At 36.2% G+C, this 57,671-nt stretch carries 42 protein-coding genes and 5 tRNA genes (2 of these 47 cut by a window edge); 40 read left to right on the plus strand and 7 right to left on the minus strand.

Features of this window, described 5'->3' with window-relative positions; translation table 11 throughout:
- From AC5XHR_RS09810 to AC5XHR_RS09835, 6 genes are all read left to right on the plus strand, one after another.
- Positions 1–854: the 3' portion of a hypothetical protein gene (locus AC5XHR_RS09810; protein ID WP_495950613.1), read on the plus strand. The gene continues 148 nt to the left of window position 1, outside the view; the window shows 854 of its 1,002 coding nt (coding positions 149–1,002); its start codon lies beyond the left edge, outside the window; it ends in the stop codon at positions 852–854.
- Between the two features lie 165 nt (positions 855–1,019).
- Positions 1,020–1,421: a hypothetical protein gene (locus AC5XHR_RS09815; protein WP_495950614.1), complete on the plus strand. Its 402-nt coding sequence runs from the start codon at positions 1,020–1,022 to the stop codon at positions 1,419–1,421.
- 101 nt (positions 1,422–1,522) lie between these two features.
- Positions 1,523–3,409 carry a DUF3858 domain-containing protein gene (locus tag AC5XHR_RS09820; RefSeq protein ID WP_495950615.1) on the plus strand — a complete coding sequence of 629 codons (1,887 nt, stop codon included), beginning with the start codon at positions 1,523–1,525 and terminating at the stop codon, positions 3,407–3,409.
- A 67-nt stretch (positions 3,410–3,476) separates the two neighbouring features.
- Complete coding sequence (locus AC5XHR_RS09825; RefSeq protein ID WP_495950616.1) at positions 3,477–3,986, plus strand: ferritin; 510 nt, start codon at positions 3,477–3,479, stop codon at positions 3,984–3,986.
- An 8-nt stretch (positions 3,987–3,994) separates the two neighbouring features.
- Positions 3,995–5,875, plus strand: coding sequence for a DUF3858 domain-containing protein (locus AC5XHR_RS09830; protein WP_495950617.1), 1,881 nt, complete (start codon positions 3,995–3,997; stop codon positions 5,873–5,875).
- An 11-nt stretch (positions 5,876–5,886) separates the two neighbouring features.
- Positions 5,887–7,824: a DUF3858 domain-containing protein gene (locus AC5XHR_RS09835; protein WP_495950618.1), complete on the plus strand. Its 1,938-nt coding sequence runs from the start codon at positions 5,887–5,889 to the stop codon at positions 7,822–7,824.
- 31 nt (positions 7,825–7,855) lie between these two features.
- Here the strand turns inward: AC5XHR_RS09835 and AC5XHR_RS09840 are convergent, their stop codons facing one another.
- Positions 7,856–11,017 (minus strand): UvrD-helicase domain-containing protein, encoded by a 3,162-nt coding sequence (locus tag AC5XHR_RS09840; RefSeq protein ID WP_495950619.1) that lies wholly within the window; start codon positions 11,015–11,017, stop codon positions 7,856–7,858.
- Positions 11,018–11,164: 147 nt separating this feature from the next.
- Here AC5XHR_RS09840 and rpsU point away from each other — a divergent pair, with 147 nt between their 5' ends.
- The 28 genes from rpsU (at position 11,165) to AC5XHR_RS09980 (ending at position 40,005) form a co-directional block, all read left to right on the plus strand.
- The gene (rpsU, locus tag AC5XHR_RS09845; RefSeq protein WP_495950620.1) at positions 11,165–11,362 is read left to right on the plus strand and encodes a 30S ribosomal protein S21; all 198 of its coding nucleotides are present in this window, start codon (positions 11,165–11,167) and stop codon (positions 11,360–11,362) included.
- A gap of 64 nt (positions 11,363–11,426) precedes the next feature.
- On the plus strand, positions 11,427–12,317 hold the full coding sequence (locus AC5XHR_RS09850) for a tyrosine-type recombinase/integrase (protein ID WP_495950621.1): 891 nt from the start codon (positions 11,427–11,429) through the stop codon (positions 12,315–12,317).
- Positions 12,318–12,366: 49 nt separating this feature from the next.
- Complete coding sequence (hpf, locus tag AC5XHR_RS09855; protein WP_495950622.1) at positions 12,367–12,657, plus strand: ribosome hibernation-promoting factor, HPF/YfiA family; 291 nt, start codon at positions 12,367–12,369, stop codon at positions 12,655–12,657.
- Positions 12,658–12,909: 252 nt separating this feature from the next.
- A tRNA-Thr gene (locus AC5XHR_RS09860) sits at positions 12,910–12,983 on the plus strand.
- A 13-nt stretch (positions 12,984–12,996) separates the two neighbouring features.
- Positions 12,997–13,077, plus strand: a tRNA-Tyr gene (locus AC5XHR_RS09865).
- 88 nt (positions 13,078–13,165) lie between these two features.
- Positions 13,166–13,238, plus strand: a tRNA-Gly gene (locus AC5XHR_RS09870).
- Between the two features lie 41 nt (positions 13,239–13,279).
- Positions 13,280–13,351: transfer RNA gene (locus AC5XHR_RS09875), tRNA-Thr, on the plus strand.
- Positions 13,352–13,653: 302 nt separating this feature from the next.
- Positions 13,654–14,838, plus strand: a complete 1,185-nt coding sequence (gene tuf / locus AC5XHR_RS09880) for an elongation factor Tu (protein ID WP_495950623.1) — start codon at positions 13,654–13,656, stop codon at positions 14,836–14,838.
- Between the two features lie 52 nt (positions 14,839–14,890).
- Positions 14,891–14,961 (plus strand) — tRNA-Trp (locus AC5XHR_RS09885).
- 12 nt (positions 14,962–14,973) lie between these two features.
- The gene (gene secE, locus AC5XHR_RS09890) at positions 14,974–15,180 is read left to right on the plus strand and encodes a preprotein translocase subunit SecE (protein WP_495950624.1); all 207 of its coding nucleotides are present in this window, start codon (positions 14,974–14,976) and stop codon (positions 15,178–15,180) included.
- Between the two features lie 9 nt (positions 15,181–15,189).
- On the plus strand, positions 15,190–15,732 hold the full coding sequence (gene nusG, locus AC5XHR_RS09895; RefSeq protein ID WP_495950625.1) for a transcription termination/antitermination protein NusG: 543 nt from the start codon (positions 15,190–15,192) through the stop codon (positions 15,730–15,732).
- Positions 15,733–15,856: 124 nt separating this feature from the next.
- A complete protein-coding gene (locus AC5XHR_RS09900; protein WP_495950874.1) occupies positions 15,857–17,056 on the plus strand; it encodes an NAD(P)-dependent oxidoreductase in 1,200 nt (399 codons plus the stop codon).
- A 156-nt stretch (positions 17,057–17,212) separates the two neighbouring features.
- Positions 17,213–17,827 carry a hypothetical protein gene (locus AC5XHR_RS09905; protein ID WP_495950626.1) on the plus strand — a complete coding sequence of 205 codons (615 nt, stop codon included), beginning with the start codon at positions 17,213–17,215 and terminating at the stop codon, positions 17,825–17,827.
- An 80-nt stretch (positions 17,828–17,907) separates the two neighbouring features.
- Positions 17,908–18,492 (plus strand): hypothetical protein, encoded by a 585-nt coding sequence (locus AC5XHR_RS09910; RefSeq protein ID WP_495950627.1) that lies wholly within the window; start codon positions 17,908–17,910, stop codon positions 18,490–18,492.
- A 30-nt stretch (positions 18,493–18,522) separates the two neighbouring features.
- Complete coding sequence (locus tag AC5XHR_RS09915; protein ID WP_495950628.1) at positions 18,523–19,233, plus strand: hypothetical protein; 711 nt, start codon at positions 18,523–18,525, stop codon at positions 19,231–19,233.
- A gap of 89 nt (positions 19,234–19,322) precedes the next feature.
- Complete coding sequence (locus tag AC5XHR_RS09920) at positions 19,323–20,051, plus strand: LuxR C-terminal-related transcriptional regulator (protein WP_495950629.1); 729 nt, start codon at positions 19,323–19,325, stop codon at positions 20,049–20,051.
- Positions 20,052–20,397: 346 nt separating this feature from the next.
- The gene (gene rplK, locus AC5XHR_RS09925) at positions 20,398–20,841 is read left to right on the plus strand and encodes a 50S ribosomal protein L11 (RefSeq protein WP_495950630.1); all 444 of its coding nucleotides are present in this window, start codon (positions 20,398–20,400) and stop codon (positions 20,839–20,841) included.
- A gap of 11 nt (positions 20,842–20,852) precedes the next feature.
- Complete coding sequence (gene rplA / locus AC5XHR_RS09930) at positions 20,853–21,545, plus strand: 50S ribosomal protein L1 (protein ID WP_495950631.1); 693 nt, start codon at positions 20,853–20,855, stop codon at positions 21,543–21,545.
- Between the two features lie 17 nt (positions 21,546–21,562).
- On the plus strand, positions 21,563–22,153 hold the full coding sequence (gene rplJ / locus AC5XHR_RS09935) for a 50S ribosomal protein L10 (RefSeq protein ID WP_495950632.1): 591 nt from the start codon (positions 21,563–21,565) through the stop codon (positions 22,151–22,153).
- 49 nt (positions 22,154–22,202) lie between these two features.
- A complete protein-coding gene (gene rplL, locus AC5XHR_RS09940; RefSeq protein ID WP_495950633.1) occupies positions 22,203–22,574 on the plus strand; it encodes a 50S ribosomal protein L7/L12 in 372 nt (123 codons plus the stop codon).
- A gap of 581 nt (positions 22,575–23,155) precedes the next feature.
- A complete protein-coding gene (locus tag AC5XHR_RS09945) occupies positions 23,156–23,746 on the plus strand; it encodes a hypothetical protein (RefSeq protein ID WP_495950634.1) in 591 nt (196 codons plus the stop codon).
- Between the two features lie 98 nt (positions 23,747–23,844).
- Entirely contained in the window at positions 23,845–26,229 is a 2,385-nt protein-coding gene (locus AC5XHR_RS09950; protein ID WP_495950635.1) for a phage tail-like protein, read from the plus strand.
- 75 nt (positions 26,230–26,304) lie between these two features.
- The gene (locus tag AC5XHR_RS09955; protein ID WP_495950636.1) at positions 26,305–26,856 is read left to right on the plus strand and encodes a phage tail-like protein; all 552 of its coding nucleotides are present in this window, start codon (positions 26,305–26,307) and stop codon (positions 26,854–26,856) included.
- A 443-nt stretch (positions 26,857–27,299) separates the two neighbouring features.
- Positions 27,300–27,842 (plus strand): hypothetical protein, encoded by a 543-nt coding sequence (locus AC5XHR_RS09960; RefSeq protein ID WP_495950637.1) that lies wholly within the window; start codon positions 27,300–27,302, stop codon positions 27,840–27,842.
- A 161-nt stretch (positions 27,843–28,003) separates the two neighbouring features.
- Complete coding sequence (locus tag AC5XHR_RS09965; protein ID WP_495950638.1) at positions 28,004–35,413, plus strand: Ig-like domain-containing protein; 7,410 nt, start codon at positions 28,004–28,006, stop codon at positions 35,411–35,413.
- A gap of 23 nt (positions 35,414–35,436) precedes the next feature.
- Positions 35,437–35,997 (plus strand): phage tail-like protein, encoded by a 561-nt coding sequence (locus AC5XHR_RS09970; RefSeq protein ID WP_495950639.1) that lies wholly within the window; start codon positions 35,437–35,439, stop codon positions 35,995–35,997.
- Positions 35,998–36,194: 197 nt separating this feature from the next.
- Positions 36,195–39,419 carry a phage tail-like protein gene (locus tag AC5XHR_RS09975; RefSeq protein WP_495950640.1) on the plus strand — a complete coding sequence of 1,075 codons (3,225 nt, stop codon included), beginning with the start codon at positions 36,195–36,197 and terminating at the stop codon, positions 39,417–39,419.
- A gap of 25 nt (positions 39,420–39,444) precedes the next feature.
- On the plus strand, positions 39,445–40,005 hold the full coding sequence (locus tag AC5XHR_RS09980) for a phage tail-like protein (protein WP_495950641.1): 561 nt from the start codon (positions 39,445–39,447) through the stop codon (positions 40,003–40,005).
- 100 nt (positions 40,006–40,105) lie between these two features.
- Here the strand turns inward: AC5XHR_RS09980 and AC5XHR_RS09985 are convergent, their stop codons facing one another.
- Together AC5XHR_RS09985 and AC5XHR_RS09990 are read right to left on the minus strand one after the other, a co-directional pair.
- Positions 40,106–40,735 (minus strand): response regulator, encoded by a 630-nt coding sequence (locus AC5XHR_RS09985; RefSeq protein ID WP_495950642.1) that lies wholly within the window; start codon positions 40,733–40,735, stop codon positions 40,106–40,108.
- The gene (locus tag AC5XHR_RS09990) at positions 40,732–42,684 is read right to left on the minus strand and encodes an ATP-binding protein (protein ID WP_495950643.1); all 1,953 of its coding nucleotides are present in this window, start codon (positions 42,682–42,684) and stop codon (positions 40,732–40,734) included. The genes AC5XHR_RS09985 and AC5XHR_RS09990 overlap by 4 nt, the downstream gene beginning before the upstream one ends.
- A gap of 521 nt (positions 42,685–43,205) precedes the next feature.
- On the opposite strand from AC5XHR_RS09990, the gene AC5XHR_RS09995 reads away from it, so the two are divergent.
- The 5 genes from AC5XHR_RS09995 to AC5XHR_RS10015 all read left to right on the plus strand — a co-directional run bounded on the left by AC5XHR_RS09995 (position 43,206) and on the right by AC5XHR_RS10015 (position 52,945).
- Positions 43,206–43,637 (plus strand): transposase, encoded by a 432-nt coding sequence (locus AC5XHR_RS09995; protein ID WP_495950644.1) that lies wholly within the window; start codon positions 43,206–43,208, stop codon positions 43,635–43,637.
- Positions 43,619–43,954 carry a helix-turn-helix domain-containing protein gene (locus AC5XHR_RS10000; protein ID WP_495950645.1) on the plus strand — a complete coding sequence of 112 codons (336 nt, stop codon included), beginning with the start codon at positions 43,619–43,621 and terminating at the stop codon, positions 43,952–43,954. The genes AC5XHR_RS09995 and AC5XHR_RS10000 overlap by 19 nt, the downstream gene beginning before the upstream one ends.
- Positions 43,955–44,372: 418 nt before the next feature.
- A complete protein-coding gene (rpoB, locus tag AC5XHR_RS10005) occupies positions 44,373–48,194 on the plus strand; it encodes a DNA-directed RNA polymerase subunit beta (protein ID WP_495950646.1) in 3,822 nt (1,273 codons plus the stop codon).
- A gap of 89 nt (positions 48,195–48,283) precedes the next feature.
- The gene (rpoC, locus tag AC5XHR_RS10010; RefSeq protein ID WP_495950647.1) at positions 48,284–52,549 is read left to right on the plus strand and encodes a DNA-directed RNA polymerase subunit beta'; all 4,266 of its coding nucleotides are present in this window, start codon (positions 48,284–48,286) and stop codon (positions 52,547–52,549) included.
- Positions 52,550–52,639: 90 nt separating this feature from the next.
- On the plus strand, positions 52,640–52,945 hold the full coding sequence (locus AC5XHR_RS10015) for a DUF3467 domain-containing protein (protein ID WP_495950648.1): 306 nt from the start codon (positions 52,640–52,642) through the stop codon (positions 52,943–52,945).
- Positions 52,946–53,020: 75 nt separating this feature from the next.
- On the opposite strand, the gene AC5XHR_RS10020 is transcribed toward AC5XHR_RS10015, so the two are convergent.
- The 4 genes from AC5XHR_RS10020 to AC5XHR_RS10035 all read right to left on the minus strand — a co-directional run bounded on the left by AC5XHR_RS10020 (position 53,021) and on the right by AC5XHR_RS10035 (position 56,246).
- Entirely contained in the window at positions 53,021–53,692 is a 672-nt protein-coding gene (locus tag AC5XHR_RS10020) for a superoxide dismutase (RefSeq protein WP_495950649.1), read from the minus strand.
- A 13-nt stretch (positions 53,693–53,705) separates the two neighbouring features.
- Positions 53,706–54,365: an SCO family protein gene (locus tag AC5XHR_RS10025; protein WP_495950650.1), complete on the minus strand. Its 660-nt coding sequence runs from the start codon at positions 54,363–54,365 to the stop codon at positions 53,706–53,708.
- A 17-nt stretch (positions 54,366–54,382) separates the two neighbouring features.
- Entirely contained in the window at positions 54,383–54,655 is a 273-nt protein-coding gene (locus tag AC5XHR_RS10030) for a YHS domain-containing protein (protein ID WP_495950651.1), read from the minus strand.
- A 130-nt stretch (positions 54,656–54,785) separates the two neighbouring features.
- Complete coding sequence (locus AC5XHR_RS10035; protein ID WP_495950652.1) at positions 54,786–56,246, minus strand: alpha-amylase; 1,461 nt, start codon at positions 56,244–56,246, stop codon at positions 54,786–54,788.
- A gap of 159 nt (positions 56,247–56,405) precedes the next feature.
- Between AC5XHR_RS10035 and AC5XHR_RS10040 the strand changes: the two genes are divergently transcribed.
- Positions 56,406–57,671, plus strand: partial view of an alkaline phosphatase family protein gene (locus tag AC5XHR_RS10040; RefSeq protein ID WP_495950653.1) — the 5' portion only. 12 nt of this gene lie beyond the right edge of the window; the window shows 1,266 of its 1,278 coding nt (coding positions 1–1,266); the start codon lies at positions 56,406–56,408; its stop codon lies beyond the right edge, outside the window.

Consider the following 57,671-nt stretch of genomic DNA (forward strand, 5'->3'; position numbering starts at 1 on the left):
AAGATTATTATGATGATGGGTATTATGAAGATATGTACAGCGATTATAGACGAAGTGTTTCTCAAGTAAATTGGGATCGTTTCTTTACCCAAATGAGGTTGAGTCCGCAGCAAATTAGTTTGATTATTGATTTGAATAGACAGTTTCCTTCGTATGGAGTTTGGAATTCCTATTATCGAGTGAATCCAGTTCGTTGGTTTTATGATCGTTTTTATGCTTTAGAACGTATTTTGGGACCACGTGTGTTTGTTGTTTTCCAAAATAGATATTACAACGGATATTCGCCAGTGGTTTATTATACAAATCATTGGACGAATTACTACGGACCAAGATATCGAGTTCGTCCAGCATACACGCATGTAAATATTAATGTTTACCATGTTAATAGAAAAGATTTCCACCAATATTCTGCGAATCGCTTTGGATGGAATGAACCTAGAAACTACAATACGAATAATGTAAATGGATTTAGAGCTTCTAATAATAGAGCCGAAGCTTCTCAACGAAATACGGTTCGTAATGATGAAGTAAGACGAAATTCAAATAGTGAAAATAGAAACGAAAGCTCTCGAGTGAATTCGAATAGAAATCAAGGGATTTATCAAGGAAATTCGAATCGTGGAAATGTTGAAACGAGACGAGCAGAAGCTCCTAGACAAGATAATTCAAGAAGAAATTATGGCGAAATAGAAAGAAATACGCGCTCTAATGAAAACCGTGGAATGCAACAGCAACCTTCACGCAGCCAACAAGAACGACGTGTTACGCCAAACCCTTCTAGAGGAGAATCGGGCAACTCCACTAGAAGTCAGTCTCAATCTCGAGGAAGCGTTCAGCGTTTTACTCAGAGATAAGATAGACCATTCAATTTTTTGTAATCCCGATTTATTTTAAATCGGGATTTTTTTTTAGAAAAATTTAGTGGTTTTTTAACAAAAAATTATGATATAACTATTTAACCTTCAATTGGTTATTGAATCAAATAAATAGAAAACAGAATTAAAAATTTAGATAATAAAATGAAAAAATTAGTATTAAGTTTTGCTTTGGTAGGTTTAGGAACATTAGCCATGGCTCAACAAACTCAGAAAAAAGAAATTACGCCAGAGCAGAAAGCGAAGTTCGAGCAAAAAAAAGCAGAGCGTTTTGAAAAAATGAAAGCCGATTTGAAATTATCAGACGCTCAAGTAAGCCAAATTAAAGCCTTGCAAGAGCAAAATAAAGGGCAACGAGAAAAAATGATGGCCGAAAGAAAAGCGCAAATGCAAGAGCATAAAGCAAAAAGAGAGCAAATGCAGGCGGATATGAAAAAGATTTTAACACCAGAACAGTATGTGAAATGGGAACAAATGAAGAAGGAAAATATGCAGAAAAAGACCACAATGGTGCAGAAAAAGAAAATGCACAAACCTATGCAATAAGCCAACAATAAGCATAGTTCATAATTTTAGTTTTTTTAAAGTGAAGTGGGATTCGTCCCACTTTTTTTTGTACATTCCCTAAAGATAAATGTGAAAATTTTATGGTCAAAAAATTTAGACTTGGCATCGTCCTTTTCTGCTTTTTGTCTCTGCATTCGCCCATGAATGCTCAAAAGTTAGAGAAGGTAAACATGCAAGACTTTACAAGTTTTGTACATACTAATGGGACTCCAGCGATTATTTTGTATCGCTATGTAGTTCATGAAGTACGTGATAACGGTAGTTTTGATATTACGAATACCCAAAGAATTAAAATATTTGATGCAGAACTAGCCAAAGATTTAATTTTTTATCAAATTCCGCTTCGTAAGGGGAATTTAGGAACAGATCGCATTGTGAAATTTCAAGCTACTACCTATAATTCAATTGATGATAAAATCTATGAATCGAAAATCACTTCAAAAGATTTAGAGGAAGAAAAGTTTCCGTATGGAAGCATCATGACGTTTTTTCTGCCTCAAGTTCGTGATGGATCCGTGATTGAATATTCTTATACCATAAATACCATGGAACCCAATTTGAATGTAGACGTTCAACTCGATTACCCGCAGAAGCAATTTGAATATTCAGGAATTGTTCCTGATGGTTGGAATTTGGATTTTAAATCGAAAGGAGATTTACTCAATGCTGAAGCTAAAAAAGGAGGGAAATACCGTGATGAAACGAAAATTTCGCTTAAAGATATACCTGCTTTTACTTTGGAACCTTTAGCAATGGGGCAAGAGGGGAGAAGGATGGCTTTTATGCCCATACTTACAGGAGGATTCCAAAGGTATTCTGATGAAGATTTATGGAATAATCTAGCGGAGTTTCTGGGTACAAATAGTGATTTTGGAAGAGCGCTGAAGCGAACTAAAATGATTGATAATGTATTGCCAACGTCTATTTTGTCTGAAAACGATACGTATTCTAAAGCACAAAAGATTTTGGAATTTACGCAGCAAAATTTTAGATTTAACGGTAAGGAAGGGATTTTTACAGAAGAAGGAATTCCTAATTTATTGAAAACACGTTTGGGGAATTCGGCAGAGATTAATTTGTTGTTGACAATGCTTTTTAGAAAGGCTGGACTGAAAGCATACCCTGTTTTAGTTCCGGATATTTCGGACGAAATTGTAACAACATGGCCAACTATAGACAATCTTCAACATGTAATTTCTACAGTTGAATTTGGTGGGAAGTATTATTTTTATGATGCGTCCAATCCTATTTTGAAAGTCAATGAGCTTCCAGAAGTATATTTTAACAGAATCGGTTTGATGTTGGACGATAAAAAACCGGTTTTTATACGAATTGATTATCCTCAGAAAAGTACTCAATCCACAATTGTTCACGCAAAAATTTCGAAAGATGGTCAATTAACAGGAACCTTTAAAGAAGAAAAGACGAATCTGTTAGCCACTTTTGCAGATGATAAATATTTCAAGAACAAGTACGAATTTTTTAAAGATTATGTCAATAAATTGCCTGTCGGGATTGATGAGCCAAATGTTCAGAAAATCGGAAATACATTCACCTATAACTTTAGTTTTGATGAAAAGTATGTAAATGTTGGCAAGAAAGGTGAGATTGAAGTAAAACCGTTACTTTTTTTAGTGGAAGATTATTTTAATTATTCTCAACAAAAAGGAATACGCCAAAGTCCTGTTCGTTTTGAAAGTGCTCAAGATTTGAAAAAGGTTGTACGAATTGAGTTTCCCTCGAATTATCGAATTCAGAATCTTCCAAAACCGTTTAAAGTTCGTACTTCCGATTCCGAAATTTCTTATTTGTATGAACTGAGTAGCCAAGCGAATGTTTTGGAAGCCAAAGTGACGCTGAGTGTAGCGAAACAAACCTTCCCTAAAGAATTTTTCTCCTATTTGAAAGAGGTTTTGGATAACGCACTACAAGCAGAAAATGTAAAGGTTATTGCCAAACCACAATAAGAATTTTCGTAACTTTATCTTGTTTATTTACAAGTAAAAATAGTATTTTTAACAAAATTTTAAGATTATGATCAGTGAAAAAATTTCATCATTAATTAATGAACAAATAGCGAAAGAACAATATGCTGCCCAGTATTATCTGTCAATGTCAGCTTGGTTTTATGCACAGGATTTAGATGGAATTGCCAACTATTTTCGAGTTCAAAGCAAAGAAGAACTAATGCACGCCGATAAAATGTTTGATTTTTTAACGGATGTAGGAGCTAATATCGTGATTGGGGAAATTCCTCAGCCACCACACGCTTTTGCCGATGCTTTAGATATTTTTGATAAGGCATTAGAGCATGAAAAAATTGTGACTAAATCCATTTTTAATATTGTGAAAGCAGCTAATGATGAAGGTGACTTCGCAACTACCTCTTTCTTGCAATGGTTTATTAACGAGCAAGTAGAAGAAGAGGCGAACGCATCTCAGCTTTTAGCAAAAATTAAAATGGTAAAAGATAACCCTTCTGCATTATATTTATTCGATCAAGAACTAGCAACACGCGTTTTTGATCCTGCCGCAGGACAATAATATACGTTATGAAGGCTTTTATCCTATTATTTTGTGCATTTGCGACAGCAAATGCACAAAATGTCTCTAGTGAAGTGATTCCGGATAATATGAAGTCGAATGCCTATGTTGTGGTCCGTGAAAATACAGAAGATTATACCATTAATTCAATCGATAATATTGAATTAAAAAAAGCAAAAGTTTGGACGATTCTTAAAAAAGAAGGCGACAATCAAAGCCAAATTGTTTTGCATTATGACAAAAATACAAAGCTGAATGATATCAAAGTAGTTGCTTATAACGCTGCAGGGAAAGAAATTGAGAAGTTTTCTCGAAAAGATTTTGCCGATTATAGCAATACACCTTCATTTGCTTTATATGATGATAACCGTGTTTTAGTACTCAAAGTAAACTCCAATACCTATCCTTATACGATCAAGCTTTCCTATACAGAAAATTCGTCTGACACTGTTTTTATTTCTGATTTTGTTGGGATTTCGGCATACCATACCTCTGTTGAAAGCTCAATACGCAGAATAGAAAACAAATCCGGAATTCCATTACGAACTAAAATTTCTAATACATCAATTGCAAGTGTTCAAGCAACTGAAAATGGTAATTCCTACTTCTACGAATACAAAAATATTCCTGCTTTGGAGTTTGAGAAATATGCGCCATCTTCAAAATACATCACGCCAAGCGTTGAGTTTTCTTTGGAAAAATTTTCATTAGCAGGAAAACAAGGAGATATTAAAGATTGGGATGGGTTCGGAAAATGGTACTACAACAATCTTTTAATTCCGCAAAGCGTGGCAACACCTGAATTGAAGGCGGAAGTAGCTGCTTTGAATTTAACAGGAACAACGGAAGAGAAGGTAAAAAAAATCTTCCAACACATGCAAGATAAAAATCGCTACATCGCTGTGGCAATTGGTATTGGTGGTTGGATGCCCATGACTGCCGATGATGTTCGTAAAAAACGTTATGGCGACTGTAAAGCGCTTACCAATTATATGAGAACGATGTTGGAAGTTGCCGGAATTCCTTCACAGTATGCGTTAATCTATAGCGATGAATCCTCGTTAAGCTTTGACCCTAAATTCCCAAAAATGGGTGGTAATCACGCTATTTTGTACGTCCCGAATGGAGACAAACCGATCTGGCTGGAAAATACCAGTCAGACCATTGCTTTTAATCACCTTTCGTATAGTACAACCAATCGAAATGTTTTGGCAGTGAGCGATAAGGGAACGCAGATTATTAATACACCTGTTTTACCAGCAGAAAAGAGCAAAGAGCAAATTAGAGCTAAAATTAAATTAAACGCCGATAAAAGTATTCAAGTGACTTCCGCACATCAATATACAGGCGGCCAATATGATTTTAGCTCAATCTTAGTGGGGTTTTCTAAAAAAGAAATGGAAGATCATTTGAAATCCTATTATGGGGCTTTGGCTTTTTCTCAACTAGATGTTTCTAATTTTAAGAATGATAAAGACGACGCCATCATATCGTATGATGTTAATTTCAAATCCAATGATTATGTTAAGAAATTGGGAGATGATTACTTTTTTGGGGTAATTCCATTTTCTGATTTTTCGATGAATACTTCAGATTCGGAACGTAAATTACCTTTCGAAACATCGTATGCATACCAAGATGATTACGAGATTGAGTACGAAGCGCCAGCAGGATATAAATTTTCGGATTTACCTTCAGAAAAAGAATTGAAATCCGAGTTCGGTACATATCAAATTAAATACAGAATGGATAATGCGAAACTTATTGTTCATCGAGTTTTAACGATTAATAAAGGAGTTTATCCGAAAGAAAAATACGCTCAGTACATTGATTTTCGTAAGAAAACAATAAATCAGGATAATGTGAAAATTCTTGTTACTAAAATCTAAAACACCATTATATGAAAAAAACTCTACTTTTTTTGTTCGTTTTACTATTTCAATTTGGGTTTACTCAAAAGAAATTTAAAGAGCTTTCAAAAATTTCTCCCGAGGATTTTGGACAGCAAAAATCGACAATTACTCCAGATGCGCCAGCCGAATATTTGTATCGATCGATGCGTAACGTTATTCAAACGGATGGGACTATTGAGACCACGTATATTTCTCGAATGATAATTTATGATAAAGATAAAGCAGATTCTTATCTTTCACCAGAGTTTTCTATTTATGAAACAGATGACAGAGAGCGTGAGAAAGTTTTAAATTTTAATGCGGTTACGTATAATTTAGAAGACGGAAAAGTGGTGACCAATAAAGTGGAAAAAGATTCGAAATTTCGTTCCAAAGAAGATAAAAACTACACAGTAACCAAATTTACCTTTCCGAATGTTAAAAATGGTTCTATTGTAGAGTACAAATATGTCATTGGTGCACCATCTCGTTTTTTATGGAGTATTGATCGATTTATGATCGAGACTTCCTTGCCACAGCGTTATGTAGATTACTTTTTAGATTCACCTAAATATTTAGGTTACAACATCAACTATAAAGGAGATGTTACGCCCAAGGTTCGTGAAATGCAAGCGATGAACATATATGGAAGTGAATATCAAGTATATCGTTTTGGTTACGAAAACGTTCCTGCCTATAAAGATGAAATGTTTGTCCTAAACGATAATAATCATAAGACTTCCATCAAGGCAGAATTAAATTCAACCATGATTAACAATGGCTACAAATCGTACGCAACATCTTGGGAGGATATTCGCAAAAGACTAAATGATTTTGAGGATTTTGGTGGGCAAATCAAAAAAGCCAACTTGGTGAAAGATCTTCTTCCGCAAGATGTAACGAAAATTGTAAGCAAATTAGATCGTGCCAATGCGATTTTAAAGTATGTTCAAAATAATTATACATGGAATAAAGAAGTGAGTGTTGCTGCGGATAAGGGAGTCAAAAACTTAATTTCAACAAAAAGTGGAAACTCGGCAGAAATCAATATGCTTCTTTTAATGTTGATGAGATCTACAGGTTTAGATGCTAATCCTGTCGTTTTATCTACCATTGATCGTGGTGAATTGTTAGGCTATGTTCCTTCTATTGCGCAGCTAAACTATGTTTTTGTTGCGTTAGAGTTGGATAAAACATTCTATTATTACGATGCGACATCTAAAAATGCACGTGTTTATGAACTTCCGAGAAGAGTATTAAATAAAACGGGCGTTCTGATGACGGATTCGAGTGCGAAAGTAGTTGATGTGTTTTATCCGAAAAAGAGTGCAACCTATCTCAACGTGAATGCACAATTGCTTCCTGACGGTTCTTTCTCAGGTAAATTTTCGGATAGAGACACCAACCTCTATGCAAATATGGTGAATGAAATGTATAATGATGGGAAGGAAGAGCATGTGAAATTGTATAAAGAAAAATACAAATTTGCGCTTTCTGACATCAGCAGCAAACTACGTGAAGACGGTGATTTTGAAACAACTTTGAATTTTAATTCGGATTCATTTGTGGATGCAATTGGAAATAAATTAGCTTTTAATCCACTTTTGTTTTTATATGCTAAAAACCATGATTTTAGTCAAACAGATGCGCGAAGAGCACCAATTGATTTTTTTACAGCAAATGAAAAAGTAAAAAAAGTGGAAATCGTTTTGCCAGAAGGTTATGTTTTTGAAAACGTTCCTGCAGCCAAAAAATTCAGAACGGACGATGATTCAATTCAATATTCTTATATTCCAACATTGGAAGGGAATAAGCTGACTCTAGAAACGAAAGTAACAATTGGAGATTATACATTTCCGAAAGAATACTATCCAGCATTCAAACAGATTTTTGATAACATTACAAAACTCGAAGGACAAGTAGTTACAGCTGTAAAAAAGAAATAAAAAAGAAAAAGCCGACGATCGTCGGCTTTTTTTATCGAATATAAATGATTTTCTTTTCGATGACCGTTTTACCCATTTTTTCAAGAATCGATTGATATTGATCTAACTGGGCATCGTGCTTTTCTAGGTTTTCTTCTCCAGTCTTATAATCCACAATAATCCAGCCTTTTGGGGTTTCAATTAAGCGGTCGGGACGGAAAATTTTGGTTTCTCCTTGATTGGAAATCATCATGTCTTTCTCCGTAAAAACGGTGTTTACCTTATCAAAATAATGCGCGTATTCTGGATTGGTTAAAATGCTTTTTATCTTATCAGATATTTTGATACTTTCCCCTGAACTAAAAATCCCGTTGAGAACATACGTCGTAATAACGCGATCTAAATCCTCAGGATATTTTATTTTGGATAAGATTTCATGTACAAATATTCCTTCTTTAACATGATCAACGGTCTTTTGATAGTTTTTGGAAGGAGTCGCAATTCGAATATTATCTAAATGTTTTTCGTTTTGTGAAAGGCGTTCAATTTTCCAACTGTTCTGCTTTTTCGCCTCTTTTTTCGCTTGTTTTTTTAAATCATCGGGACTCGTTGGGTACAAATCAAACGACGTTTCACTAGCAAGATTTCCTGCTTTGTGTTGAATGAATTCGTATATTTCATTCGCTTTTCCTTTATCAGAAGGCTTTTGTAAATATAAAAACAGCTGTTCCACGGGTCTTGTCGTTGCAACATAACTCACACAAAGCCGATCAATCGTGTTTTTGTACGTGTTTTTTTCGTTAAATTCTTGAATTTTTGGATCGTACGTAGCCAGCAAAGATTCAAAATTGCTGAGGTTAATCGTTTTTAAAGCGTCTTCTTCCAAATCAAACCAATTGCTGAATCGAGAATCTTTTTGTTCGTTGGTCAACGGTAGAAACACCACAGGAAATTCCAATCCTTTTGCCGAATGAATGGTCATCATGTTGATGGCATCAATATTTTCGCTGGCTTGAACGGAAATATCTTTGGCTTCTTCTTCCCAGAATTTAAGAAAGTCTTTCAAAGTGGCTCCCGCATTTTGGGTAAATCCAAAAACGACTTCTAGAAAGTTTAGTAAGTAATCGGTTTCAAGAGTCGGAACCGAAAATTCTTGAAGAAAATATTCTATATAATTATACAAATTCAATTGCGGACTGTCTCCTAAATCCAGTTTTAATTGAAATTGATTTTCTATCGCTTTTTGAATGGTTTCTGCATTTCGAGATTCAAATAAAACGCTAACTTCTTCCGTAAAGTCTCGCATTTTAATTCTTCCCAAATCGTGTAAATGATACAAAAATCGAGTTGCGTATTGCAGGTTTCCAGGTTCTAATTTCCATTGCAAAAACTCGATTAATGCTTTTAGGGTATTGGAAATTTCTAAAGTCAAGCCTTTTTCCGAGATGCATTTTATTTTCTGCGTTTTTCCTTGATAGTCAATATCTTTTTGACCTAACAGAGAAGAAAAGCTTTTGATTTCTTTACTTTTTCTACAAATTATCGTGATGTCCGAAAGCGAAAATCCATTATTAATGCATTCCTGAATGTCTTCGTGCATTTGGATGCTCGCATTTTCAAAGTACGGATCTGCTTTTCTGTCGTATTCCGAAAGGTTGATTTTTACGCGTCCAGGATGTGTTTTTACTGAATTTTGAATTCCCAAAACGCCAAATAAATTTTGATGTTCTTCTTTTAGATTTTGAGAAACGTATTGATAAAGTTCATTGTTGAAATCAACGATGTTTTTAGAGCTTCGCCAGTTATTGCCTAGGTTTTCAACTTGGGCTTGGAGTAAACTTTCTTCTTTTCCGTTGAGAATGTTCAACATAATTTCGCTGTCGCCACCGCGGAATCGATAAATACTTTGCTTCGGATCACCAACCAAGGTAAACGAGCTGTTTTCTGAGGAAACCGTATTGTCTTTTAGAGGAATAATGTTATTCCACTGCATTTGCGAAGTGTCCTGAAATTCGTCAATAAAGAAATGCTGAAATCGAGTTCCGATTTTTTCATAAAGGAAATCGGAAGGTTCGTTTTTTAGATTTTCATTAATCAAAATGTTGAATCTGGAAAGTAAAACCAAGTCGTTTTCATCTTCAATTAGCTGTAATTGATCTTGGATTTCTTTATTGAACTTGAATGGCAACAGTTCTTTTAAAATCTTCTCCGCTTTTATTTGATCAATATAATTCTGAATAATTTTCGTTCGAAACTCAAGTAAGGGCTCAACAAGAGCAGCAACCGAATTTTGAACAGAAACATCTTTACTTGCGCTTCCTTTTCGGAAGGTTTCTAGTTTTTTTTCTTCGTCTCCAGGAAATGGAAAGGTATCTCTACTACCATCATTAAAGTGTTTGTAAGAAATGAAAAAAGCACCAAGTCCATTGCTTTTTCCATGGAAATCATCGGTTGATACACCATTGTTTTGGATGAGCTCTAAGGCTTGTTTCGCGAGTTCAAGATTTTCTTTTTTTAATTCAATAATACGCTTGCGAATCTGATTTTTATACTCTTCATACGCGGGCCAATTGAAATTTTGATTTTTCTGCAATTCATGATAATGAACGTCGTTTGCTAGATTTTTTGCTTTGTGATAAAGGGTTTGACTAACATTTGCTTTTTCATCGTTTTCCAAATTGTATTCCACCAAATCCATAAAAGCATCCGAAATCGGATTTTCTTCTCCAATTTCGTTCAGAACGCGATCTACAGCTTCCAGAAGGAAAGGTTCATTATTGATTTCAATGGAAAATTGGTGTGGAAGTCCAAGTTCGTAAGAGAAATTTCGCACCAACTTTGAGTTGAATTTATCGATGGTGCTAATATTCAACGTAGAATAATGATGCAGAATGTAATCTAATACTTTTTGTGAACGCTCATGAAGTTCAGCAATTGAAACGTTTATTCCTAATGACTTTAACTCACTTTGAATACCCTTTAAATCTATATTTTGCTCGTAATTATCCTTTGTAAAAGCTTTCAACCAATCTAAGATTCGAGCTTTCATTTCACTCGCCGCTTTATTGGTGAATGTCAAAGCTAAAATATGCTGGATCGCATCATGCTGATGAGGTTTGCTTAAACAAATTAATAAAATTCGCTGCACCAAAGTATAGGTTTTCCCTGAACCAGCAGATGCGTTGATTGCTATGTAAGGATGCGCTGTAGCCATTCTTGCGATGTTATATTAGAACCGAAAAGTACAAAAATTAGTCACTAATTCCAATGGTGTTCTCAAAGGATTTTGAATTTTTATCAAAATGATTTGGTGGTTATTAAATTAAATTCTATTTTTGCAATCCAAAATGAGATGTAAACTATGCTAATTATTCCAGTAAAAGACGGAGAGTCTATCGATAGAGCTCTTAAGAAATACAAAAGAAAATTTGACAAAACAGGTGTTGTTAAGAAGTTAAGATCTAGACAGCAATTCCTTAAGCCGTCTGTAACAAACAGACAAGCGAAGTTAAAAGCCGCTCATAAGCAAAGAGAATTAAGTAAAGAAGAACAAGCTTAATACAAGCTTTCTTTTATAATATATCACTTCCCATTGTGTATCTTTGGGGAGTGATTTTTGTTTTATGGCTACAGCAATTGATAAGTTTTTAGAGTATTTGGAAGTAGAGAAACGCTACTCCAAGAATACCATTATTAGCTACAAGAAAGATCTTGGTGATTTTTTGGATTTTGTAGCTAGGGTAGAGGGAAGTGAGGATTTGTTATCTGTAGATAAAAAAGTAGTTCGCAATTTTATTGTTGAAATCAGCAATCAAGGTTTGTTGAAGCGTAGTATTAATCGAAAATTGTCTGCTTTACGTAGTTTCTATCTCTTTTATTTGAAATTGGGTTCTATCTCAATTTCGCCATTAGAAAATATTGATTCATTAAAATTCTATGCTGAGAAGCAAGTTCCCATGTCGGAAGATGAGATGCTTCAACTAGAACAGGTTCTTGATGGGGATTCCAGTCTTCTAGAAAAGTTAATTATCGAAATTCTATATCAAACCGGAATGCGTAAAGCGGAGCTCTGCAATTTACTTTACCAGAACGTTGATTTAGGTTTGTGTGAAATTCGAGTACTAGGGAAGGGGAATAAAGAACGTGTTGTTCCTTTTTCAAAAGAATTAGCTGCATTAATGGGTGGATATCTTAAAGAGCGTAAGCCAAGTCTTGGTTCCGAAATCTATTTTCTTGTCAATAAAAACGGGAAAAAACTCGGCGAAAAATTTGTTTATTCTGTCGTAAATTTCTACCTTAGTCTTGTTACTACCAAGGAAAAGAAAAGTCCGCACATTCTTCGGCATACTTTTGCTACGCATGTTCTTAATTCGGGAGCGGAGATATCCAAAGTGAAGGAAATATTAGGGCATTCTAGCTTGGCGAGTACACAGGTGTATACTAATGCGAATATTGAGCAACTGAAAAAAGTGCTCAACGCAGCGCACCCAAGAGCGATTAAGAAAGATAAGTAGAAAGAAACTTCAGGTTTCTTTGATGTTTAACTGATAAATAGAATAGATTATGAAAATTACAGTGCAGTCTATGGGACTTACTCCTCATGAACCATTAGAAGGGCATATTGAGAAAAAATTGGCTAAGTTGGATACGTTCTATGATAAGATTATTGAGTGTAAAGTTATCTTGAAAGTAGAAAACCGATCTGATCGTGAAAATAAAACTGCAGAAATCATTTTGGTAGTTCCGGGTGATGATATCGTTGTAAAAAAGACAAGTTCTAGTTTTGAGGATAGTCTTGATCAATGTGCTGATACTGCTAAAAAGTTACTAATCAAGAAGAAAGAAACGGCTTAAAAAATAAGTGTAAAAAAGTCTAAAAATAATTTGGGAATTTCAAATAAACTGCTTTATCTTTGCCACCGCAAAACAGAATAGTAGTCTTTTGAAATTCTCAATTTTTTGTTTGAAGGAATTCAAAAGAAAATAACTACTCGAAAAAAAAACTTAAAAAAAGTTTTGGTAGACAAAAAAAACATTCTATATTTGCACACGCAAAAAGCGAAAGGCTTTTTCAAGAATAGAGATCTTTAATAGAAAAAATATTTTGCCTCCATAGCTCAGTTGGCCAGAGCACGTGATTTGTAATCTCGGGGTCGTGGGTTCGAATCCCTCTGGAGGCTCAGTAAAAACTTTGGGGAGATTCCAGAGCGGTCAAATGGGACTGACTGTAACTCAGTTGCTTCGGCTTCGCAGGTTCGAATCCTGCTCTCCCCACTTTTTTATAAAATAAAATGTTGCAAGGTTAAAAAGTATTTTTTACATTTGCACACCGTTTACCAACATAGTTTTTGGAAACAAAAATGCGGAAGTAGCTCAGTTGGTAGAGCGTCAGCCTTCCAAGCTGAATGTCGCGGGTTCGACCCCCGTCTTCCGCTCATAGAAAATCACACCAACCAATTGCGTGTGATTTTTTTTTGCCGACGTAGCTCAGGGGTAGAGCGTTTCCTTGGTAAGGAAGAGGTCGTGAGTTCAAATCTCATCGTTGGCTCAAAAATCTCTCAGGGAACTGGGAGATTTTTATTTGGAGAAATACAGGTTTCAAATACATTCTTAGTAGTGTTCTATAATAGAAGTGTGTTTAGAAAATCTTAACAAGAATTTAGAATTTTCAATTCGAGGTTTTTCAAAATTTGTCTTACCTTTGTACCTCCTTAATAAGAATTAAGCTGGTTTGTAAGGTCAAGTGATTGAATATTAATTTTTTTTGACAAAAATATTTTTGATATTTAAAAAATCACTATATTTGCACACCGAAATTTTAAAATTTAATAATTAAAATAACTTTAAATCATGGCAAAGGAAACGTTTAATCGTAACAAACCACACTTGAACATTGGTACTATTGGTCACGTTGACCATGGTAAGACTACTTTAACTGCTGCTATCAGTAAAGTATTAGCTGATAAAGGTCTTGCAGAAAAAAGAGACTTCTCTGCAATTGACTCTGCACCAGAAGAAAAAGAAAGAGGTATTACTATTAATACTTCACACATTGAATACGAAACAGAAAACAGACATTACGCTCACGTAGACTGTCCAGGTCACGCCGATTATGTTAAGAACATGGTAACTGGTGCTGCTCAAATGGATGGAGCTATCTTAGTATGTGCTGCAACAGACGGACCAATGCCTCAAACAAGAGAGCACATCCTTCTTTGTCGTCAGGTAAACGTACCTAGAATCGTAGTATTCATGAACAAAGTGGATATGGTTGATGATCCAGAATTGTTAGAACTTGTTGAAATGGAATTAAGAGACTTATTGTCTACTTATGACTATTCAGAAGATTCTCCAGTAATCGCTGGTTCTGCTCTAGGTGCCCTTAATGGTGAACCAAAATGGGTTGCAACTGTTGATGAATTGATGAACGCTGTTGATACTTGGATCGAGCAACCACAAAGAGATCAAGATAAGCCATTCTTGATGCCAATCGAAGATGTATTCTCTATTACAGGTAGAGGTACTGTAGCAACTGGTAGAATCGAGGCTGGTGTTATCAATACTGGTGATCCAGTTGATATCGTTGGTATGGGTGATGAAAAATTAACTTCTACTATTACAGGGGTTGAGATGTTCAGAAAGATCCTAGATAGAGGTGAAGCTGGTGATAACGTAGGTCTATTGTTGAGAGGTATTGAAAAAACTGACATCAAGAGAGGTATGGTAATCGCTAAGAAAGATTCAGTAACGCCACACAAAAAATTCAAAGCTGAGGTTTATATCCTTTCTAAAGAAGAAGGTGGACGTCACACTCCATTCCACAACAAATACCGTCCTCAGTTCTACGTAAGAACTACTGACGTTACAGGTGAGATCTTCTTACCAGAAGGTGTAGAAATGGTAATGCCTGGTGATAACTTGACAATTACTGTAGAATTGTTACAACCAATCGCTCTTAACGTAGGTCTTAGATTTGCGATCAGAGAAGGTGGTAGAACAGTAGGTGCTGGTCAGGTAACTGAGATCTTAGACTAATCATCTAATTATACAAAAGTTCCGTAAGGAAACTTACGGAACTTTTTAATCTACGGGCATCGTCCAATGGTAGGATACCGGTCTCCAAAACCGTTGATCTGGGTTCGAATCCTAGTGCCCGTGCAAATTTTTATTATGAGTTCACTAGCAGAATTTATAAAAGGTTCTATCAACGAATTTAAGAATAAGGTAGAATGGCCGAAGTGGCCAGATTTACAATCATCGACCATAGTTGTTACTATCGGTACGGTATTGTTAGCTTTGTTTACATTTGGTGTAGATACTGTATTTAGCAAAGCAATCACAAATACTTTATCAATGTTGATTAACGCATTCAATTAAAAAAATCGTATGAGCGAATTGAAGTGGTACGTGCTGAAGTCAGTAAGTGGCCAAGAAAGTAAAGTAAAAAACTATATTGAGAACGAGATGAGAAGGTTAGGTTTCGAATCATTTGTTACTCAAGTAGTAATTCCTATGGAAAAAGTAATCCAGATTAGAAATGGAAAAAAAGTTCCTAAGGAAAGACCTTACTATCCTGGTTATTTAATGGTTGAAGCTAACCTTATCGGTGAAATTCCGCATATTATTAAAAACATCCCTGGAGTTATCTCATTTTTGAGTTTAACAAAAGGTGGAGATCCTGTTCCAATGAGAAAATCAGAAGTGAACAGAATGTTAGGTCGTATGGACGAGCTTTCAGAATTTGCTACAGAAATGGAGATTCCGTATGTAGTAGGTGAGAGCGTAAAAGTAGTTGATGGTCCATTTAATGGTTTCAACGGTACGATTGAGAAAATCTTGGAAGACAAGAAGAAATTGGAAGTTTCAGTACTTATTTTTGGTAGAAAGACTCCAATGGAATTAAGCTTCATGCAAGTAGAAAAAGTATAAGTTTATACATCACAAATAGAGAAGCTGTTGTTTTTGCAACAGCTTTTTTTTATGCATTTTGTTTTGGATTTCATTTTCAGTATTTTTGATGAAATCGTTAAAATCACGATATAGTTTAGTTATGATCAAATTCGGAATTATAAGAGAAGGAAAAACGCCACCCGATAAACGCGTTGTTTTTACACCAGCTGTTTTAGCAAAATTTAAAAAACAATTCCCTGAAGCTGAAATAGTCGTAGAATCTTCTGATGTTCGAATTTTCAAAGATGAAGAGTATCGTGAAAAAGGATTTGAAGTAACTAACGATTTGTCAGATTGTGATGTTTTGTTGGGAGTTAAAGAGGTTCCTATTGCGCAGTTAATTTCGAACACCAAATACTTCTTTTTTTCACATACTATTAAGCAGCAACCGTATAATCGTGATTTATTGCGCGCTATTTTAGATAAGAATATCGAATTGTACGACCACGAAGTTTTGGTTGAAGCAAATGGAAATCGTTTAGTTGGTTTCGGTCGTTATGCTGGAATTGTAGGTGCATACAATGGTTTTCGAGCTTATGGTTTAAAGCATCATTTATATACACTCCCTAAGGCTGAAACGTTGCAGGATCAAAATGAATTGATCTTCGAATTGAGACAAATTCCACTTCCTAACATTAAAATTGTGCTTACTGGCTCTGGAAAGGTGGCTTTCGGTGCTAAGGAAATGTTGGATGCTATGGAAATCAAGCAAGTTGATGTTGATTCTTTTCTTAATGAAGAATTTGATTTTCCAGTTTATGCTCGAATTGATATATTAGATTATAACATTCATAAAGAAGGTAAGAAAACGGATCGTTCCCATTTTTACCGAAATGCTTCCGAATATAATTCTGATTTTGGAAAGTTTTCTGAAGTCGCTGATTTTTTTATAGCGGGACACTTCTATGCTGATGGTTCACCTTACATATTAACTCAAGAAATGTTAGCTTCACCAAAGAATAAAATTTCAGTTGTAGCCGATGTTTCATGTGATATTGATGGTCCTGTTGCGTGTACAATTCGTCCGTCCACTATCGCTGATCCTATTTATGGTTATGATGCCAAATCTCATTCTGAGATTTCCTTCTTAGATAAAAATAGTATTGCTGTAATGGCGGTTGATAATTTGCCTTGTGAGCTTCCCCGAGATGCGAGTGAGGGGTTTGGTGAAATCTTTTTAGAGCAAGTAATTCCTGCTTTTTTTAATAAGGATCAAGATGGTGTTCTTGAACGGGCGCAAATGACCACTTCAGATGGGCAATTAACCCAAAAATTTTCCTATTTAACAGATTATGTAAAATAAGTTTTTAGATAAAAACATGCTTTTACGTTATTTTATTGAGGATTTACACTATTTATAGAGTAATACTTAGTAAAATTGGTTTGTAGTTAACATAAAATAAGTATATTTGTGTAAACTAATAACCTAAACCAAATGAAAACAAATCTATGCATAGCTATGCTATGTCTTAGCGCTGTATCCTATGCGCAAAATTCTCCAATAGGAAAGGTTGGGATTAACACAAAAAATCCCGAAGAGAAGTTACATATTAAAGGTAACATGAAAACAAAAGGAGCTCAATTAGAGGATCCTTACTCGAAACTTGGCGCTTCAGAAGGCTACAGCTTCTTAATTAAATCGCCCGCGCCAGAAAATAGAATTACTTCTTATAATCAAACTTTTTTACCGCAATCACCTGCACCATTGAATTTGATTCAATTTAAAATTACATGTGATACTAAGGATAACGATTGGGTAAACCAATTTGATACGAAGATTAGTTCGACGAAATTTAACGTGATCATTGCATCGTATGGGTATAATCTCCCGACTTACAATAGTAATAGTAGGATGACACCTGTTCCTCAGATTTACGCCTTTGTTCCCGCTGGGAAAAATACATGGCATTTGAAGGCTGATTATGAATCTTTCACGCCGAAAAATAAAACCACAAAAGGAGTGTGGACATTAAACCTTGTCGTATTTGATAAGTCGTATGCAAGTTCGGTAACAAAGGATTATGATGTTAGCGGGAACGCCACCTATACACCTTCGGGTTCCTTATTGAATTAATAAAACTAAAACTAATAACCATGAAAATTTCTTTATTTTTTGGCTTCCTTTTAGGAGGCTGTGTTCTTGCGTACTCACAAGTGGGTATAGGTACCACAACACCTAGAGGAACATTAGATGTTTCCGGAAATATTCTAGTTGATGGATATTTAAGAGATGACATTAATATTGATGCCGCGGATGATATCAATACCTTTCTCTTGGTAAGATCCAAGGTTTCCTCTCCAGTTGGCGAATTAAAACTTCTTGATGTGAGTATGAGGAATGTAGGTCCTGTTAATAAATACACCGTTAAAGTAAGTAATGTAGATGATGATAAAGTTGCAGGATTAGTAACCAACCTTCCTGAGAGTAAATATGTGATTGCAATAACAGATGCTCGCTTTTCAGTTGCAAATAGTGCTATAACCTCAGATAGTGAATATGGTTCTTTTAGTACTGAAATTACAAAAGTTGTGCGAGGTGGGGTTAGCTACAATGCAATTAATCTCGACTTTACGGGTTCTACTACAACTTCTGGGACTAACGGAACGTGGGAGCTGAGCTTGGTAGTTTATGAGCGTGAATTAGTAAAGGATTGGGGAACCTTTACAGGAAGTGTTTCCAATAGTGCAACACCCAATTACAGCGGAGTATCAAACGTGACTCCACAAGGATTACAATAATTAGTACGATATATTCCAAAAACAAAAACCATGAAAAAAAACAAAATTTATTCTTTTATAGCATTTTTATGCTGTAGCCTAATTATTGCACAAACGGGGAATGTAGGGGTTTCATCAACCCCTTTTGTTCCTCAAGAAAATTTAGATGTTAATGGAAAAACATATGCCAATTCTGTTTACTTAAGGGATCCTGGGGAACCTTTAGAAACAGGAGGGAAATTTTTGGCTTCGGTTGCTGATAAAGCGGTTCGTAATTCTAAAGATACGCCGTTTACCAAGTATTCAGGAAACAAACCTTTATTTAATTATATACAATTGAATCTAAATAATGTTGCTTCTTCGGGTATAACAGATTTTAATACCAAAATTAGTACGAAAGAGTTTGTTTTAGTCATTCACAATTATGCGTTTAAAAACTATAGCTCGAACTCTAACTCTAGTATTAACGGAACAACAACAGTGACCTTAAAAAATACCAATGCAAATGTACAAGGATCCCCCAACATAACCGCTTATAAAGGTTCTGACGATTTTTGGCATATTCGTGCAAACTTTACCAACAGTACATTCCGACGTGTTTCGGATTTTGATACGAATTCCTATCGTTTCCGTATCGAGCTGTATATGATGGCATATCGTTATCTAATTACAAAGCAAAATATCGAAAATCAAAGTGTGAACTTAGGTGGTAACGACGGTTCTGCTAGCACATACTCTGTACCTAAACCGACAGGTTTTTAGTTTTATATATTTATTTTTGTAATACATCGCTAAAAAATAGCGATGTATTTTTTTTGTATATTTGTTTTTAATGGATATTTTTTTAAAATATGAGTAACGAAGAGAAAAATATTTTAAACACTGAAAAATGGGGTGATTTGGTTATTAGCCAAAAATCCTATTCTTCTAAAGACAATCTTGCAAAAGAAGTTGAAAAAATCACCTCGTATTTTTTTCTATTCGATTCTTTTTCCAATCAAGTAATCTTTACGAATTCTGCTTTTGAAACCATTACGGGGTATAAGTCATCCGATTTTACGATAGATTTATTGTTAGAGATCATTCATCCGGAGGATCGGGATTATTTTTTTGAGTGTGAAGAGCGAGGTTTGCATTTTACAAATTCGCTGAGTTTTAATCAGCATTTTAAATATACAATGAACTATACGTACCGAATTCGAACAAAATCCGGGAAATATATTATGATTCAACAAGAGTGTCAAGCGATCGAAGTAAATGATTCAGGGCATCTTACCAAAACGTTAGTTAATCACCGTCGGATTCCTATGTATGCAGTGCGACCGGAGCGGGATTATAAAATTTACGACAAGACTAAAAATATTTTCATTGATTCGGATAATTGCTACAATCTTTCCGATCGTGAATTTGAGGTTCTTTCATTAATCCAAGAAGGGAGAAATAGTGGTGAAATTGCTGATTTATTGCATATCAGTAAAAACACAGTGATTACCCATCGAAAGAATATTCTTAATAAAACCGACTCGAATAGTTTTATTGAACTGATAAAGAAATTAAGTTTTTCTCATATCGCAGATTAAAAAAAGGCTCTGAAAAGAGCCTTTTATCATTCGTGTTATAGAAATCTCGTGAGGTGAAAACCGTTTAAAAAATTGTTTTCATGGTTATTGGTTTATTAGTCCTGCAAAATTCTGAAATATTAAAGCAGCGTTCAATACCTCATATGGGGGATTTTTTCGATACCAATTTTTCTGAATTTATTTTTTCTGTGAACTTTCACAAAATCAAGTGATTTAGGTTTTGCTATTTCAAAAAATAGTTTTATTTTTGCAAACCAAAATACTGTCTTGTGATGTGAGAAGAGCAAGCAGTAGAATAATAAATGCTTCCAAACTCATTTAGTATTCAACAAAAAACAAATTTAAAATGGCTAAAAAAGTCTTTAAAATGGTAAAACTTCAGGTGAAAGGTGGCGCTGCTAACCCTTCTCCACCAGTAGGTCCAGCTTTGGGTTCTGCAGGTGTGAACATCATGGAGTTTTGTAAACAATTTAACGGAAGAACCCAAGACAAGCCAGGACAAGTTTTGCCTGTAGTAATTACAGTGTACGAAGACAAATCTTTTGAATTCGTAATCAAAACTCCTCCTGCTGCAATCCAGTTAATGGAAGCTGCTAAGATCAAGGGTGGTTCTGGAGAACCAAACAGAAACAAAGTAGGTGCTGTATCATGGGCTCAGGTTCAAAAGATCGCTGAGGACAAAATGACAGACCTTAACTGCTTTACGTTGGATTCTGCACTTACAATGGTTGCAGGAACAGCTAGATCTATGGGAATTAGAGTAACAGGAACTAAACCAACTAACGCTTAAAACTTATTGAAATGGCAAAATTAACGAAAAAGCAAAAAGAAGCTTTAAGCAAAGTAGAAAAAAATAAAGCATACTCTTTAGAAGAAGGTTCAGCTCTTGTAAAAGAAGTGAACACAGCTAAATTTGATGCTTCTGTAGATATCGCTGTACGTTTGGGTGTAGATCCAAGAAAAGCGAACCAAATGGTAAGAGGTGTTGTATCTCTTCCTCATGGTACTGGTAAAGATGTACGAGTTTTGGCTCTTGTAACTCCAGATAAAGAAGCTGAAGCTAAAGAAGCAGGTGCAGACTATGTAGGTCTTGACGAATATTTAGATAAAATCAAAAGCGGTTGGACAGACGTTGACGTTATCGTTACGATGCCAGCTGTAATGGGTAAATTAGGTCCATTAGGACGTGTGTTAGGTCCAAGAGGTTTAATGCCAAACCCAAAATCAGGTACAGTTACTATGGAAATCGGAAAAGCGGTTTCTGAAGTAAAATCTGGTAAAATTGATTTCAAAGTAGACAAGTACGGTATCATCCACGCTGGAATTGGTAAAGTATCTTTCGAACCGGCTAAAATCAAAGAAAATGCTCAGGAACTTATCCAGACATTATTGAAGTTGAAGCCAACTGCTGCTAAAGGAACTTATGTGAAGTCAATCTTCTTGTCTTCAACTATGAGCCCAGGTATTGCAATCGATACAAAATCTGTTAACTAATATTAAATCCTAAAACAATGACAAAAGACCAAAAAGTTGTAGCAATACAAGAGATCAAAGATTTGCTTCAGGATGCAAAAGTAGTATATGTTGCAGATCTTGAAGGATTGAACGCTACACAAACTTCAGAATTTAGAAGACAAGCTTTCAAAAACAATATCAAAGTAAGAGTTGTAAAAAATACACTTTTGCAAAAAGCAATGGAACAGACAGAAGGTGTAGATTACGCTGAAATGTTTGAATCGTTCAAAGGAAACTCTGCATTAATGATTGCTGAGACTGCAAACGGTCCTGCAAAATTAATCCAAGGATTCAGAAAAAAGGCTGAAAAGCCAGCTTTGAAAGCAGCTTTCGTACAAGAGACTATCTACGTAGGTGATGAGAATCTTGGTGCATTAGCAAACATCAAATCTAAAGAAGAGATGCTTGGAGAAATCATCGGATTACTTCAATCGCCTATCCAAAGATTGGTATCTGCTTTACAAAACAAAGCAGAAGGTGCAGCAGAAACTGCTGAACCAGCTGTGGAAGCAGCTCCAGAAGCTCCGGCAACTGAAGAAGCTCCAGAAGCAAGCGCAGAAGGAAGTGAGGCTCCTGCTGCTGAATAATTACACTCAAGAAATAATATAATCGTACAACAACAAAAACATTACAACAATGTCAGATTTAAAAAATTTAGCTGAAACGCTAGTAAACTTAACAGTAAAAGACGTAAACGAATTAGCTGCTATCCTTAAGGATGAGTACGGAATTGAGCCAGCTGCTGCTGCTGTAGTAGTATCAGGAGGTGCTGCAGGTGGAGATGCTGCTGAAGAAAAAACTGAATTCGACGTAATCTTGAAATCAGCTGGTGCTTCTAAATTGGCTATCGTTAAATTAGTAAAAGATTTAACTGGTGCAGGTCTTAAAGAAGCTAAAGATATCGTAGACGGAGCTCCTGCTGCAATTAAGCAAGGTGTTTCTAAAGACGAAGCTGAAGCTCTTAAGAAGCAACTTGAAGAAGCTGGAGCTGAAGTTGAATTGAAGTAATTCCTTCCTCACCAATCAAAATAACCCTTACTGAAAAGTGAGGGTATTTTTTGTTTTCATATATTATCAATAGTAACCCTAAAAACTGTACAATGATATAATACAAAGATGAGAATCTCCCGAAAAGCAAAAATTTTTAATTTAAAAATGACCTTCGACAGGCTGATTTTTTTTATAAAATAGATTTTTTTATTAATTAGAAGGTCTGTAAATGAAGAATAACATGGCATTATTTTATATTTCTGTATAATTTAATTAACAAAAATTAACAGATTTATTATAATAAATCAAATTTTGTTAGTTTAGTTAAAATTAAATTATCAATAAGTTAGTGTTGTGATTATTAATTTTTTTTCAATAATTAATAAGTTATTAATTATTATAAAATAAAACTGATTTTATAATGAATAATTTATTGTGAATTGGGTGTTTTTGAAATCTTAAGAAAGGTGTTTTCACCCTTTTTGTTGTGCAATAGAAAATATTTTAGAATTTCTTGTGTAGAATATCCTTTGTGTTTATTACCTTTGATGAAAATTATTTCTTTAAGAAATGATTTGAAAAAAAACACAAACACAAGCATGAAAGAAAAATTATTCTTTAGAGCAACAAAATCAATAATCGAAAATTGGAAATTTAATTCCTTTTTTTTGAAATTGATTTTTTTGCCTCTTCTTTGCATATCTTCATTTTTTAATGCGACTGCATTAGAGATTAATGAGCCGCAGCAAGACCAACAACCTATAATTTATGTTTCGGGTGCTTCTATTGTAATTGAAATAGGAGAGGCAACTAACTCAAAAATTGTAAAGATAAATGATTCTTTGGATGGTAAAATTGCTAAAGAAGTTCGAACGGTTAAGATCAAGAAACAGATACCCGTTTCCAAGGAAGAATCTAAAAATCAAATTAAAAATCTCCCGAAAACTCCTGCGCCCAGATTTGTTTTTAAAAGTACCAAATTAGAAGATTTTTTTAATACAGCTACTTTTACCAATACTAAAAACTCCGTAATTTCTCTTACTTCTTTTTCAAAGAATATCGTTGCTTATTCTGTTATTTCAAGTAATATTCATGTGTTCACCTATTTAATGAAGATTTATACAGTAGATTTTGAGAAAACAGAAGAGTTATCCCAATTTTTGTTTTCCAGGCCGCCACCTACTTGTTAATGTAAAAATTATTTCTAAATGACATTATATACAAACAATTTACTTTTTTATAGTTTTCATTTTTTTTAATACAAAATATTAACAAAACATACAAATTCATGAAATTAATAATATACTCATGGCAAGAATCTCTACGTTTATTTCGCGTAATGATGATTTTTGCCGCCATTCTCTGTAGTAATTCTCTATTTGCAGATGGTTCCAAAGATCTTTATCCATCCGGAGCTACAGGTGTACGTGCCTATCTTCGATCCAGCAACACACCTACGGTTAACTGGCCTTTTCCAAACCAAGGATTTCATTATGTTTATGCCAAAGCTGGTGAAAGGATTACAATGGCTTCTAGTGCACAAAATACCGGAGGAAATGCCAAAATAAGATTGTATTCTCCTAGCGGAACTGTATTAGTTGATAATACTTCTGCTGGAGTAATAACTAATCGTACGGCAGAATTAGCAGGTCCGCAATTATCTGGACAAACTGGTGGGAATAGATATACACCTATCTATTATTTAGTACCTAATGGAGGTGATGGAATTTATAGGGTAGAATTTGTAGCAAGAGCAACAAATGATCCCCAAAATACTTTTAATGCAAACGCTAATTGGACTCAAAGTACTGGTGATGCAGGTATTATGGCTTGGGACGTTTCAGTAATCAACCCCGGCAATACCGCATTTATTCCTGGAAGGGTTTATACTAATGTTCTAAATTTAACTAACGGAACGGGGCAAGTTAACTCTAGTGGCTTTTATGGGAAATTATACACTCTTACCAAAGATGGCTATACCTACAGGGTGAGCAATAATGGAAATAATGGTATTTACTTTACTTTTTTTGTAAATAACAATGGTTTTTTGGATGCCAATACTCAACTTCCTATTTATAATAGTTTGCCGAGTTCTTTAGCATCAAATTTAGTGGGAAGAGTGCAAAACCCAAATAATGCAGATACTAACCAAAACATTACTCACAAAATGTTTTATACTTTGCCAAGCTCAGATTTGCCTGCTTCATCTGCTGGTGCAGTTCCTGGTAATACAACATGGTTGAAAAACGCCGTGGTGACACCGCAAGTTAGTAATGTAACCTTAACCGGGGTTGAAGGTACTCCGGGGCAGGTGAGTAATAAAGGGGGTTATATTAAATTCAATGCAGATGTGCAAGGCAATTACACCATCTCAATTACGGGAACTCCTGCAAACCCAAGTTTTGTAACCCGTGTACTCACAGGAGCTTCTTCAGCAGGATTAAATCAAATTTATTGGGATAGCAAAGATGGTGCTAATAACGCATCCCCAGTAGGCACGTTTCCGGTTACAATTACCATCAGATTACACGGTGCAGAAGTGCATTTCCCTTATATGGATATGGAATACAATAGATTTGGAACTATTGTAGAATTATTGAATTATGCCAATTTGAATCAAGTTGTTTCAGATATTGTTTATTGGAATGATAGTAATATCCCAAATTCGTCAAATGGTTCTAATCCAAATCCTAAAAACAACAGCCATTTGCCACCTGCAAATAGCACGGGACTTAGCAGTAATACAAATGGTCATATCTGGGGAGTTGGAGGATCAGGGTTTTTTGATCAATTTGGAGATAATCGAGCTATTGATACGTGGACATTTATTAAAGGTGAAGAAACATCAGTATCAGCAAGTGTTGTAGTAAAAAGTGCAGATTTAATGGTTTCTTCAATAACTCCTGATCAAACAAACCTTCATCAAGGTGATGCAGTAGCCTATACTGTGAAAGTGAAAAATGGGGGGCCAAGTGATGTAACGGGCGCTCCTTTTACCTTTAAAATTCCGAGTGGTTTGTCGCCTCAAAATATTCAGTTTATTGCAAATGGATGCGGAAGCGAAAGTGTGGCATTGAGTTATAATGCAGGTTCAAATACCTATTCTTCGTCTCTTAACCTCCCAAATGGTTGTGAAATTACATACGTTATTACAGTAACGGTAAGTAATACTGCAACAGCAGGAAATCAATTTGTAGAAGCAGCAATTCTGCGTACCAATGATGTTACAGATCCTGATGCTACGGATCCCAATATTAATACGCTTCCAACAAGCGCTCAATCTGAATGTGCTAATAATGGATTAGGAGGTTCTTGTAATAATATTAAGAGCAATGATGCTGTATTAGTAACACTTGCGTGTTATAATAATCCAAATACAACAAATGCTGGAGTCCCAGTGGTACACGGTATTACCTTGTTGAAAAGAGCTGGCGCCGACAACGGAAACTGGCCGATGATTAGAAATTCGGCGTACACCGTTTTAGAATCCAATACCAAAGGTTTGGTTATTACAAGAATGACATCTGACCCTGCACAATCTGCGGCAGCTAATTATATTACCAAAATAACAAATCCTGTTGAAGGGATGATGGTTTACGATACCTTCAGCAAATGTTTGAAAATTTACTCAGAAGGTGCTTGGAAATGTTTCAACAAACCCGCTTGTCCGTAATAATTTGTGAGAAAGAAGCATCTGCATAATAAGGATGCTTCTTGAATCCTATTTTAACATTAAATATCATTAAAAATGAAAAATTTATTAATCATAATAACAGTAGTATTTTCGGGGACTCTATTTTCTCAAGTAATTATTGGAGATAATATAGGAACTGCAAGCAATAAAACGTCGGTTTTGTTGGAGTTTGCAAATACCAATAACAAAGGCTTGATTCTTCCTTATGTTCGGACTTTAGCAAGTAGCCCAACACAAGGTGCTATCGTTTTAGATGCTTCTAATTCCTCAGATGCGAGAGTGAAATATTATAACGGTGGTTGGGTAGATCTTAGTGGGCAAGGCGCAAACATAACAACTGTTTTATCCAGCCAGCCAACAACTGCTCAGGTCTCAGAAGCTGTAACAGCTAAAACCATTATTGGCGCAACTTCTTCTGCCGTGAACGATGGGGTTTTGGTTTTAGAATCAAATACAAAAGCAATGGTTTTACCCCAGGTTTCGGATGTTAACAATATCCCAAGCCCTTCGCCGGGTATGATGGTTTATGTTAAAGGAACGGGAACCAGCCCAAAAAAGAGATTAGCCGTTTACAACGGAAGTAAATGGAGTTTTTGGAAACCTTAAAATCTAATATTTTTTATAAAAGTCACTAAATTTTGGTGACTTTTTTTATAATAGATTACGATTATCAATTGGGTGTTTTTACTTCGTGACAGCATCCCCCTTTTAGGGTAAATTTGTTGTATTTACTTTTTAATTTATTAGTTTTCTCTTTTCGATAAATTTTCGTCAGTAATTATTTCTATCTTTGTGAAAATAAAAACACAAAATATGAATGAAAAAAACTACTTCTTAATGGAGTCTTTCTAGAGATTCTAAATTCTTAAAACCCCACGTAATTACAATCGAATTTACTTATACAAGAGTGTAGGTAAATATTGTCATGTCTAGCCGTTTTCCCAGTTAGGGAATGGGAATTTGATAAAATACTACAACCAGATTTGAGAAAAATACATACTAGTTCTAGTCAATTAATTGATTTTGTTGTCTTCCAAAATAGAATGCGGATGGGAATTCTTGTATTTATACTTTTTCTTATTTCCGTTCAATTTTTTGATGCTCAAAAATTAGAAAATACAAGCATTAGTCTTGGGGAAATTTATGTACAAAGTGATGCTTTGTATTTTAATAAAGGAGAAGTAGCGGGCACTATCGTTTATGAGAAAAAATCATTTCATAATGAACGAAATGCCGCCAAAAAGACAAATTCTCTACATCATAATAAAAAGGAGAAAACAAAACCAGTTGCCGCTGCAGAAACGAAAACTAAGAAGAGTGCAGTGAAGCTTCCTAAGAAAATAAATTATACCTATTTTCCTAGTAAAAGTTCTGACTCCTTTTCGACAAAATCAAGCAACGTTTCGTGTGCAATCAATCAAGTTGAACATTTTATTAAAAAAGTACGAGGAAAATCAATTGAAGGAAAAATTGATGCTGCTTCGTTCTTACTTCAAATAAAACATACATCCGTAAATAGAGACTATGTAAATAATTACAAGTTATCCTACTATTTGCGAACGGCTTCGATTCGGCCTCCTCCAATGGTCTAGTTTCTAAAATCTTTTGACTAGGGTTTCAAATCCTATTTAGTCATCATTATTTAAAATGATGAAAATGTTTTCATATAAAAAATAACACATTTATAAAATTTAAGATGATAAAAACTCTAAATTTTAAAAAAACAATTACTTCATTGATACTCGTCTTTTCGATGGGAATATATCAAAGTCAAGTAACATCTACAACGGCGCCTGCTGGTTATGAACCTGCACCAAATACAAGTGGTAACTCACTTGTTGTAAATGGTAAATTTGCAACTACTGGAGGTGACACAGGTGGAGGTGTTGTCGCAACAAGTAATCCAGCTACAACAGTTGGGGGGCAAAATTCTACTTCGAATATGTGGAGCCAGGCATATCATTGTACTGACTCACCAAATGGTACAATAAGAGCTGAAGATTCCTGTCCTGGTTTTTCTACTGAAAATGCAAATTTTGCAAGGAATAAATACAATTTAATGGGAGGAACTTGGCCAAATTTAACTGCTAAACAATTAAATATTATTCCTTTTCCTGGTGATCCAAGCCTTAATGTAAACCCTAGTAATACGTATTTATATTCTAATGGTAATGCTTTTGGAGAGGGGTATCTAGCTAAAAGAGGAAGTAGTGGTAATCAACCATGGGCAGTTCCTGAATATTTAATTTGGCAAAATACAATTACGGGTTTACAAGTTGGAAGATACTATACTTTTTACGCTTACGTAAAGAATGCATTGGATGGTACAGCTGGGGCAAATGCTCCTGCTTATCCAAGAACCCGATTAAGAACGGGTGGTGCTGATGGACTTCCTGATGGAGTTGAGCATGCCTATATAGAGCTTCTTAATCTTACAGCTGCAGATAAGGCTTCCGCGTTAAAAGGTTGGAAGAGGATTTCAGTAACTTTTCAAGCATCGCAAACTTCAGAAAAGTTTAAAGTAACCAGTGCCGCGCAAGGTATAGACGGAGATGATTTCCAAATGACAGCCGTTGAAGTTGTACCTTATGTACCGGCTTTGGCAGCTACTGCTACAAGCACCAATCTATGCGTGGGCAATACTCTTAATTTACAAGCAACCTCTCCGATTACAAGTGGGGTAACTTACTCTTGGAGTGGTCCTAACGGATTTACATCAACGCAGCAAAATCCAACAAGAGTCAATTTATCAGCTGCTGATTTTGGTACCTATACGGTGACATTAACAGATCAATACGGCATTACCAATATTAAGTCGATTGATATTACACAGGCAACAACGGGTTGTAATACCGTTCAAGCTAGAAATGATGGGTACAATACACCGTCCGTAACCAATACCAATGGAGGGGTTGTAGGAGTTGTAACGGTGAATGATATGATTAATCAACAACTAATTACATCACCAACACAAGTAAATATTACTTTAACCAATAATGGTGGTATGAATGGTGCTACTTTGAATGCAAGTGGTAACCTTACAATACCAGCGGGAACGCCAGCTGGAGTTTATATTTTAACCTATCAGATTTGTAATAAATCAATTCCTACCGATTGTTCGACAGCTACAATTACGGTTGAAGTTTATTTAGATTCAGATGGAGATGGGTATGCCGATGTTGTAGATTTAGATGATGATAATGATGGTATTTTAGACACAGATGAAGCGTCGGCTTGTTCCGCATTTACTCCTTTCTTTGTTGAAAATTTCGGAACTGGTGGTAGAACAACAACCAATTACACCAATTACACTTACATGGCAACTCCGTGGGATTTTAATACAAGTACAGGTGGTCAATTAAATGATGGTTTTTATGCCATTATTAATAGTATTGGAGATACGGCAAGTTGGGCGCCATGCGCTTGGATGAACTTAACTCAAGATCATACACCTGGTGATACCAATGGTAGAATGGCATTTTTCAATGCGACATACAATCCTTCGGAAGAGTTTTATAATAGAAGCGGAATTACAGTTCCTGCAAATACGCCAGTTCGTTTAAGTTTCTGGGCGCTAAATGTAGATGCTATTAATAATACTTGCGATGCTGGTAATTATAATAGAGTTTTACCAAATGTTCGAGTTTTAATAAAAACGAACGATGGAACAACTTTAATTAAAGCTTTCTCAACGGGTAATATCGCTAGAGATGAGCAATGGCATCAATATTCTTTCGATTTCAATCCAGGAAATAACACACAAATTCGATTCATTTTAATGAATGATTCAGAAGGTGGTAATGGTAATGATATCGCGATTGATGACATCCATATTGTAAGAGTTTGCGATACCGACGGAGATGGAATTCCAAATGATTTAGATTTGGATTCTGATAATGATGGATGTTCGGATGCAATTGAAGGTGATGAAAAACTAAGATCAGATCACTTACTAGGAAATGGCGCAATTAATGTCGCTGCAAATGGTAGTGTAGGTAATTTACCTTCAAACCTTGGTGTTCCAAATATTGTAAATTCAGGGACATTTGATATCGGAAACGATGTTGGTCAAGGTCCAGGATCGGCTTATGATAAGACAATTAATCCATGTTTAATGGATGCGATTGATGATGATTTCTCGGCAAATTGTGTTTCTTCAATTACAGGTGGAACCGCAGGTGATGTTAGTGCAAACGACTTAATGTACGGGCTTCCAGTGAATGATGCTTGGATGACATTTACCGTTACCAATAATGGCGGAATGACTGGTGTTTCCATCGATGCTAATGGAAATTTAATCGTTCCAGCGGGAACTCCAGAAGGAACTTATACGATTACGTATCAAATTTGTAAAAACAATTGCGATACTGCTCAAGTAATTGTTAAAGTTTGTCGAATTTATGCGGTAAACGATATCAATCAAACTCCGCAAGGCGTTTCGGTTAACGGAAATGTGATTACAAACGATGATTCTACCAATGGAGCATTAACAGTTCAATCTGCAACATATTATAATTCATCAGGTGTTTTAACTGATCTACCATTAGGAACGGCTACAACAATTTATAATCCTGGTGGAACAACCGCTGCGGGAACAATGACGTTGAATCCGAATGGTACTTATACATTTGTCCCAGCCACTACTTTTGTAGGAGAAGTTCCGGTGAATTATGTTGCGACAAATGGAAGTGGTTTAACTGATGCGGCTATTTTAACCATTCAGGTTATTCCAGCTACAAATTCATCTACGAACGACAAACCAATTGCTCAAGACGATACTTCATTTACTGAAGTGGGTGTTACAGTTACCAATAATGCATTAGCGAATGATAGCGACCCTGATGGAAATACGTTAACAATTACAGCAGCAAAACAAGGTGCAAATACGATAACCATTGGAACAAGTTTCACTGTTGCGGGTACAAATCCAGCAGGTGTTGCCGTTGCGAATGCGGGTACAATTACAATTAATCAAAATGGTAGTTATACATACACTCCTGCAGCAGGATTTGTAGGTGATGTTAATCCTATTAATTATACCATTTCCGATGGAAATTCAGCAACCGATACAGCAAATATTTACATCACGGTAAAACCAAATGTTGGTAATACTACGTTTGCAAATGATGATGCGAATTCGGCTCCGAAAGGAATAGCCATGAACGGAAACGTCTTAACAAATGATACAGATCCGGAAGGGGATTCACCAAGTGTAACAGGTGGTGTTTTCTTTGGTGGTTCTAATACTACGGGCGTTACCCTAACCTTAGGAACTGCTTCTCCAATATCAGGTGTAGGAAGTGTTACCTTAAATGGTGATGGTACCTACAAATTTACACCAGAAGCTAATTTTGTAGGAACAGCTGAGGTTATATATACAAAATGCGATAATGGTTCGCCTCAAGCTTGTGATAAAGCGACATTGTATTTAACGTCTCTAGGTGTTTTCGATCTTCAAGTTTGTACAGATCCTAATGTGATTTATTCTGTAGGAGCTTCGGGTATTGTGCCAGTAAATGTATCTACGGGCACAACAGGAACTGTATTCCCTAATACTACTAGCGTATCGCCAAATGCATTGGGCTATAGTGTAATTTCTAAGAAGTTCTACTATTTTGAAACAAGTAATAATCCATTAAGCTTCGTGTCTTATGATCCATTAACCAATGTGAAGACATCATTAGCTACACCTTATGCATTCCCGCATGCAGGAGGAACAGTTCCTAGAGGAGTTGTTACAGCAGATGGAACAGGATATTATTTGTTAAATGAAGGTGTTGAGTTGTACTATTATAACATTGCTGCAAATACATGGACATTGATTACCAATAAACTTGTTGATCAAAACGGAAATGTAGTTACGGTTATCAAGGACAAGGAAGTAAGTGGTGATATTGCAATTGATGGTCAAAATAACCTTTGGATTTTATCATCTGCTTATGGAACTAACCCTTCAGGAGCTACTCACAGCTTATTTAAAATTAGTGCACCGCTTCCAACGACTTCTGTTGCAAGTTTAAGCACTGCTTTATTGCTTTCTTCAGCACCAAATGCAAATAGCGAAACCTTTACAGGTATTGCATTTAACGCATCCGGACAAATCTATTTAGGAACTCCTAATCGTATCTATCGTTTAAATAATGACTTTACGATTACTCAATTGGCTAATGTTAGTGGGGCTTCAGATTTAGCATCTTGTAGTATTCCAATTACGGCGTTCCCACAAGATATTTCGGGTAATGTATTTAATGACGCGAATGGTTTAGGAGGAACTCCAGCAAATACAATTGATGGAGTAGGAACCAACCTTGGTGGTACTTTAAATGCGGTGTTAATCGATAGAAATAACGGAAAAGTTGTTGCAACAGTTCCTGTAGCTGCAAACGGAACATACAGTTTCCCGCAAACATCTGCGGGTATTTATACAATCCAGATTACAACGGCTACCGCAACGGTAGGATCTAATCCACCAGCAGTGACTTTACCAGCAGGTTGGTCGAATTTGGGTGAAAAGCTAGGTACAGGGGCAGGTACAGATGGTACTCCAGACGGAAAATTGAATGTTGATGTAAACGGTGCTCCAGTAACCAACGCTAACTTTGGTGTTAGAGGAGTAATTGATGCAGTTGATGATTACTATAATAATTTTAATGTTTCAAATACATTGGGTGGAACTGTTGGGGTTATTACAGCTAATGATACTTTAATTGGTGCTGCTATTACATCACCGTCAACACAAGTAAATATTACGTTAAACAGTAACGGTGGCATTGCAGGTGCAACAATTGACGCTAATGGAAATGTAAATATTCCAGCAGGAACTGCTCCTGGAAATTATGTGTTGAATTATACAATTTGTGATAAAGCAAACCCTACAAATTGTGATTCAGCCAATATTTATATTCAAGTTTTCTTGGATTCTGATGGAGATGGCTATTCTGATGAAATCGATTTAGATTCTGATAATGACGGAATTAAAGACATTCTTGAAGATTGTAATTCTTTCAATATTCAGATGATAAATGGAGTTTGGAGAGGTAAAACATCAAGTAACTTTACAGCTACTCTTAGTTCTACTGCTTATAATTCTGGATGGACAAGTTCTAGTTACAGCACGTTGAAAAATAAGTTTATTATTAACAACCCAGCTGTAAATGCAGATCCATTGAAATCTATTAGAAATAATACGATGCATACGGTTACTTACAACTTCAGTACCCCTGTTCCAGCAAATGAAATTGGAATTTTTGTAGCAGATATCGATGGTGACCAAGCAACTACGACACATTTTAAAGTTCAAATTAATGGTGGTACACCAATTAATCATTTTGCGCAACAACCTTTAGTTGGAAATCCAAACGGAGCACCTGCTGCAAATTATAATCCATTAACGGGTGATATTACGGTTAATCCAACAAACACAACAGCAAAAGATCAGTTTGCGTTGCTAAAAGGTTTTGGAACTCAAATGGTTTCTAGCATCACTATTCAGAATTTGGATAATAATTTAGATTATACTGATTTTGGTATTTTCTCTTATGTTCCTTGTGATTTAGATGGTGATGGAATTCCAAATATTTTAGATTTGGATTCTGATGGAGATGGTTGTACAGATGCAATTGAAGGTGCAAACAACATTACAGTTTCACAATTGGTTACTGCAGGTGGAAATCTTACTACTCAAGTACCAAACCAAAACTTGTGTAATTCTGCATCTTGTGTTGGTACAACTGCAGGAACAAATTTAGGTGTTCCTACTGTGGTTGGTAACGGACAAGGTCTTGGAACTTCGCAGAATGCAGCAGTTTCAGAATGTTACATTGAAGCTATTGATGATGTCAACCAAACACCGCAAAATGTTCCAGTAAGTGGAAGCGTGGTTACAAATGATAATGCTGCAACAGCAATTACTGTTCAATCTGCGCAATTCTACAATGCATCAGGAACTCTAACTAATTTACCAGTGGGTACGGCAACAACTATTTATTCAAATGGAGTTGCATCAGGAAGCATGTTATTGAATGCAAACGGAACATATACATTTACTCCAACTGCAACATTTGTAGGTTCAGTTCCAATTGTGTATACAGCTAGAAACACTTCTGGTTCAACAGATAGCGCAACATTAGAAATTCAAGTGATTCCACCAGCGAATTCAGTTCAGAATGACAATCCAGTTGCGATTAATGATGTTTCAAGAACGGAAATGAACACTCCAGTTTCAGGAAACGCATTAGCAAATGACAGCGATCCAGATGGAAATACTTTAACAGTATCAGGAATTAGCTTCGGAGGAGCTTCCGTAACACCAGGAACTGCATTTACGGTTTCAGGAGTAAATGCTGCTGGAGCAACCGTTTCTAATGCAGGTTCAGTTACTTTAAATCCAAACGGAACGTATACGTACACTCCAGCTACAGGATTTGTAGGAACAGTAAATCCAATTACATACACTGCAAACGATGGTAATGGTGGAACAGACACCGCATTCATTTACTTAACGGTAAATCTGGAATTAGGAAATACGACCTATGCAAATGATGATGCGAACTCTGCTCCTAAAGGAACTACAATGAATGGAAATGTTACAACCAATGATTCAGATCCAGAAAATAACCAAACAACGGTTACCGCAGGAACATTCAACGGAACGGCATTAACAATTGATAGCCCAACAACTATTGCAGGTGTAGGAACAGTTACTTTGAATGCAAACGGAACTTATACCTATGTACCAGATCCGAACTTTGTAGGAACCGCGCAAGTTGTTTATACAAAATGCGATAACGGAACTCCGCAAGCTTGTGATACCGCAACTTTATATCTTACAACAATTGATACAGTTGCAGGTTACTGTTATAAATTCCCAACTACCAACACAGGTGTAAATGTTCCAACAAAACATGGAATCACGGCGTTGAGTAGAGCAGGTGAAGCAAACGGAAACTGGCCAATGGTAAGACAAAGTTCTTGGACAACGTTAGAAGCGAAAACAAAAGGTTTCGTAGTGAACAGAGTAGAATTTGATACAACAGGAAAACCTGTAGGAATCAGCACTGCAAACTATGTAGAAGGCATGATGGTTTACGACACAACCAACAACTGTCTGAAAATCTACAACGGAACAGTTTGGTCTTGTTATTCAACTCCGGCTTGTCCATAATGTTTAATTTAAAATTCAATACAATGAAAAACGTATTAGCAATATCAGCTTTTCTATTTTCTACTTGTGCATTTGCGCAAGTAGCAATAGGCAAGTCTAGCGTAACAAACACTTCTGTTTCTTTAGAATTCGGAGATTATGTTGCGGGACAAGGTAAAGGAATTGTCGTTCCTTGGGTAACTTCTGCGGCAGCTGTAACAGGTGCTGAAAAAGGAACCATCGTTTTTGATACCAATGATAAAATCATGAAGTATAAAAAAGCGGACGGGTCTTGGTTTAATTTATCAAAAAATGAAACCATAACTGTAGATGGAACCCAGAATGTGAACACAACGGGAGTTGTAAACACTGTTTTACAAGATGCTTTAACAGATAAACCCAGCGCAAAAGCCAGTATCGGAACACCAACTTCCACACCCGGAATTTTGGTTTTAGAAGATACTACCAAAGCAATGATTTTACCAAAAGTACCAAGTCCACACTTAAACATCGTAAACCCAGAACCGGGAATGATGGTGTACGACACCACAAGCAAACAACTTGCTGTTTTCAACGGTAAAGTTTGGTCTTTTTGGAAACCATAATTTTAAAAATTAATTTTTTTAAGCCTGCATTTTATGCGGGCTTTTTTTCTTTTTTAACTTGAGTGCTAACAGTTTAAATAATAGTTTTCGTACATTTGCACGCTCATTAGCAAAATAAGCAAATCATGTTCTTGTATATGCGCAAGTAGGGAATTGTTTTTTTTTGCTAGTAGAGAAATTTAAGACACAATTTTATTATGAACAAAAATCTATTGAAGATCTCATTACTATTTGTAATGACTTGCTTTTTTAGCATTTATGCTTTTGCACAAGCAAAGGCGGATTGGGAAATGCTAGGCTCTACAAGTAATCCTACTACTGGACAAACTTTATCAGCGACGGCTACAATGTCTTACAATTCTGGTAATCCGACCAATAACGATGTAATTAATTTTCCTAATCCTTTACAGACAACTGTTACTCTAAAAAACCATCAATTTGACTGGGGTAGTCAGGGAAGAACGAAATCTAATGTAATTGCAGGATCAGGTGGGACTGTTTTAAACAATTTAGGGTATTTAGGAACTCCTAGTAAATCAATGTATACATCTAACGATGCTGCAGCTGGAACGGGCATTGATATTGCAAATAATCAAGCTTTTGTAATTAATAATTATACAGCTCCTTTAAGACAAAATAAAATACCTACATTAAATAGAACCTACATTGGTGATCTTGAAATAACATTTAATAGACCAGTTAATAATCCTATTGTTCACTTAGCTGGTTTGGGAGGAAATGCATTAAATAATCTCAATTTTTCAACAGAATTTGATTTATTGAGTACTAATGTTAGGTCTGCATCACTCTCGAAATTATCTGGAAATGATGTAATGATTGTAACTAATAACCAAATTAATAATAATGCTACCACAATGAATGGTACTAATGGGGCAGCATCAGGTTCAGTTCAAGTAAATGGTTCAGGAATTACTACGATAACATTTAAAATGTATCTTCGTGGAGATAAAGATTCTAGTTCAGATAATTGGGCTAGTTCAGATACAGCAGTAACTTCTACAGACGGTTTCACATTATCAGTTTCCGCAGTTGAAGATATGGGTTACATTTATGTTCATAAAAAAGCAGTTAGTGAGGTTGCGTCGGTTGATTTTGATTATACTTTGGCTGGGACTTCTGGAAGCAGTTTTTTAAATTTTAAGCTTAATGATAAACCAAATTCTGTAGGAAATGCTTTTGATCTTGGTAATAGCCATGGTGCAGGCGAAGGTCAGTTGTGGGCAGTAATTCAACCAAATAATAATTCTCAGGATGTTCATGTTGTTACCGGAACTCTTTATACAAGACCTGTTGCTGCTCCTAATTGGATTGCTACAACGGTAACCAATGCAAGATCTGTAGATGGTATCGGATCAGGAACTGCTATTTATTCGGATGAACTAGGTGCGGTTTACTTATATGATTCTGGTTCTACAAAAATTTGGGATCCTTCCAATCATTCAGGTGTAAAAATTCTTGATGTTGCTTCTGGTGGAACAGGGAAAGTTTTAGCAGCGGTTGGCGATGATGGTAAAATTTATAAATATTCCGGAAACGGTTCCAATGATACTTGGCAAGTTTTCACAAATGTTGTTCCCGATTTAAGTGGTGCAAATCCATTAAAAGCGTATCGTATTGATGTTCTTCCTTCTACAGAAGATATTTATTTTATTAGAACTGGTGGAAGCGGAAATATATGGAAGGTACCTAGTGCTAATCCTGCAACGGCAACACCAACTATTCTTTACAATACACCAAGTGGAGGAAATGCTGTTTCAGATAATAGCCGAGATATTGCTGTTAGTAACGACGGAACTGTTTTTTCAACCTATTCTGAAGCTATTTATTGGAGAAGTCCAACAGGAAATTGGGTTACTAGTAAAATGACAAGACGATTGTATGGTTTAACTGGTGGTTCTGGAGATCAAGCGTGGGGAATTAATAAGAATAATAGCACATTAATAGAACATAGTATTTATACAAAAGCAACTGCTCCAGTTCCTGCAGGTGAAGAAGCTGTTTGGTTAGATGACGAACGTGTAAGGACGAATTTTATTGGGAATTCTATTATGATTCCAGTTCCGGCAGGTACTTATAAACTCTCTGAAATTGATAATGCAGCATGGAATAATAATTACATTAATATCTATGATCCAACCAATAATTCAAGCTATAATCTTGCAAACAGTGAATCTACAATTAATGTAGCAACAGGTGAAGTTGTAAATGTAGTATATACAAATGCTCTTAAAAATCAAGTTAATGTACCTAATGTTTGTACTACAAATTATGTTGTTACATTCGGAGGAAATGCATCTAGCCCAACCAATGGTCCTGCAATTAATGGTTTTACATCTTACCATTATCGTTATGATAACAATGCAGCCGATGGATATTATATTATCACTAAAAATAATTCGGGATGGTGGGGCGGACCGCCAACGACAAATTTAAGAGATCACTCTGTGGATGCAAGTGGGAATCCTGTAAATGGTTATTTTGCGATTTTTAATGCATCTTATTCTAAAGACGATTTTTTCAGACAGACGGTTACTGGTTTGGTTCCAGGCGTTGTATATGAATTAGCGTTTTGGGTAGCAGATGTCGGTGATAAATTTAGTATTCGACCAAATGTAACAATGGGTATTTTTGATCCTGCAACAGGTCAAGAGATGGCTACTCCAATTAATACAGGTGATATTTCTGCCACTCAATGGAAAAGATATTCTGCTCAGTTTACTGCAACTGCAGCAACTGCAGAAATTTATTTACGAAATAATTCAGTCGGAGGAAATGGAAATGATTTAGCGATTGATGATATTTCCTTTGCACCTGCGCCTCCGCCATTACCACCAATACAAGCTCCGGCTGGATTTACTATAGCTTGTAGTAGTAAGAGTTCAAACCCAGATCAATATCAATTTACGATTGCAAATCCAGGGTCTTCTGGAACTGGTGTTTGGAGTACCGATAACACGAATTTAATAACAATTAATCCAACAACCGGACTAGCAACTGCAGTGTACGGAAAAACAGGAACAGCCGAAATTATTTATCGTTTCACAAGTAATACAGGTTGTATGAGTGAAACAAAACTTGTAGTAAATATTGGAAATTGTGTATGTAATAATCCAGTTACCAACTTCGGTACACCAAATAAAACAAAACATGGAATAACATTGTTAAAAAGAGCAGGTGGAGACGACAATCAATGGCCCATGAACAGACCTTCTGCGCATACCGTATTAGAGTCGAATACGAAAGGTTTTGTCCCAACACGAGTTTCTAAAAATGATCTAGAAACTGTTAAAACAATTAGCAATCCGCAAGAGGGAATGATGGTGTATGATATCACAGATAAATGTTTAAAAATTTATTCTGATGGAGTATGGAAATGCTTTAATACACAAACGTGTCCGTAATTTTTATCAATTAATTTGAAATGTCATGAAAAAAATATTCATCATAAATTCACTTTTGTTAGTTAGTTCATTCAGTTTTGGACAAGTTATTATTGGAGATGCCGTAGGAACTGCAACCGATAAAACATCAGTGCTGCTAGAGTTTTCTAAAGAGAAAAAAGGATTGGTTTTGCCCTATGTAAGAACGATGCCAACAACTGCAACGGGCTTGGTAGAAGGAACAATTCTTCTTGATGCATCATCTTCTGGAGGCTCAAGAATTAAATTTTATAATGCGAATACAACAGCAGGAACTGCTGGTTGGAAAGATCTCAACGGAGAAAATGGAGACGTTGCTACTCAGTTAGCAAACCAACCAACAACAGCGGAAGAAAATAGCTCTAAAGCAATCATTGGTGCAGCGACTTCGTCAGCAAATGGCGTTCTAGTTTTAGAATCCAATACAAAAGCGATGGTTTTACCGACCGTTGCCGATGTTAATGAAATTCCAAGTCCCGCTCCCGGAATGATGGTTTTTGTGAATAAAAATAATGCAAAAAGATTAGCTGTTTTCAACGGTAAAGTTTGGTCTTTTTGGAAACCATAGAATTTAATTCTTAAATAAGGAATCCACCTCGAAAGAGGTGGATTTTTTTATTTGAATTTAGTTGAAGAAACTCTTCTTACATTAAAATGAGATTTAAGAACTAAATCAAATTGTATTTTTTAGCCAGAGAAACCAAGTTGACCGTTTTACTGACTTCAAATTTTTTCATTAAATTTTTTCGGTGACTGTCAACAGTTTGTGGACTGATAAAGAGTTTTTCGCCAATTTCTGTTGAGGTTAAGCCTTCCGCAAGCCAACGCAAAACATCTTTTTCGCGCATCGTTGTTGGTGGAATATTTTGACTATGAATTTTCGAAAATTGAGTTAAAGCCAACTGAGCTTCACGTCCCAAATGCATATCGCCGTTGTAAATACTTCGTATCGCCGTTTCAATTTCGGTTAAGGGTGCGTTTTTGACTAGATATCCAGAAGCGCCGTTGTTCAGCATCTTTACAATAGTTTCTTGATCATCAAGATTGCTTAATCCGATCACTTTGGTATTTGGAAATTTCGAGGTGACTTCAGCGCAAATTTCAACGCCATTTTCTTCTTTTAAATTAATGTCTAAAATCACCACATCGGCTGCATTTTTTTCTAATAATGAAAATAATTCTTCACTTGAAGTAGCTTCACCAAGCATTTCCATGTCTTCTTTATCCTTCAAAAAATTAGAAATTCCTGCAATAATTAAAGGATGATCATCACAAATGATAATTTTTATTTTTTTCATAAATGACATTCTATGTTTACAAAAGTACCATTCCCAGGCGTGGAAGTCCATTTTACGTTTCCGTTCAAAGATTTTACTCGATTTTCAACGCTATTCAGTCCGAGATTTCGTTGCACAGTTTCGAGATCAAAGCCTTTGCCATTATCTTCTACATCAATTAGTAAAACGGGTTTGTCGTAGGTTATTTGCGCCAATATTTCGGTAGCTTCACCATGACGAATGGCGTTAGTAACCAGTTCTTGAACAATTCTATAAATGTTAAGCTGTTGAAACCGATCCGTAATTTCGTCGAGGTTGCTTCCATAAAAGGAAACGGTTGTTTTTTCGGAAGTTATTGACGAACAAAAATGCTGCACCGATTTTTCTAAACCTTGCGCCAAAAGTGTTTCTGGCATTAGGTTTCTAACGATTTGTCGAAGTTCGACAATCACTTTATCGAGTTCGCTCACACTTTTTTGAACGTTTGTATTTTCTTTGAAGGCTTCCGACGATTCTAAATTCATTTTTACGCCTGTAATTCGGCCGCTCAATCTGTCGTGCATATCTCGTGCGATGCGTTTTCTCTCTACCAAACCTCCGTCAATCGTTGCATTAGCAACTTCCAGTTCTTTGGATTGTTGTAAAATTTTAATTTTTTGAGCGTTTCGTTTTTTCCTCTGATTAATCGCGTAAAATGAAAATCCAGAAATTCCTAACAAACTCAATACTGAAGCCCAAATAATGGTGCTTTGCAACCTCGATTTGCTTTCCAAATTCAGGATTTTATTTTCTTTGGTAGCCGTGTCGTATTTGGTTTCTAGCTCCTGAATGTCTTTTTGCTTCTTATTGGTGTTGATGCTGTCATTCAGCTTTTGATATAAATTTTGATAGCGATATGCCTCTTTATAATTCTGCAATTCGTTTTGTAACCACGCCATTTCACCTAAATATTTGAGCTTGTTGTTGGGGTTTTCAAGATAGTTTGCATGCAACAATTCCTCAAGAATCAATTCGGCTTCGATGTATCTTTTTTGAATTTTTAGAAGCTTGTATTTTTCAAATTGAAGACTCTCCAAATCATACGTCACTTTCAGTTTTTTGCATACATCAATACCTTTATCAATGCTTTCAATCGCTAAATTTTGGTTTCCTTTGATGTTTTGAAGATTCGCTAATTGCAAATAATAGTAAGAAGTATATTCTGAATTTGGAGTGGTTTGTAAGATTTTCCAAGCCTCATTTAAACGAGTTTCTGCTTTTTCCAACTGCTTAGAATTGATGTACATATTGGCAATATTCAGCAAAGTCCAAACTTTCGCGCTGTATTCATCCGTTTTTTGATTATCTAGAATTTTGAGGGCTTCGAGAAAATATTGTTCCGATTTTTTATACTCTTTCGTGTTATTCATCGTACTTCCAACATCGGTGTAATAGCTTGCCAAAATTGTTTCGTTTTTGGCTTCTTTCGCTAGTGGAAGACTTTTTTCGATAATAATTTTCAGAAATAAATAATCGTTTCCTCGAAGCTGTTCCAAAGCTGCATAATTATGCCATAAAATAGCTCTGTCTTCGGCAACATGTTTTCCTTTGGCGTTTTTTAGAATTTCGTCGGCTTCTTTATAAATTTCAAGACTTCTTGGGATGTCGTTATCGTAGATAATTCCAGCTTTATAAATCAGTTTTAAACCTTGTAACGCTTTGTTATTTTTGATGTAAGGATCTGCTAAATCTAATTGTTTGAATGCTTTTACGGTGTCGCGATACGCCCAAAAATTAGAAAGCTGCATTATTTTACGGGCTTTCTTGTACGCGTCTTTTTCTTTATTTATTGCTTGTTGAACGCTATCTAAATATTTTTTATCATCTACTTGAGCGAAAAATTTAGAGATTGGGATTGAGACTAGAGATACTACTAAAAATTTCCTAATGATAGAATAGCAGATTGCGAACCCGAAGTTTCTGAAACCCATTGATGGCATGTTTTACAAGTTAACGAAACAAAATGGTCTGAAGATGTGGCACATCAGATTAACAAATGTAAATAAATAAAGTTTGAAATGCAATATTAGGGATTGGTATTCTTATCATATTATCCCCTTTTTAGGGTAGAAAATTGCCCCCGTTGATGGGATTTTAAATCCCTAAACTTACACGTAGCTTTGCAGTATAAGGAATTGGTATATAGTTTTTGATTGTCAATTGCTTATAAACACAAATGATGAAATACAGATACTTAGCTTAAATTTCGTCAGATTTTTAGGCGTATCTGTTTTTTTTTGTGGTTGATTTTCAAGACTTAAGTAAAAGTTATGATAAAGATAAGTCCGAAAATCGAGTGTAACTAATTAAGAGTATTAAATAGATTTGCAGTCCCAAACCCTACATATGCATAAACGATTTTCGTTGGAAAAATTATGTTTAAATGCTGATGTTGTTTGTTATAATGACGGTTAATCAGAATTCAAAACTCACTTATTAATACACAAGTATAATGCTGAATCCAATTGGTAATTTAAAAGACATTTTTATAGGAAAATACATTGAAGATCGAATCAAGGAATGTGGTATTTCTTATGATCGTATTGCTAGATTTATCGATTGGCCAGAAAAGGATCTACCAAAAATTTTTGAATCAAAATCGATAGATACCGATACGCTTTTGCGACTAAGCAAAGTATTGGAATATGATTTTTTTAGGTTGTATTCTCAGCATCTTATTTTTTATGCGCCAGTTGCAGCAATTAATCCAGAGCCAAAGGAGAAAAAGACCGCTCTGCCACAATTTCGCAAGAATATTTACACCCAAGAAGTGATAGATTTTGTTTTAAGATTAATTAGAACAAATGAGAAAACCATTTCGCAGGTTATTGAAGAATATAGAATCCCAAAATCAACACTATACAGATGGATAAGCAAGTATTAACAGGACCTAATTATCAGAAAATATTTCAGGACATTATTGCATACGACTTTCCCGATGTGAAAAAGGAATGCAAAAGTATTTTGGCTAAAGCGAAACTATCATCTCGAGATGTGATTGCGCTGAATCAGAAGATTTTTAAGTCAAACACCAAAGATCACATTGAAAGCTCAAAGTATCGATCGTATGATTTGCAATCCATTTCTGAAATTTTAGAGTATCAACGTAAAAATGAAATTAATGATAGTCAATTAGCGGCTCATTTTTCAATAAGTAGAAATACGGTGCGACGTTGGAAAAATCATTTTTCTTCAAAATAAACTTTAAAATCCATCTTATAGAGGTGGATTTTTTAGTAATCTGCTGATCTCGTAAATATTTGTATATCAAATAATAATTTTGTATCTTTGCACCTCTTTTGGCGCTAACATTGTACGAAACACTTTAAAAATAAATCATTGGGACTCTTTCATTTCATGAAAGGGATTTCGTGTTTATGGTGGTTTCGCCTAGTTTATCGTCCTTAAGAAATAAAGAAAATATTTTGCACTACTCCGTGAAAAGATATACCGGCGTTGCAATTAGAAATTAGCAATAAGAAACTAGAATCAAGAACTAAGACTAATTCTGATAGCGCCAAAAATCAAAAGTCTTTCCTCTTTTTTTCTTTTTCTCCATTCTATTTCTGATATTTTTTAGTGAAAATCAAAATATTTTTTAACCCTTTCTAAACATTTTATGAGTAAGACAACTGCTAAAACTCAGCAAAATCAAAGAATTAACTTTTCTGCGTCTAAAGGAAAGGTGGTAACACCAGACTTTTTGGATGTACAGATTGAGTCATTCAAGGAATTTTTCCAATTGGATACCTTGCCAGATGACAGAACAAACGAAGGTCTATACAAGACTTTCCAAGAGAATTTCCCTATCACGGATTCTAGAAACCAGTTCGTACTTGAGTTTTTAGATTACTTGGTAGATTCACCTCGTTATTCAATTGACGAGTGTGTGGAGCGAGGTTTAACATACTCGGTTCCATTAAAAGCGAGATTGAAATTGTACTGTACAGACCCTGAGCACGAGGATTTCCAAACCGTTATCCAAGATGTATATTTAGGTCCAGTACCGTATATGACCCAAAGTGGATCGTTCATTATCAATGGTGCAGAACGTGTTATTGTAACACAGTTGCATAGATCTCCGGGTGTATTCTTTGGACAAACATACCACGCGAACGGAACGAAGTTGTACTATTCAAGAATTATCCCTTTCAAAGGATCTTGGATGGAATTTACAACGGATATCAACAACGTAATGTATGCGTATATCGACCGTAAGAAAAAATTACCTCTTACAACATTGTTAAGAGCTATTGGTTACGAGTCTGATAAAGATATTCTTCAGATTTTCGACCTTGCAGAAGAAGTGAAAGTTTCTAAAGCAGCGTTGAAGAAAATTGAAGGTAGAGTATTGGCTGCGAGAGTATTGAATACTTGGTTCGAGGATTTCGTAGATGAAGATACAGGTGAGGTAGTTTCTATCGAAAGAAACGAGATTATCTTAGATCGTGAAACGGTTCTTGAAAAAGAACATATTGATATGATTTTGGATTCTGGTGTGAAATCTATTTTGATTCACAAAGAAAATTCTAACGAGTTCTCTATCATTCAAAATACATTACAAAAAGACCCTACAAACTCTGAAAAAGAAGCTGTAGAGTATATCTATCGTCAGTTAAGAAATGCAGATCCGCCAGATGAAGAAACGGCTAGAGGAATTATCGAAAAATTATTCTTCTCAGAACAACGTTATTCATTAGGAGAAGTTGGGCGTTATAGATTAAATAAAAAATTAGGACTTAATATTCCTGTTGATACAGAAGTTCTTACAAAAGACGATATCATCGCGATCGTAAGACACTTAATCGAATTGGTAAACTCTAAAGCAGAGGTTGACGATATCGATCACTTATCAAACCGTAGAATTAAAACGGTTGGTGAGCAGTTAGCAGGACAATTCGGTGTTGGTCTTTCAAGAATTGCAAGAACAATTCGTGAGAGAATGAACGTTCGTGATAACGAAATCTTTACACCAGTTGACTTGGTTAATGCCAAAACATTAACATCCGTAATTAACTCGTTCTTTGGTACCAACCAGCTATCTCAGTTCATGGACCAAACCAACCCACTTTCAGAAATCACGCACAAGCGTAGACTTTCTGCATTAGGGCCTGGTGGTTTATCAAGAGAAAGAGCAGGTTTTGAGGTTCGTGACGTTCACCATACGCACTACGGACGTATTTGTCCGATTGAAACTCCGGAAGGACCAAACATTGGTTTGATCTCTTCTTTGGGTATTTATGCGAAAATCAACACGTTAGGATTCATTGAGACGCCGTACAGAAAAGTAGAAAATGGAAAAGTAGAATTAGATGCAGATCCTATCTATTTAAATGCGGAAGACGAAGAAGATAAAGTAATTGCTCAAGCAATTGTTGATATGGATGCGGATGGAAACATCTCTACAGATAGAGTTATTGCTCGTTTGGATGGAGATTATCCAGTAGTTGAGCCTCAACAAGTAGATCTTATCGACGTTGCACCAAACCAGATTTCTGGTATTTCGGCTTCATTAATTCCATTCTTGGAGCATGATGATGCAAACCGTGCGTTGATGGGATCTAACATGATGCGTCAGGCCGTTCCATTATTGAAAGCGCAAGCTCCAATTGTAGGTACTGGTCTGGAAAAGCAAGTTGCTGCAGATTCTAGAATCTTAATCAATGCTGAAGGAAATGGTACTGTTGAGTATGTTGATGCAAACAAAGTTGTTATCAAATACGACAGAAGCGAAGATGAAAATCTAGTTTCTTTCGAAACAGGAACAAAAGAATACAAACTTCCAAAATTCAGAAAAACCAACCAGTCTACGACAATTACGTTGAAGCCAATCGTAAGAGTGGGTGATACAGTTGAGAAAGGTCAGGTTCTTTGCGAAGGATACGCAACTGAAAACGGAGAATTAGCATTAGGTAGAAACTTAGTAGTAGCCTTCATGCCTTGGAAAGGGTATAACTTCGAGGATGCAATCGTAATTAACGAGAAAGTTGTTCGAGAAGACTGGTTTACTTCGATCCACGTTGATGAATATTCACTAGAAGTTCGTGATACCAAATTAGGTATGGAAGAATTGACAGCGGATATCCCGAACGTTTCAGAAGAAGCTACAAAAGACCTTGACGAAAACGGTATGATCCGTATCGGTGCAGAGGTGAAGCCTGGTGATATTATGATTGGTAAGATTACTCCAAAAGGAGAATCAGATCCAACTCCAGAAGAAAAATTACTTCGTGCTATCTTCGGTGATAAAGCAGGTGATGTAAAAGATGCATCATTAAAAGCAGATTCTTCTTTAAGAGGTGTGGTTATCAACAAGAAATTGTTTGCTAGAAACATCAAAGACAAGAAGAAGAGAACAGAAGAGAAGTTGAAACTTGAAGAGATTGAAAACAAATACAAAGCGACTTTCGACGAGCTTCGTACGACGTTAATCGAGAAACTTCTTACGCTTGTAAACGGAAAAACTTCGCAAGGAGTTATGAACGATTTGCAAGAAGAAGCAATCGGAAAAGGAGTGAAGTTTACACTGAAACTTCTTCAATCTGTTGAAGATTATGTAAACATCAGCGGTTCAGATTGGACGGTTGATAATGACAAAAACGAATTAATCAAACAATTAATTCACAACTATAAGATCAAGTACAACGATATCGCAGGGATCAAAAACCGTGAGAAATTCGCAATTTCTATCGGGGATGAGCTACCAGCAGGTATCATGAAGTTGGCAAAAGTGTATATCGCGAAAAAGCGTAAGCTGAATGTAGGAGATAAGATGGCGGGACGTCACGGTAACAAAGGTATCGTGTCACGTATTGTTCGTCAGGAAGATATGCCGTTCTTAGAAGACGGAACACCAGTAGATATCGTATTGAATCCACTTGGGGTACCTTCTCGTATGAACATTGGTCAGATCTACGAAACCGTTTTAGGTTGGGCAGGTCAAAAACTAGGATTGAAATTTGCAACACCAATTTTCGACGGTGCAGATCTTGACCAAATCACGGAGTACACTGAGAAGGCTGGACTTCCGAAATTCGGAAATACACACCTTTACGATGGTGGTACTGGAGAGAGATTTACACAGCCTGCAACGGTTGGGGTAATCTACATGTTGAAGTTAGGACACATGGTTGATGATAAGATGCACGCGCGTTCAATCGGACCATACTCGTTGATTACGCAACAGCCGTTAGGTGGTAAAGCACAATTCGGTGGTCAGCGTTTCGGAGAGATGGAGGTTTGGGCACTAGAAGCATTTGGAGCATCGAACATCTTGAGAGAAATCTTAACCGTGAAGTCGGATGACGTGATTGGTAGAGCGAAAACGTATGAAGCAATTGCAAAAGGAGAATCAATGCCAGAACCTGGTATCCCAGAATCTTTCAATGTATTACTTCACGAGTTGCAAGGTCTTGGATTAGACGTAAGACTAGAGGAATAATTGACTAGAGACTTAAAGACATGAGATAGGAGACCAATAAAAGGTCTCAAGTCTCAAATCTCTTAATCTTTTAATCTAAAATTAAACAAATGTCAAATAAAAATAAATCAAGTAGATTTACTAAAATCACCATCGGTTTAGCTTCACCAGAGTCTATCCTTCAGGAGTCTAATGGAGAAGTTTTAAAGCCGGAAACGATTAACTATAGAACGCATAAGCCAGAAAGAGATGGTTTGTTCTGTGAAAAAATCTTCGGTCCTGTAAAAGATTACGAATGTGCCTGCGGAAAGTATAAGAGAATCCGTTATAAAGGTATCGTTTGTGACCGTTGTGGGGTAGAAGTTACCGAGAAAAAAGTAAGACGTGAGCGTATTGGGCATATTGGCCTAGTAGTTCCGGTTGCTCATATCTGGTATTTCCGTTCGTTGCCTAACAAAATTGGGTACCTTTTAGGATTGCCTTCTAAGAAATTGGATATGATTATCTATTACGAAAGATATGTCGTTATCCAGCAAGGTATTGCTAAAAAAGCAGACGGATCAGACTTCGAAGACAAAGAGTTCCTTACTGAAGAAGAATATTTGGACGTATTGGAAACGCTTCCAGTTGAAAACCAATACTTAGACGATTCAGACCCGAATAAATTCATCGCGAAGATGGGTGCAGAAGCGGTTGAAGAATTGCTAAGAAGAATTGATTTGGATGCTTTGTCTTTCGATTTGAGACACAAAGCTCACAATGAGGGTTCTAAACAAAGAAGAACAGAAGCTCTTAAAAGATTAAATATTGTTGAAGCATTGAGAGGTGCTAATACAAGAATGATCAACAAACCAGAGTGGATGATCATGAGAGTTCTTCCAGTTATTCCACCAGAATTGAGACCGTTAGTTCCACTTGATGGAGGACGTTTCGCAACTTCGGATTTGAATGACCTTTATAGAAGAGTAATCATCAGAAACAACCGTTTGAAGAGACTATTGGAGATCAAAGCTCCAGAAGTAATCCTTCGTAATGAGAAGCGTATGCTTCAAGAAGCGGTAGATTCATTGTTCGATAACACAAGAAAATCTTCTGCAGTTAAGTCGGAATCAAACAGACCACTGAAATCACTTTCAGATTCATTGAAAGGGAAGCAAGGTCGTTTCCGTCAAAACTTATTAGGTAAAAGGGTTGACTACTCAGCTCGTTCGGTAATTGTCGTTGGACCTAGCCTACAATTGCACGAGTGTGGTCTTCCAAAAGATATGGCAGCTGAACTTTACAAACCATTTATCATTAGAAAACTAATTGAAAGAGGAATTGTAAAAACAGTGAAGTCTGCTAAGAGAATCATCGACAGAAAAGAGCCTGTAGTTTATGATATCCTAGAAAACGTGATGAAAGGTCACCCAGTTCTTTTGAACAGAGCACCTACGCTTCACCGTTTGGGTATCCAAGCATTCCAGCCTAAGATGATTGAAGGTAAAGCAATCCAACTTCACCCATTGGTAACAACGGCTTTCAACGCCGATTTCGATGGTGACCAGATGGCGGTACACTTACCTTTAGGTCCAGAAGCAATTTTGGAAGCTCAGTTATTGATGTTAGGTTCTCAAAACATCCTAAACCCTGCGAACGGTTCTCCAATTACGGTACCTTCTCAGGACATGGTTTTGGGTCTATACTTCATGACAAAACAATTGGATTCTACAGAAACTATGAAAGTTAAAGGTGAAGGTCTTGCTTTCTATTCTCCAGAAGAAGCAGAAATTGCTTACGCTGAAGGACAAGTTTCTTTGAATGCTAAAGTAAAATGTAAACTTCCTGTTAAGGTAGATGGTGAGTTAGTTTCTAAAGTAATTGAAACAACCGTTGGTAGAATTATCTTCAATCAAATCGTACCTAAACAAGTAGGTTATATTGATGAATTGTTAACTAAGAAATCTCTTAGAAACGTTATCGGTAGAATTCTTGCAGACACGGATTTCCCTACAACAGTGAAGTTCTTGGATGACATGAAAGACTTAGGATATACGAACGCATTTAAAGGTGGACTTTCGTTCTCATTAAGTGATATCGTAGTTCCAGCAGAAAAGAAAACCATGATCGCGAAAGCTGTAGAAACAGTAGACGAAATCAAGGCGAACTATAACATGGGTCTTATTACCGATACAGAACGTTATAACCAAGTAATTGACGTTTGGACGAACACCAACGCTAGTTTAACAGAGATGATCATGAGCAGAATGAAATCCGATCAAGGTGGTTTCAACTCTGTGTACATGATGCTTGATTCTGGTGCGAGGGGTTCCAAAGAACAGATTCGTCAGTTATCAGGGATGAGAGGTTTGATGGCAAAACCACAAAAAGCAGGTGCAGTTGGAGCAGAGATTATCGAAAACCCAATTGTAGCGAACTTTAAAGAAGGTCTTTCCATCTTAGAATACTTTATCTCAACTCACGGTGCTCGTAAAGGTCTTGCGGATACCGCTCTTAAAACTGCCGATGCGGGTTACCTTACTCGTCGTTTGGTAGACGTTGCTCAGGATGTAATCATTACAGAAGCAGACTGTGGAACTTTGAGAGGTACAGAAGTTACGGCTTTGAAGAAAAATGACGAGATTGTTGAAAAAATCTCTGAAAGAATCTTAGGTAGAATTTCACTTCATGATATTTACGATCCAGAATCGGATGCAGTAATCGTTCACTCTGGTGATTTGATTAACGAACAACTTGCAAAAGCTATTGAAGCAGCAGGTATCGAAGCTGTAGAAGTACGTTCACCTCTTACTTGTGAAGCTAGAAAAGGTATCTGTGCGAAATGTTACGGTAGAAACTTAGCAACTGGTAAGATGATCCATATGGGAGAAGCTGTTGGTGTAATCGCAGCACAATCCATCGGGGAACCAGGAACTCAGTTAACGTTGAGAACCTTCCACCAAGGGGGTACAGCGGGTAACATCTCAGAAAACCCTTCTATCGTTGCAAAAAGAGACGGTATTGTAGAAATGGATGAAGTAAGAACAATTACTTCTGAAGATGAAAACGGAAACAAAGCGGAGGTTGTTGTTTCTCGTTCTACAGAATTCCGTTTGGTTGCTGATAATGCGGCTAGAACTCCATTGATGATTGCTAACGTACCTTACGGTGCTATCTTAGCAGTAAAACCTGGAGACAAAGTAAGCAAAGGTGACCTTATCTGTAAGTGGGATCCGTATAACGCGGTTATCATTGCAGAAACTGCAGGTAAAGTAGAATACGAGGATATTATCCAAGGGGTATCTTTCCAATTGGAAATTGATGAACAAACCGGTTTCGAAGAGAAAGTAATCTCAGAATCTAGAAATAAGAAAGCCGTTCCTACATTAAAGGTTGTTGATGCTAAAGGTGTTGAACAAAAAGCATACAACTTACCAGTAGGAGCTCACTTAATGGTTAACGATGGTGAAAAAATTAAGGCGGGTAAAGTCTTAATCAAAATCCCAAGAAAATCTGCAAAAGCAGGGGATATCACCGGAGGTCTTCCAAGAGTTACCGAATTATTCGAAGCTCGTAACCCATCAAACCCAGCTGTAGTAACAGAAATCGATGGTGTAGTTTCTTACGGTAAAATCAAGAGAGGTAACCGTGAATTGATCGTTGAGGCGAAAACTGGGGAGAGAAAAATTTACTTAGTTAAATTATCAAACCAGATTCTAGTTCAAGAGAATGACTTCGTAAGAGCGGGATCGCCATTGTCTGATGGTTCTATCACGCCAGACGATATCTTAAGAATTAAAGGCCCAACTGCGGTACAAGAATACTTAGTAAACGAAATTCAAGATGTATATCGTTTGCAAGGGGTAAAAATTGATGATAAACACTTCGAAATTATCGTTCGTCAGATGATGACTAAAGTTTCGATTGTTGATGGAGGAGATACTCAGTTCTTGGAAGCAGCTTTAGAGCACAAATACGATTTCTTAGACGAAAACAACCGAGTATTCGGATTGAAAGTAGTTATGGAAGCTGGAGATTCTAAAGTTTTCAAACCAGGTCAAATGATCACAGCAAGAGAATTGAGAGACGAAAACTCGAAATTGAAGCGTGAAGATTTGCAAATCGTTGAAGTGAGAGAAGCACTTCCTGCAACGGCTACGCCGGTATTGCAAGGGATTACAAGAGCCGCTCTACAAACGAAATCATTCATGTCTGCTGCATCATTCCAAGAAACAACCAAAGTTCTTAACGAAGCGGCGGTTTCTGGTAAGGTAGATTACTTAGGAGGTCTGAAAGAAAACGTTATCGTAGGACACAGAATCCCTGCGGGAACAGGTCTTAAAGACTACCAGAATGTGATCGTAGGCTCTAAAAAAGAGTTCGAAGATATTAACTAAAATAGTTGGTTTTTAGTTTCAGGTTTCAAGTCTAAAGTTTTATCTTGCAAACCTGAAACTATCAACTTTAAACAATAAAAAAAAATTAAAATGGACAACAATCAAAATCAAGATCCAAACAACATTAACATTCAATTGAACGAAATGGTAGCTGCAGGTGTTTATTGTAACCTTGCTTTGGTTAACAATTCTCCATCAGAATTCGTATTGGATTTCATCCAGTTAATGCCAGGTGTACAACAAGCTAACGTAAGATCAAGAGTAATCTTGGCTCCTCTTCACGCGAAGAGAGTTTTGGCTGCACTTCAGCAAAATATCGCTAACTACGAGCAACAATTCGGAGAAATCAAAGAAGTTGAGCCGTTCGTATTAGGTGGAAACAACGTACAAGCGTAATTGGATCTTTGTTTCAAGATACAAGAAATCCCGACCAATGGTCGGGATTTTTTATTGTTTTAATTTGTGAAGTTTTTACTTCTTCAAAGCATTTTCATAACGTTTTGAAACTTCGTTCCAATCTACGACATTCCAAAAAGCAGTAAGATAATCGGCTCTTTTGTTTTGATATTTTAAATAATAGGCATGTTCCCAAACATCAATTCCTAGAATCGGAGTTCCTTTCACTTCCGCCAAATCCATCAACGGATTATCTTGATTGGCTGTTGAAGAAACAACTAATTTCCCCGATCCATCAACCGATAACCAAGCCCAACCAGAACCAAAACGGTCCGCTCCAGCTTTGCTCAACTGCTCTTTTAGTTTAGTGAGGTCACCAAATTGAGTTTTAATGGCTGCAGCAAGTTTAGCCGACGGTTGCGTATTTTTCTGTGGCGTTAAAATCGTCCAAAACAACTCGTGGTTGTAATGTCCACCTGCGTTGTTACGAATTGCTGGACTTAGCGTCGAAATCTTCCCTAAGATCGCTTCTATCGATTCTTTTTCTTGTGGAGTTCCCGCAACAGCTTTATTCAGATTGTTCATGTAACCCGCCGCATGTTTGGAGTAATGAATCTCCATCGTTTGGGCATCAATAGACCCTTCTAATGCATTGTATGCGTACTTCAATGGGGTTTGACTAAATTGTGCAAAAACACCTTGTGCAACGAATAGTGCAGCTAAAGTTGTGATTTTAAAAACGTTCATAACTTTTATTATTTTAATTAGACTCTTTTAATAAGGTATGGATATCCTGAATCAACTTTTCGCGATCAGGATGATATTTTCCATCCAGTTGGGATTCTTCGCCTTTTGCATCCGAATAATTCAATCCAGAATAATACAAAATAGGCTGGTTATTCTCATCAAAACGACATCGTAGCTTTCCTTTTTTATCTACCAAAGCAAACATTCCGCTGTGGTTTAAACTTTCGGCGCCGCTTTCATCTTTACCGACGTAAATATCAAACTCATCAGCGATTTTTCCAATATATTTACGGTCTCCAGTAAGAAAATGCCAATTCGGATTTTTGATTCCTAAACTATCGGCATGCTTTTTCAAACGTTCTGCCGTGTCTTTTTCAGGATCAATCGAAATCGAAATCACACCAAAGTTTGGATTGTTAATTTCTTGATCGATATGCCGAATATTACGATTCATCACAGGGCAAATCGTTGGACAGGTGCTGAAGAAAAACTCAACAACATACACTTTTCCTAGCATGTCTTTGTTGGTAATGGTTTTCCCATTTTGATCCGTTAATGAAAAGCTAGGAACATCCATCACCGTAAAGAGTTCTTTTTGGAAATATCGTTTTCCAAAAAATACAAGCAACCCAATCCCTGCCAATAGTAGAAAGGGCAATATGCGTTTTGACAAGGTCGATTTTTGAGACATTAGTCTTTTTTCTTCAAATATTTTTCGGGGTTTTTAGCGAATTCCGTTTTGCAATGTTTACTGCAAAAACCATAAGTTTTCCCTTTGTAAGCAACGGTTTCCGTTGTGTTTTCATTTGTTTTCATGTCGCAAATAGGATCAATCGCATTGACGATTTTCGTTTTTTTAGTCGTCGTCTGCTTTTTAGGAGATGAAGTTTGCGGTGCTTTTTGCTGCGAATTCATAGAAGCAGAAACTAAAATAAGTGAACAAATAAAAAGAAACTTTTTCATAAAACTTGATTGAAATAAGTCTTGTAAAAGACTAAAATTAAAATGCAGAAATGCATCCGTGTTCAACAAATATAGGGAATATTAACCAAAAGGACCTTAGTGTTACGAGTATGTTAGGGTTAAATAAAAGTTAATTTTTGGGAACAAAAACACTTACATTACCTGCAGGAACGGGGAAGTCTCCCCAACCATTTTCGTCTATTGCTACCGTTTCTTCCGTTCGTTGTAGGAAATCATAAAATAGTTGTCCCGAATAGTTTCTTCCCATTTCCATAGGCTTTTGATACGCATCTTTGTTTGAAAGGACAACGGCGCAACCTTTATGGTTTTCGTCACCTTCGCGAACCCAACCTAGACAATTTGCATCTTCAAAATAATCTCTTTGTTTTCCATAGGCATACATTTTTCTAGCTCTCAATAAGTTTTCGATTCCGTCAACCTTATCTAGGAATATTTCTTGCTCATTACCTTCTTTATCATGATCTTTATAATGTGCGCCAAACAAATCAGGGTAAAAAATACATGGATAGCCTTCTTGACGAAGTAGAATTAACGCGTATGCTAAAGGTTTGAACCAATATTCCACAGGAGCTTCCAGCTGTTGAAGTGGTTGCGTGTCGTGATTATCTACTACAGTTACAGAATGTACTGGGTCAACTTTGGTTAATGTATCATCAAAGATGGTTCGTAAATTGAAAGCAGAACCGGAATTGGATGCTGTATGGAAATGGTGATGTAAAGAACTATCAAATAAGGACATGTTTCCTTCAGTAGCAGCGATGTAGTTTACTAGCAAATCTAATTGACCAGGTGCCCAATACTCTCCAACTGCAAAAATGTTTTTCCCAGAATTAGAGCGTAATAGCTGCAACCATTCTTTATAGAAGTCGTACGAAATATGCTTTACTGCATCTAATCTCACACCATCAAATTGGATTATATCGTGATACCAATTTGCCCAATGATTCAACTCTTCACGAACAAAAGGATTTCGATGTTCAATATCGTTGTACATTAAATAATCATAATTTCCTTTTTCATCACTAATCATTTCATCCCATTTATCACCATAATCATTAACAATCCTGAAAATACCTTGTTCTTGTCCCTCAGCGTAATCAACACCAGAAAAACAAGTGAAGTTCCATTCAAAATCGGAATAGGTTTTATTTCGTCCAGGGAAAGTGAATTTCGTAAAACTTTCTATTTCAAACGGATCTGAAATAGGTCTTTCTCGATTACTTTCATCTGTTTTTACTACAGTAAACTTTTCTTTTTCATCTCCACCGGCTTTATGATTGAGAACGATATCTACGATAACTGAAATTCCGTTTTCTTGAATTTTTTTTGTACAATTAATATACTGATCTTTCGTCCCATACTTTGTCGGAATACTTCCTTTCTGATCGAACTCACCAAGATCAAACAAATCGTATGGGTCATAGCCAACAGAATAACCGCCCGCATTACATTTGTACGCTGGAGGAAGCCAAATAGCAGTGATTCCTAATTCTTTTAAAAACTCGATTTGTTCCTCTACATGGTTGTAAAACTGATTTCCATCGCTGTACCAATGGAAAAACTGTATCATGGTTGCATTCATTGTATTTGATTTAAACAAAGATAACATTCTATAATTCCTACTTATTTTGAGAAATTTTGAGACTTTTATATAATTCATAGGCAGAAGTTCCTATATGCGTATTTTAATTTCAATTTTCTCCTGTATCTTTGGGAGAAGTTATTTGATATGAAGAAGTTCTTTTTATTATTGGTGATGATTTGTTTTTCTTTGGTTTATGGTCAAACAAAACCCATTGACACGGCGCAACGCGTGGTTCCAGATCGCGTGAATAGTGTTGAAGCAATGCAAAAACCGTATGTAATTATGATTTCCGCTGATGGTTACCGATCGGATTATTCGAAAAAATATGGAGCAGAAAACGTTTTGAGATTGGGTTCGCAAGGAGTTCAAGCGAAAGCCATGCTTCCTAGTTTTCCAAGCATTACATTTCCAAATCATTGGTCTTTAATTACAGGAATGTATCCTTCCCATCATGGTTTGGTGGATAATTTCTTTTATGATCCAAAAAAGCAAGCCGTCTATTTTATGAATAAGACAGAGGTTGTTGAAGACGGTTCTTGGTATGGAGGAACGCCACTTTGGGCACTAGCCGAAAAAAATCAAATAATTTCCGCATCGCTACAATGGGTAGGGTCGGCGAGTGATGCTGGAGGCGCTAGGCCAACGTATTATTATCCATATCACGAAAAATTTACGCCCAATGAAAAGGTAGCGAAAGTGGTTAATTGGTTGAAATTACCCGAAGAGAAAAGACCGCATTTTATAGCGCTTTATTTTCCCGAAGTAGATGGAGCAGGGCATCATTTTGGTCCCGAAGCTTCTGAGACGAAGAACGCGGTAAAGCTTGTAGATGCAGCGATAGGAAAGTTGGTGGAAGAGGTAAACGCTTTGGGATTGCAGAATGTAAATTTTATTTTTGTTTCCGATCATGGAATGTTGAGTGTGGATAAAGACAATCCAATTGAAATTCCAGAAATTCTAGCAGATCAGTCCAAATATCAGTTTTTTAATGGGCAAACGCTACTCCGCGTTTTCGTAAAAAATCCAATGGATGTAAAGCTTACTTTTCGTCAGTTAAAGAAAAATGCGAACGAGGATTATAAAGTGTATTTGAACAAGCGTTTCCCACGAAAGCTACATTATGGTTTTAAAGACGATACTTTTCAACGAATTGGTCAAATCATATTAGTTCCCAAAGCACCCAAGATTTTCTTAGAAAAAGGAAAGAAAACAACCGTAGGAAAACATGGGTACGACCCGAAAAAAGTTCCGGAAATGAAAGCCGTTTTTTATGCTTGGGGTCCTGCATTTCAAAAAGGTTTGTTTATCGATGAGTTTAGAAATGTCAATGTTTATCCTCTTGTTGCTGAGGTTTTAGGATTGCCACTTCCAAAGAACATTGATGGCAAGCAGAAAGTTTTAGAAAAGACG

It is taken from the genome of Kaistella sp. CFF1-2 (genome assembly GCF_059509915.1).

What these genes read in the sequence shown, in the direction of transcription:
- AC5XHR_RS09815 (WP_495950614.1), top strand. Translation starts at nt 1,020, where the DNA reads ATGAAAAAATTAGTATTAAGTTTTGCTTTGGTAGGTTTAGGAACATTA.
- AC5XHR_RS09820 (WP_495950615.1), top strand. Translation starts at nt 1,523, where the DNA reads ATGGTCAAAAAATTTAGACTTGGCATCGTCCTTTTCTGCTTTTTGTCT.
- AC5XHR_RS09825 (WP_495950616.1), top strand. Translation starts at nt 3,477, where the DNA reads ATGATCAGTGAAAAAATTTCATCATTAATTAATGAACAAATAGCGAAA.
- AC5XHR_RS09830 (WP_495950617.1), top strand. Translation starts at nt 3,995, where the DNA reads ATGAAGGCTTTTATCCTATTATTTTGTGCATTTGCGACAGCAAATGCA.
- AC5XHR_RS09835 (WP_495950618.1), top strand. Translation starts at nt 5,887, where the DNA reads ATGAAAAAAACTCTACTTTTTTTGTTCGTTTTACTATTTCAATTTGGG.
- AC5XHR_RS09840 (WP_495950619.1), bottom strand. Translation starts at nt 11,017, where the DNA reads ATGGCTACAGCGCATCCTTACATAGCAATCAACGCATCTGCTGGTTCA.
- rpsU (WP_495950620.1), top strand. Translation starts at nt 11,165, where the DNA reads ATGCTAATTATTCCAGTAAAAGACGGAGAGTCTATCGATAGAGCTCTT.
- AC5XHR_RS09850 (WP_495950621.1), top strand. Translation starts at nt 11,427, where the DNA reads ATGGCTACAGCAATTGATAAGTTTTTAGAGTATTTGGAAGTAGAGAAA.
- hpf (WP_495950622.1), top strand. Translation starts at nt 12,367, where the DNA reads ATGAAAATTACAGTGCAGTCTATGGGACTTACTCCTCATGAACCATTA.
- tuf (WP_495950623.1), top strand. Translation starts at nt 13,654, where the DNA reads ATGGCAAAGGAAACGTTTAATCGTAACAAACCACACTTGAACATTGGT.
- secE (WP_495950624.1), top strand. Translation starts at nt 14,974, where the DNA reads ATGAGTTCACTAGCAGAATTTATAAAAGGTTCTATCAACGAATTTAAG.
- nusG (WP_495950625.1), top strand. Translation starts at nt 15,190, where the DNA reads ATGAGCGAATTGAAGTGGTACGTGCTGAAGTCAGTAAGTGGCCAAGAA.
- AC5XHR_RS09905 (WP_495950626.1), top strand. Translation starts at nt 17,213, where the DNA reads ATGCTATGTCTTAGCGCTGTATCCTATGCGCAAAATTCTCCAATAGGA.
- AC5XHR_RS09915 (WP_495950628.1), top strand. Translation starts at nt 18,523, where the DNA reads ATGAAAAAAAACAAAATTTATTCTTTTATAGCATTTTTATGCTGTAGC.
- AC5XHR_RS09920 (WP_495950629.1), top strand. Translation starts at nt 19,323, where the DNA reads ATGAGTAACGAAGAGAAAAATATTTTAAACACTGAAAAATGGGGTGAT.
- rplK (WP_495950630.1), top strand. Translation starts at nt 20,398, where the DNA reads ATGGCTAAAAAAGTCTTTAAAATGGTAAAACTTCAGGTGAAAGGTGGC.
- rplA (WP_495950631.1), top strand. Translation starts at nt 20,853, where the DNA reads ATGGCAAAATTAACGAAAAAGCAAAAAGAAGCTTTAAGCAAAGTAGAA.
- rplJ (WP_495950632.1), top strand. Translation starts at nt 21,563, where the DNA reads ATGACAAAAGACCAAAAAGTTGTAGCAATACAAGAGATCAAAGATTTG.
- rplL (WP_495950633.1), top strand. Translation starts at nt 22,203, where the DNA reads ATGTCAGATTTAAAAAATTTAGCTGAAACGCTAGTAAACTTAACAGTA.
- AC5XHR_RS09945 (WP_495950634.1), top strand. Translation starts at nt 23,156, where the DNA reads ATGAAAGAAAAATTATTCTTTAGAGCAACAAAATCAATAATCGAAAAT.
- AC5XHR_RS09950 (WP_495950635.1), top strand. Translation starts at nt 23,845, where the DNA reads ATGAAATTAATAATATACTCATGGCAAGAATCTCTACGTTTATTTCGC.
- AC5XHR_RS09955 (WP_495950636.1), top strand. Translation starts at nt 26,305, where the DNA reads ATGAAAAATTTATTAATCATAATAACAGTAGTATTTTCGGGGACTCTA.
- AC5XHR_RS09960 (WP_495950637.1), top strand. Translation starts at nt 27,300, where the DNA reads ATGGGAATTCTTGTATTTATACTTTTTCTTATTTCCGTTCAATTTTTT.
- AC5XHR_RS09965 (WP_495950638.1), top strand. Translation starts at nt 28,004, where the DNA reads ATGGGAATATATCAAAGTCAAGTAACATCTACAACGGCGCCTGCTGGT.
- AC5XHR_RS09970 (WP_495950639.1), top strand. Translation starts at nt 35,437, where the DNA reads ATGAAAAACGTATTAGCAATATCAGCTTTTCTATTTTCTACTTGTGCA.
- AC5XHR_RS09975 (WP_495950640.1), top strand. Translation starts at nt 36,195, where the DNA reads ATGAACAAAAATCTATTGAAGATCTCATTACTATTTGTAATGACTTGC.
- AC5XHR_RS09980 (WP_495950641.1), top strand. Translation starts at nt 39,445, where the DNA reads ATGAAAAAAATATTCATCATAAATTCACTTTTGTTAGTTAGTTCATTC.
- AC5XHR_RS09985 (WP_495950642.1), bottom strand. Translation starts at nt 40,735, where the DNA reads ATGAAAAAAATAAAAATTATCATTTGTGATGATCATCCTTTAATTATT.
- AC5XHR_RS09990 (WP_495950643.1), bottom strand. Translation starts at nt 42,684, where the DNA reads ATGGGTTTCAGAAACTTCGGGTTCGCAATCTGCTATTCTATCATTAGG.
- AC5XHR_RS09995 (WP_495950644.1), top strand. Translation starts at nt 43,206, where the DNA reads ATGCTGAATCCAATTGGTAATTTAAAAGACATTTTTATAGGAAAATAC.
- AC5XHR_RS10000 (WP_495950645.1), top strand. Translation starts at nt 43,619, where the DNA reads ATGGATAAGCAAGTATTAACAGGACCTAATTATCAGAAAATATTTCAG.
- rpoB (WP_495950646.1), top strand. Translation starts at nt 44,373, where the DNA reads ATGAGTAAGACAACTGCTAAAACTCAGCAAAATCAAAGAATTAACTTT.
- rpoC (WP_495950647.1), top strand. Translation starts at nt 48,284, where the DNA reads ATGTCAAATAAAAATAAATCAAGTAGATTTACTAAAATCACCATCGGT.
- AC5XHR_RS10015 (WP_495950648.1), top strand. Translation starts at nt 52,640, where the DNA reads ATGGACAACAATCAAAATCAAGATCCAAACAACATTAACATTCAATTG.
- AC5XHR_RS10020 (WP_495950649.1), bottom strand. Translation starts at nt 53,692, where the DNA reads ATGAACGTTTTTAAAATCACAACTTTAGCTGCACTATTCGTTGCACAA.
- AC5XHR_RS10030 (WP_495950651.1), bottom strand. Translation starts at nt 54,655, where the DNA reads ATGAAAAAGTTTCTTTTTATTTGTTCACTTATTTTAGTTTCTGCTTCT.
- AC5XHR_RS10035 (WP_495950652.1), bottom strand. Translation starts at nt 56,246, where the DNA reads ATGATACAGTTTTTCCATTGGTACAGCGATGGAAATCAGTTTTACAAC.